Annotated in this window: 45 protein-coding genes (2 of these 45 only partly in view); 21 read left to right on the top strand and 24 right to left on the bottom strand. The window is 66.8% G+C overall.

Features of this window, described 5'->3' with window-relative positions:
• Both ATO3_RS10675 and ATO3_RS10670 read left to right on the top strand, forming a co-directional pair.
• Positions 1-2047, top strand: partial view of a dipeptide ABC transporter ATP-binding protein gene (locus tag ATO3_RS10675; protein WP_158217943.1) — the 3' portion only. Its footprint begins 17 nt before the window's first position; 2047 of the gene's 2064 nt are visible here — the last part of the coding sequence; its start codon lies off the left edge, out of view; the stop codon is at positions 2045-2047.
• A gap of 25 nt (positions 2048-2072) precedes the next feature.
• Positions 2073-3497, top strand: coding sequence for a C69 family dipeptidase (locus ATO3_RS10670; RefSeq protein ID WP_088649820.1), 1425 nt, complete (start codon positions 2073-2075; stop codon positions 3495-3497).
• A 52-nt stretch (positions 3498-3549) separates the two neighbouring features.
• Here ATO3_RS10670 and ATO3_RS10665 read toward each other — a convergent pair whose 3' ends face one another.
• Positions 3550-4230 (bottom strand): IclR family transcriptional regulator, encoded by a 681-nt coding sequence (locus ATO3_RS10665; protein WP_088649819.1) that lies wholly within the window; start codon positions 4228-4230, stop codon positions 3550-3552.
• A 168-nt stretch (positions 4231-4398) separates the two neighbouring features.
• On the opposite strand from ATO3_RS10665, the gene ATO3_RS10660 reads away from it, so the two are divergent.
• The 4 genes from ATO3_RS10660 to ATO3_RS10645 all read left to right on the top strand — a co-directional run bounded on the left by ATO3_RS10660 (position 4399) and on the right by ATO3_RS10645 (position 9679).
• Positions 4399-6747: a cytochrome P450/oxidoreductase gene (locus ATO3_RS10660; RefSeq protein WP_088649818.1), complete on the top strand. Its 2349-nt coding sequence runs from the start codon at positions 4399-4401 to the stop codon at positions 6745-6747.
• 55 nt (positions 6748-6802) lie between these two features.
• Positions 6803-7834, top strand: coding sequence for a TRAP transporter substrate-binding protein (locus ATO3_RS10655; protein WP_088649817.1), 1032 nt, complete (start codon positions 6803-6805; stop codon positions 7832-7834).
• A gap of 61 nt (positions 7835-7895) precedes the next feature.
• Positions 7896-8381, top strand: coding sequence for a TRAP transporter small permease (locus tag ATO3_RS10650; protein ID WP_198963250.1), 486 nt, complete (start codon positions 7896-7898; stop codon positions 8379-8381).
• Positions 8378-9679, top strand: coding sequence for a TRAP transporter large permease (locus tag ATO3_RS10645; RefSeq protein WP_088649815.1), 1302 nt, complete (start codon positions 8378-8380; stop codon positions 9677-9679). The genes ATO3_RS10650 and ATO3_RS10645 overlap by 4 nt, the downstream gene beginning before the upstream one ends.
• Before the next feature lie 93 nt (positions 9680-9772).
• Here the strand turns inward: ATO3_RS10645 and ATO3_RS10640 are convergent, their stop codons facing one another.
• Positions 9773-11407, bottom strand: a complete 1635-nt coding sequence (locus ATO3_RS10640) for an MFS transporter (RefSeq protein ID WP_088649814.1) — start codon at positions 11405-11407, stop codon at positions 9773-9775.
• Between the two features lie 390 nt (positions 11408-11797).
• Between ATO3_RS10640 and ATO3_RS10635 the strand changes: the two genes are divergently transcribed.
• Complete coding sequence (locus tag ATO3_RS10635; protein WP_088649813.1) at positions 11798-13936, top strand: DEAD/DEAH box helicase; 2139 nt, start codon at positions 11798-11800, stop codon at positions 13934-13936.
• Positions 13937-13964: 28 nt separating this feature from the next.
• On the opposite strand, the gene ATO3_RS10630 is transcribed toward ATO3_RS10635, so the two are convergent.
• From ATO3_RS10630 to ATO3_RS10620, 3 genes are read right to left on the bottom strand one after another with little or no spacing between them, the layout of a single operon-like run.
• A complete protein-coding gene (locus tag ATO3_RS10630; RefSeq protein ID WP_088649812.1) occupies positions 13965-14297 on the bottom strand; it encodes a MerR family transcriptional regulator in 333 nt (110 codons plus the stop codon).
• On the bottom strand, positions 14294-15274 hold the full coding sequence (locus ATO3_RS10625; protein ID WP_088649811.1) for a DnaJ C-terminal domain-containing protein: 981 nt from the start codon (positions 15272-15274) through the stop codon (positions 14294-14296). The genes ATO3_RS10630 and ATO3_RS10625 overlap by 4 nt, the downstream gene beginning before the upstream one ends.
• Positions 15275-15291: 17 nt before the next feature.
• Positions 15292-15726 (bottom strand): thioredoxin family protein, encoded by a 435-nt coding sequence (locus ATO3_RS10620; RefSeq protein ID WP_088649810.1) that lies wholly within the window; start codon positions 15724-15726, stop codon positions 15292-15294.
• 502 nt (positions 15727-16228) lie between these two features.
• Here ATO3_RS10620 and ATO3_RS10615 point away from each other — a divergent pair.
• A complete protein-coding gene (locus ATO3_RS10615; RefSeq protein ID WP_088649809.1) occupies positions 16229-23287 on the top strand; it encodes an autotransporter outer membrane beta-barrel domain-containing protein in 7059 nt (2352 codons plus the stop codon).
• Between the two features lie 203 nt (positions 23288-23490).
• Here ATO3_RS10615 and ATO3_RS10610 read toward each other — a convergent pair whose 3' ends face one another.
• Positions 23491-24858, bottom strand: coding sequence for an aminotransferase-like domain-containing protein (locus ATO3_RS10610; protein WP_088649808.1), 1368 nt, complete (start codon positions 24856-24858; stop codon positions 23491-23493).
• 267 nt (positions 24859-25125) lie between these two features.
• On the opposite strand from ATO3_RS10610, the gene ATO3_RS10605 reads away from it, so the two are divergent.
• The 8 genes from ATO3_RS10605 to htpX all read left to right on the top strand — a co-directional run bounded on the left by ATO3_RS10605 (position 25126) and on the right by htpX (position 31964).
• Positions 25126-25608: an MSMEG_0572/Sll0783 family nitrogen starvation response protein gene (locus tag ATO3_RS10605; protein ID WP_088649807.1), complete on the top strand. Its 483-nt coding sequence runs from the start codon at positions 25126-25128 to the stop codon at positions 25606-25608.
• Positions 25609-25675: 67 nt separating this feature from the next.
• Positions 25676-26656, top strand: coding sequence for a Nit6803 family nitrilase (locus ATO3_RS10600; protein WP_088649806.1), 981 nt, complete (start codon positions 25676-25678; stop codon positions 26654-26656).
• Positions 26649-27767, top strand: a complete 1119-nt coding sequence (locus ATO3_RS10595) for an MSMEG_0568 family radical SAM protein (RefSeq protein WP_088649805.1) — start codon at positions 26649-26651, stop codon at positions 27765-27767. The genes ATO3_RS10600 and ATO3_RS10595 overlap by 8 nt, the downstream gene beginning before the upstream one ends.
• On the top strand, positions 27764-28312 hold the full coding sequence (locus tag ATO3_RS10590) for an MSMEG_0567/Sll0786 family nitrogen starvation N-acetyltransferase (protein ID WP_088649804.1): 549 nt from the start codon (positions 27764-27766) through the stop codon (positions 28310-28312). Before ATO3_RS10595 ends, ATO3_RS10590 begins: the two co-directional genes overlap by 4 nt.
• Positions 28309-29274: a sll0787 family AIR synthase-like protein gene (locus tag ATO3_RS10585; protein WP_088649803.1), complete on the top strand. Its 966-nt coding sequence runs from the start codon at positions 28309-28311 to the stop codon at positions 29272-29274. Before ATO3_RS10590 ends, ATO3_RS10585 begins: the two co-directional genes overlap by 4 nt.
• Positions 29267-29551 carry an MSMEG_0570 family nitrogen starvation response protein gene (locus ATO3_RS10580; RefSeq protein WP_088649802.1) on the top strand — a complete coding sequence of 95 codons (285 nt, stop codon included), beginning with the start codon at positions 29267-29269 and terminating at the stop codon, positions 29549-29551. The genes ATO3_RS10585 and ATO3_RS10580 overlap by 8 nt, the downstream gene beginning before the upstream one ends.
• An 11-nt stretch (positions 29552-29562) precedes the next feature.
• Positions 29563-30852: an MSMEG_0569 family flavin-dependent oxidoreductase gene (locus ATO3_RS10575; protein WP_088649801.1), complete on the top strand. Its 1290-nt coding sequence runs from the start codon at positions 29563-29565 to the stop codon at positions 30850-30852.
• Positions 30853-31007: 155 nt separating this feature from the next.
• A complete protein-coding gene (htpX, locus tag ATO3_RS10570) occupies positions 31008-31964 on the top strand; it encodes a zinc metalloprotease HtpX (RefSeq protein WP_088649800.1) in 957 nt (318 codons plus the stop codon).
• Between the two features lie 44 nt (positions 31965-32008).
• Here htpX and ATO3_RS10565 read toward each other — a convergent pair whose 3' ends face one another.
• The 13 genes from ATO3_RS10565 to ATO3_RS10505 all read right to left on the bottom strand — a co-directional run bounded on the left by ATO3_RS10565 (position 32009) and on the right by ATO3_RS10505 (position 46991).
• The gene (locus tag ATO3_RS10565) at positions 32009-32668 is read right to left on the bottom strand and encodes a hypothetical protein (protein WP_088649799.1); all 660 of its coding nucleotides are present in this window, start codon (positions 32666-32668) and stop codon (positions 32009-32011) included.
• Between the two features lie 2 nt (positions 32669-32670).
• The gene (locus ATO3_RS10560; protein ID WP_088649918.1) at positions 32671-34071 is read right to left on the bottom strand and encodes a selenium-binding protein SBP56-related protein; all 1401 of its coding nucleotides are present in this window, start codon (positions 34069-34071) and stop codon (positions 32671-32673) included.
• A gap of 295 nt (positions 34072-34366) precedes the next feature.
• Positions 34367-35539 (bottom strand): 3-hydroxy-D-aspartate aldolase BhcC, encoded by a 1173-nt coding sequence (bhcC, locus tag ATO3_RS10555; RefSeq protein WP_088649798.1) that lies wholly within the window; start codon positions 35537-35539, stop codon positions 34367-34369.
• 105 nt (positions 35540-35644) lie between these two features.
• The gene (locus ATO3_RS10550; protein WP_088649797.1) at positions 35645-36703 is read right to left on the bottom strand and encodes an ABC transporter ATP-binding protein; all 1059 of its coding nucleotides are present in this window, start codon (positions 36701-36703) and stop codon (positions 35645-35647) included.
• A 43-nt stretch (positions 36704-36746) separates the two neighbouring features.
• Positions 36747-37592: a carbohydrate ABC transporter permease gene (locus tag ATO3_RS10545; protein WP_088649796.1), complete on the bottom strand. Its 846-nt coding sequence runs from the start codon at positions 37590-37592 to the stop codon at positions 36747-36749.
• Positions 37593-37601: 9 nt separating this feature from the next.
• Positions 37602-38552: a carbohydrate ABC transporter permease gene (locus ATO3_RS10540; RefSeq protein ID WP_088649795.1), complete on the bottom strand. Its 951-nt coding sequence runs from the start codon at positions 38550-38552 to the stop codon at positions 37602-37604.
• Between the two features lie 73 nt (positions 38553-38625).
• Positions 38626-39891, bottom strand: a complete 1266-nt coding sequence (locus ATO3_RS10535; RefSeq protein WP_088649794.1) for an ABC transporter substrate-binding protein — start codon at positions 39889-39891, stop codon at positions 38626-38628.
• A 122-nt stretch (positions 39892-40013) separates the two neighbouring features.
• Positions 40014-41135 (bottom strand): N-acetylglucosamine-6-phosphate deacetylase, encoded by a 1122-nt coding sequence (locus ATO3_RS10530; RefSeq protein ID WP_088649793.1) that lies wholly within the window; start codon positions 41133-41135, stop codon positions 40014-40016.
• Positions 41135-41881 (bottom strand): GntR family transcriptional regulator, encoded by a 747-nt coding sequence (locus tag ATO3_RS10525; RefSeq protein ID WP_088649792.1) that lies wholly within the window; start codon positions 41879-41881, stop codon positions 41135-41137. The genes ATO3_RS10530 and ATO3_RS10525 overlap by 1 nt, the downstream gene beginning before the upstream one ends.
• Positions 41878-42843: a BadF/BadG/BcrA/BcrD ATPase family protein gene (locus ATO3_RS10520; protein ID WP_088649791.1), complete on the bottom strand. Its 966-nt coding sequence runs from the start codon at positions 42841-42843 to the stop codon at positions 41878-41880. Before ATO3_RS10520 ends, ATO3_RS10525 begins: the two co-directional genes overlap by 4 nt.
• A complete protein-coding gene (gene nagB, locus ATO3_RS10515; RefSeq protein ID WP_088649790.1) occupies positions 42840-43655 on the bottom strand; it encodes a glucosamine-6-phosphate deaminase in 816 nt (271 codons plus the stop codon). The genes ATO3_RS10520 and nagB overlap by 4 nt, the downstream gene beginning before the upstream one ends.
• A 208-nt stretch (positions 43656-43863) precedes the next feature.
• Positions 43864-45408, bottom strand: coding sequence for an MFS transporter (locus ATO3_RS10510; protein ID WP_233152097.1), 1545 nt, complete (start codon positions 45406-45408; stop codon positions 43864-43866).
• 287 nt (positions 45409-45695) lie between these two features.
• Complete coding sequence (locus ATO3_RS10505) at positions 45696-46991, bottom strand: NtaA/DmoA family FMN-dependent monooxygenase (protein ID WP_088649788.1); 1296 nt, start codon at positions 46989-46991, stop codon at positions 45696-45698.
• Positions 46992-47904: 913 nt separating this feature from the next.
• Between ATO3_RS10505 and ATO3_RS29000 the strand changes: the two genes are divergently transcribed.
• Positions 47905-48609 carry a helix-turn-helix transcriptional regulator gene (locus tag ATO3_RS29000; protein WP_198963249.1) on the top strand — a complete coding sequence of 235 codons (705 nt, stop codon included), beginning with the start codon at positions 47905-47907 and terminating at the stop codon, positions 48607-48609.
• Here the strand turns inward: ATO3_RS29000 and ATO3_RS10495 are convergent.
• The 5 genes from ATO3_RS10495 to ATO3_RS28470 form a co-directional block, all read right to left on the bottom strand.
• Positions 48606-49832, bottom strand: coding sequence for an amidohydrolase family protein (locus ATO3_RS10495; protein WP_088649787.1), 1227 nt, complete (start codon positions 49830-49832; stop codon positions 48606-48608). The genes ATO3_RS29000 and ATO3_RS10495 overlap by 4 nt on opposite strands.
• Before the next feature lie 27 nt (positions 49833-49859).
• Complete coding sequence (locus tag ATO3_RS10490) at positions 49860-50876, bottom strand: ABC transporter permease (protein ID WP_088649786.1); 1017 nt, start codon at positions 50874-50876, stop codon at positions 49860-49862.
• 22 nt (positions 50877-50898) lie between these two features.
• Positions 50899-52194 (bottom strand): NtaA/DmoA family FMN-dependent monooxygenase, encoded by a 1296-nt coding sequence (locus ATO3_RS10485; protein WP_198963248.1) that lies wholly within the window; start codon positions 52192-52194, stop codon positions 50899-50901.
• 315 nt (positions 52195-52509) lie between these two features.
• Positions 52510-54165 (bottom strand): ABC transporter substrate-binding protein, encoded by a 1656-nt coding sequence (locus ATO3_RS10480; protein WP_088649784.1) that lies wholly within the window; start codon positions 54163-54165, stop codon positions 52510-52512.
• Positions 54166-54381: 216 nt separating this feature from the next.
• On the bottom strand, positions 54382-54672 hold the full coding sequence (locus ATO3_RS28470; RefSeq protein ID WP_143747258.1) for a hypothetical protein: 291 nt from the start codon (positions 54670-54672) through the stop codon (positions 54382-54384).
• Between the two features lie 77 nt (positions 54673-54749).
• On the opposite strand from ATO3_RS28470, the gene ATO3_RS10475 reads away from it, so the two are divergent.
• The 4 genes in view from ATO3_RS10475 to ATO3_RS10460 are tightly spaced (at most 27 nt apart) and all read left to right on the top strand, a layout consistent with a single transcriptional unit that may run on beyond the window.
• Positions 54750-55628, top strand: a complete 879-nt coding sequence (locus tag ATO3_RS10475; RefSeq protein ID WP_088649783.1) for an ABC transporter permease — start codon at positions 54750-54752, stop codon at positions 55626-55628.
• Positions 55625-56431 carry an ATP-binding cassette domain-containing protein gene (locus ATO3_RS10470; protein WP_158217942.1) on the top strand — a complete coding sequence of 269 codons (807 nt, stop codon included), beginning with the start codon at positions 55625-55627 and terminating at the stop codon, positions 56429-56431. Before ATO3_RS10475 ends, ATO3_RS10470 begins: the two co-directional genes overlap by 4 nt.
• Complete coding sequence (locus tag ATO3_RS10465; protein ID WP_088649781.1) at positions 56428-57441, top strand: ABC transporter ATP-binding protein; 1014 nt, start codon at positions 56428-56430, stop codon at positions 57439-57441. Before ATO3_RS10470 ends, ATO3_RS10465 begins: the two co-directional genes overlap by 4 nt.
• Positions 57442-57468: 27 nt before the next feature.
• On the top strand, positions 57469-57671 hold the 5' portion of the coding sequence (locus ATO3_RS10460; RefSeq protein WP_088649780.1) for an allantoinase PuuE. Its footprint extends 736 nt past the window's final position; the window shows 203 of its 939 coding nt (coding positions 1-203); the start codon lies at positions 57469-57471; its stop codon lies beyond the right edge, outside the window.

The raw sequence follows: 57671 nt of genomic DNA, 5'->3' as shown, positions 1-57671 counted from the left end.
ACTACTGAACATCGACGGGCTCACGCTCGACTTCAGGACCAACCGCGGCCGGGTGAAGGCGCTGCGCGACATCTCCTTCCCGGTACGCCGGGGTCGCATCCTGGGGATCGTGGGCGAAAGCGGATCCGGCAAGAGCACCGTGCTATGGTCGATCCTGGGCCTGCTGGCCGGCAATGCCGAAATCACGTCCGGCCGGATCGATTTTGGCGAGAACGACCTGCTGCGGATGGACGCCGAGGCGCAGCGCGCCGTGCGGGGCGAGCAGATCAGCGTGGTCTTCCAGGACCCGATGACCTCGCAGATCCCGGTGCTGCCCTACGCGCGGCAGATGTCCGACATTCTCTACCGCCGTTCGATGTCCGGGGCCGACAAGCGCCGCGCCGCCATCGACATGCTGCGCCGCGTGGGCATTCCCGATCCCGAACGCCGGGTGGACGCCTATCCGCACGAATTCTCGGGGGGCATGCGCCAGCGTGCGGGCATCGCCATGTCGATGCTGACGGGACCGAACCTGCTGCTGGCGGACGAGCCGACGACGGCCCTGGATGTCACCATGGAAGCCCAGATGATCGGGCTGATGCGCGGACTGCGCGACGATTTCGACACGACGATCGTGGTGGTGTCGCACAACCTCGGGCTTATCGCCGAGATGTGCGACGACGTGGTGGTGATGTACGCGGGCGAGGTGGTGGAGACCGGCGAGGTCCACGACATCTTCCATAATGCCCGCCACCCCTATACGCGCGCGCTGCTGGAATGCGACCCGGCGCGGATCGAGGACGTGAGCCGCAAGCTGCCGGTGATCCCGGGCGATATCCCCGACCTGACAAAGCCGCTTTCAGGCTGCATCTTTGCCGACCGCTGCCAGCGGGCGAAGCCGGAATGTGCCACCATCGCGCCGCCGCTGGTGGCGCGCGGCACCGGCGTCGCGCGCTGCCACCTGCTGGAGGGGCCGCTGGCCGATGCCTCCTGGCCGCCGCCGGCATCCGTGATGACCGTGGCGGGTGACCTTGGCGGGCCGGCTCCGGTGCGCACCGGGGCAGGGGAGGCGCCGCTGCTGGAGGTCTCCGACCTCAACGTGCGCTTCCGCACCATGGGGCCGATCCGGGCCCGGATGAAAGGCGTGTCCGATCCCTTTGTCGATGCCGTGCTGGATGTCAGCCTTGACGTGAAGCCGGGCGAGACGCTGGCGCTGGTGGGGGAAAGCGGATCGGGCAAGACGACGCTGGGCCGCACGATCCTGAACCTGCAGGCGGCCGCCGGCGGCGCGGTGCGCTACGACGGCAACCAGATCCTCGGCATGGCCGAAAGCCGCTTCAAGCCGCTGCGCCGCGACATGGCGATGATGTTCCAGGATCCGGTCGGATCATTGAGCCCGCGCAAATCGGTGCGCGCGCTGATCACCGAGCCCCTGGTGATCCACGGCGCCGAGGGCCGCGACCTGGATGCCGAGGCCGAGCGGCTGGCCGACATGGTGCGCCTGCCGCACAGCTTCCTGGCGCGCTACCCGCACGAGCTTTCGGGCGGGCAGGCGCGGCGCGTGGGCGTGGCGCGGGCGCTGGCGCTGAACCCGCGCCTGATCGTGGCGGACGAGCCGACGGCGGGGCTGGACGTCTCGGTCCAGGGCGAGATCCTGAACCTGATGGCCGACCTGCAGGCCGAGCACGGGCTGAGCTACCTGATCATCACCCACAACCTGCCCGTGGTCCGCCACATCGCCGACCGGATCGCCATCATGTACCTTGGCCGCATCGTCGAGGACGGCCCGGCGGCCGAGGTCTTTGCCCGGCCCGCGCATCCCTACACGCGCGCGCTGGTCGAGGGCGTGCCGCAACCCGACCCGGACCGACGCCGCCCGCAGACCGCCACCATCGAGGGCGAGGTGCCCAGCCTGATGCGCCGCCCGAAGGGCTGCGATTTCGCAACGCGCTGTCCGCTGGCCCGCGACGCCTGCCGCGCCGCCAAACCCGAACACCGGCAGATCGCACCGGAGCACAGGCATGCCTGCCTGTTCCCGCTGCGTGATGCCGGCGAACCGACAACCTGACTTCACTGATATCGACGGGGACCCAATGAGCTACGGGATCTATATCGGCCGCAACCTGACGGCGGACGGACATGCATGGCTGGCCGGATACGGCGACGAACCTTCCAGCCACTGGCTCGAGATCATCGACCGGGCCGAGCACGGGCCGGAGGCCACCATCACCGTGGGCGTGGGCCCCGACAGCGACATGCCCGGCCACCGGACCGAAATCCCGCAGGCCCCGCAGACGGCGCGGCACATGCGCGTCAGCTACAGCTATTACCTTGGTGTGCCGGCTCCGATCACCAATGGCGGGCTGAACGAACACGGCGTGGCGGTGCGCGACATCTGGTCGACCTCCTGCCAGGCGCTGATAGATATGACGCCGAAGCACCAGACCGGGCCCAATTATTCCGACCTCGCCCGCATCGTGGTGGAACGCGCCCGAACCGCGCGCGAGGGCGTCGAGATCATGGCCCAGCTCATCGCCGAGCACGGCTATTCCTGTTACGGCGGCAATTCCCACATCATCGCCGACCCAGATGAAGCCTGGGTGGTGATCCAGTTCTCGGGTGGCAAGGGGCTTTGGGTGGCGGAGCGTCTTGGCGCCGACGACATCCGCGCCTCGCGCCCCGGCTATATCGGCGTGGTGCCGACCGAGCCGGACGAGACCTTCCTCTATCCTCCGCATTTCATCTCAACCGCCGTCGACCTGGGCTGGTACGATCCGGATGCGGGGCTGCCCTTCGACGTCAACGCGATCTACGGCGACGGCAAGGGGCCGTGGAAGGGCATGGCCTGGGTCGAGGCCGAGATGCGCAAGCGCGCCGAAGCGGCGCCGATCACCTTCACGGATGTCTGCTGGGCGATCCAGACCGAACGCCTGACCGGCGACACCGCCGGGTACGGGCAGGTTGTGCCGCTGGTGCATCCCTCGCATTCCGACCTGCGCATGATGTGGCACGCGCCCGTCGGCCCGGTGACGGCGCCACTGGTGCCGGTGTTCCTTGGCCAGACCGAAGTGCCCGAGGAATTCGGCCAGCACCGGTACCTGACCACGGGAGAGGCGCACCGTTTTCTCGACTGCCGCAAGGAGGCGACCAACCCCGACACGGTCAGCCACGTGCCCCAGGGCGTCGAGGTGTCCGACAGCGCGGTCTACCAGTTCAAGCGCCTCATGCACCTGGCCTTCCAGGATGACGGCCTGCTGAAGGAGACCTGGGATCACTGGCGCCTGATGGAGACCCGTTTGGCCGAAGACCTGCCCCGGGTCCTGCGCAGCGCCGAGCTGCTGCTGGAGGCCGGAGAACCCGAGCTTGCCCGCCGGGTGCTGACCCGGGAAAGCGCCGCATGGCTGGCCGAGGGGCTGGAGGATTGCCGCGCGCTGGTCGCCTCGGGCCATGCAAGGCTGCGGATGCGCGATGCGCTGAACCGCAACGGCAAGCCGATGGCGCCCGAGCAGTATTGGTAAGACCGATGATGGGGCCGGGCGCGCCGTGGTGCGCGTGCGGCCCCGACTGGCGTCAGCCCAGCCTGTCCGACAGGGCGCGGGCGGCGGCCGGCACGGCCTCGGCCGCACGGTCGAGGTCCAGCTCCTCCAGCGCCACGACACCGACCGACAATTCCAGCCCGGCCTCGCCCGCCGTCGACAGGCGCACCGCGCTCGAGACGCCGATGGCCCCCTTGTGGAGCTGCCCGCGCGTGACGCTGTAGCCATGGACGCGGGCGAATTTCAGGTCCTCGCTCTCGCCCTCGGTTTCCGGACGCAGCGCCAGGATGGCTATACCGGCGGCGCCGCGGTTCAGCGGATGCCGGGTGCCCACGCGGTAATGGATCGCCACGCCGACCTCGCGCGGCTCGGCCGTCAGCGCGACGACGCATTCGTCCCCTTCGGCAATCGACAAGAAGGCGGTGGCGCCGGTCTGCTCGGCCAGCCGCTCCAGCACCGGGCGCGCCTGGTCGCGCACCCCGTCCGAACTGCGCGCGCCCAGCATGTAGGCCGCGGCGCCCAGCACGATCCGCCCGTCCTCCATCCGGCGCACCATGGCATGATCGGCCAGCGTCGCCACGATCCGGTAGGCCACGGCCCGGTGCAGACCCAGCCGGTCGGCCAGGTCGCCCACTTTCAGCCCGCCGGGCGTTCGGGCGACAAGCAGCAACGTTTCGATGCCACGGTCAAGCGTTTGCAACCGGCCGGTCGTCATGTGTGCAAGGCTCCTGTCCGTGATGTGAACCCGTTTTAAGCCATGTTCGCCCCCGGATGACAAGCTTTTGTAACTATATTCGTGACACGTGGTCGATGTAGGTGATTGAATGTCCATTATTGGTGAACTATGAAAGCACCGAACATCCGATCGAGGGGAGGCGACGAGATGGCTATCCAGACCCCGGCTTCGACCAAAGGCAGCTGCCCGTTCTCGGGCGCGGCCCCCGCCAATGCGGGGCAGGGCGGCTGCCCCGTCTCCGATCCCGAGGCGATGGCGCGGGCCTTCGATGCCTTCGAAGGGCCCTACCAGTTGGATCCGGCCGAGGCGCTGCGCTGGTCGCGCGATCAGCTTCCCGTCTTCTATTCGCCGAAACTCGGCTACTGGGTCGTCACCCGATACGACGACATCAAGGCGGTCTTCCGCGACAACATCCTGTTCTCGCCCCGCAATGTGCTGGAAAAGATCACGCCAGCCACGCCCGAGGCGATGGAGATCCTGAAAAGCTACGATTACGCCATGAACCGCACCATGGTGAACGAGGACGAGCCCGCCCACATGGAACGGCGTCGGGCCTTGCTGGATCACTTCCTGCCCGAGAACCTCGAACAGCAGCAGGACATGGTGCGCCGCCTGACCCGGGCGAAGATGGATGAGTTCATCGACGCGGGCCGGGTCGACCTGGTGGAGGCGATGCTCTACGAGGTGCCGCTGCTGGTGGCGCTGCATTTCCTCGGCGTGCCCGAGGACGAGATCGCCACGCTCAAGACCTTCTCGGTGGCGCATTCGGTCAACACCTGGGGCAAGCCGTCGGACGAGAAGCAGATCGAGGTCGCCCATGATGTCGGGCGGTTCTGGCAATATGCCGGCGAGGTGATCGAGAAGATGCGCGCCCAGCCCGAGGGCACCGGCTGGATGCATCACACGATCCGCATGAACGAGAAGATCCCAGAGGTCGTCACCGACAGCTACGTGCATTCGATGATGATGGCGATCATCGTCGCCGCGCACGAGACGACCTCGCTTGCCTCGGCCAACATGTTCAAGACGCTGCTGTCCCATCGCGGGGCCTGGGACGATATCTGCGCCGACCCGTCGCTGATCCCCAACGCGGTCGAGGAATGCCTGCGCTATGCCGGCTCGATCGTGGCCTGGCGGCGCCAGGCCACCGCGCCGACCGAGCTGAACGGGGTGGCGCTGCCCGAGGGCGCGAAGCTTTTGATCGTGCAGGCCTCGGGCAACCAGGACGAGCGGCACTTCGAGGATGGCGACACCTTTGACATCTATCGCGACAACGCGGTCGACCACCTGACCTTCGGCTATGGCGCGCATCAATGCATGGGCAAGAACATCGGCCGGATGGAGATGCGGATCTTCCTCGAAGAGATGACGCGCCGCCTGCCGCACCTGCGCCTGGCCGAGCAGGAGTTCACCTATATGCCCAATACCTCGTTCCGGGGGCCGGACGCGCTTTGGGTCGAATGGGACCCGGCGCTGAACCCCGAACGCGAGTCGCCCGAGGTGAAGGACGTGACCCGGCATTTCCCGGTCGGCGCGCCGTCGCGCCAGACCATCGCCCGCAAGGCGCGGGTGGTCGAGGTCCGGCAGGAGGCCGAGGGGATCCTTGGCCTGACGCTCGAGGATGCCCATGGCCGGCCCTTGCCGAAATGGAGCGCCGGGGCGCATGTGGAACTGTGCGTGGGCGACTTCGACCGCAAGTATTCCCTCTGCGGCGCGCCGGACACCGGCACCTACCAGGTGGCCATCCTGCGCGAAGAGCAGGGCCGGGGCGGATCGCGCCATATCCACGAGACCATCCGCGCGGGCGACGAGATCAAGCTGCGCGGGCCGTCGAACCTGTTCCGGCTGGACGAGGGGGCATCGCATTACGTCCTGGTCGCCGGCGGCATCGGCATCACCCCGATCCTGGCCATGGCCGACCGGCTGAAGGCCCTGGGCAAGCCCTATGAGCTGCATTACGCGGGCCGGTCGAAACGGACCATGGCCTTCCTCGACCGGGTGGCGGCCGATCATGGCGCGGCGCTGACGCTTTATGCCGACGACGAGGGCCGCTTCATGGACCTGCCCGGGCTGGTCGAGGCGTTGCCCGAAGGGGGGCAGATCTATTCCTGCGGTCCCCAGGGCCTGCTGACCGCGCTTGAGGACCTGACCGCCGACGCACCCGAGGGCACCTACCATTTCGAGCATTTCAGCACCGCCAATTCCGGCCTCGATCCCGAGAAGGAACAGGCCTTCGAGGCAGAGCTGACGGATTCCGGCATGGTCCTGCAGGTGCCTGCGGATACCACGCTGCTTGACGCGATCCTCGCCGCCGGCATCGACGTGGCCTGCGATTGCCGCGAAGGGCTCTGCGGCTCGTGCGAGGTGGCCGTGACCGAAGGAGAGATCGATCACCGGGACATGGTCCTGACCCGGGCCGAGCGCAGCGCGAACCGCCGAATGATGAGCTGCGTGTCCCGCGCGAAGAACGGGGGCCGGATCAAGCTTTCGCTGTAATCCGCACCACTTAACAGATACCCAACCGTCACCGACATCCAGGGAGGAACCACCAATGTCGATCGCTACACGCCTGATGGCCACCGCGGCCATCTCCGCATCCATGGCCGCCGCACCGGCGCTGGCCGAAACCACGCTGAAGATCAGCCACTACCTGCCGTCCGTGCACGGCATCCATACCGATTTCATCGTCCCCTGGACCGAGCAGATCACCGAATGCACCGGTGGCGAGGTCCAGTTCGAGATCTTCCCCGCCGGCACCCAGCTGGGCAATGTCGCGCGCCAGCAGGAGCAGGTCATGGCCGGGGTCGTTGATATCGCCCACGGTCTGCACGGCATCCCGCGCGGCCGCTTCCCGCGCACGTCGCTGATCGACATGCCCTTCCTGACCGACAGCGCCGGTGCGGCCAGCTACGCCCTGTGGGAACTTTATCCGGATTACCTGGCCGAGGAATACAAGGGCCTGAAGGTCCTGGCGCTGCATGCCCATAACGGCGGGCTGCTGCACACGAACGAGAAGAAGGTCGAGACCATGGAGGATATGGACGGCCTGCGCATCCGTACCCCCAGCCCGGCGGTGTCCGAGATGCTGTCCTACCTTGGCGCCGATCCGCAGGGCCTGCCCCCGGGCGAGGTCTATGAAAGCCTTCAGCGCGGGGTGATCGACGGCACCGTCTTTCCCTGGGACCCGGTCAAGAGCTTCGGCCTGAACGAGGTGCTGAACTATCACCTCGATCTCGGCGCCTATACCGTGTCGTTCTTCTACGTGATGAACCAGAGGTCGTATGATGCGCTCAGCGACGAGGCCAAGGCCTGCGTCGACCAGTATTCCGGCGATGCCCTGGTGTCGCAGTTCGGCGACTGGTGGGACAGCTGGGACGTGCCGGGCCGAGAAGAAGCCATCGCGGCGGGCCATGAGATCACCGAGCTGTCTGACGAGGAACGCGCCCGCTGGGAAGAGACCCTGCAGCCGATGATGGACAGCTACCTGCAGACGGTGAAGGACGCCGGCGTGGACAATGCCGACGAAATCTACCAGGCGATGCAGGACAAGATCGCGGAATACGAGGCGTCGCGGCAGAACTGAGCCGGCGAAGCCAGCCCCGGCCCGTGACAGGGCCGGGGCACGCGGAACGAGAGGTGACGTCTTGAACATCCTTGCTGGGCTCGCACGCGGGCTGATCACGGCGCTGGCCGCACTGGGGGTCATCGCCTACGGGCTGGCCGCGCTGGTCACGGTGGCCGACATCATCGGGCGGCGCTTCGGCCTGCCCATCGAGGGGGTCGTGGACCTGGTGCAGCTCTTCGTGGTCGGAGGCGCCTGGCTGGTGATGCCCTATGCCTTCCTCTCCGCCGCCCATGTCAGCGTGGATTTCCTGGTCGAAAACATGCCCCGGGGCCTCGCCGTGCCGCTGAAGCTCTTTGCCGGCGTCCTCGCGCTGGGGCTGCTGGGGCTGATGCTTTGGCAGGGGTTCCTGACCTTCCGGACCCGCACCATGTTCGGCGACACCTCGCAGCAGCTGGGCATCCCGATCGCCTGGTACTGGTACCCGCTGCTGGTCGGGCTGGCGGTATCGCTGATCGCCGTGGTGGTGGAACTGACCGCCTCCCTGCGCCGCGAGGCCCGGGCATGAGCGACGCGTTTCTCGGACTTTTCGGCTTTCTGGCCGCACTCGGGCTGATCGCGCTTGGCCTGCCGGTGGCCATCGCCATGGGCGTGATCGGGGGCCTCGGCTACTGGTACCTCAACGGCTGGATGGGCGTGGCCTATATCCTGGGCTCCAGCCCCTTCGAGGCGATCTTTCCCTATTCCTTCTCGGTCATCCCGCTTTTCGTGATGATGGGCGTCTTCGCCTCGCATGCGGGGCTGTCGCGGTCGCTCTTCGACGTGATCAACGCCTTTATCGGGCACCGTCGCGGCGGGCTGGCGATCACCACGGTCGGCGCCAGCGCCTTCTTCGGGGCGATCTGCGGATCGTCGCTGGCCACCGTCGCCACGATCGGCCGCGTGGCCCTGCCGGAAATGAAGCGCCACGGCTACGACGCCTCGCTGTCCACCGCCACGGTCGCCGCCGGCGGCACGCTGGGCGTGCTGATCCCGCCCTCGGTTCTGCTGGTGATCTACGGGCTGCTCACCCAAAGCTCTATCGGCCAGTTGTTCATCGGGGCCTTGCTGCCCGGACTGCTGGGCGCGCTGCTTTATGCTGCTGCCATCGCCGTCCGCGTCCGGCTGCGCCCCGATCTTGCCCCCAGCGCCGAGCGTCACGGCTGGAGCGAACGGCTGACCCGGCTGGGGCAGGTCTGGCAGGTCGTGCTGCTGTTCGCGCTGGTGATCGGCGGCATCTACCTGGGCTGGTTCTCGCCCACCGAGGCCGCCGCCGTGGGGGCCGTGGGCGCCTTCTTCCTCGCGCTTTTCTCCGGAGAGCTGACCCGCGAGACGCTGAAAGCCTCGGTCTTCGAGACCGCCGGGCTGACGGGCATGATCTTCTTCATCCTGATCGGCGCGGGGCTGTTCAACTTCTTTCTCGAGAACACCGGCCTGCCGCAGCTCTTGATCGAGCAGATCCGCTCTTCGGGGATGGGACCGATGGCGGTGATGGTGCTGATCCTGGTCTTCTACGTGGTGCTGGGCTGTTTCATGGATTCCATGTCGATGATCCTGCTGACGGTGCCGCTGCTGGCGCCGGTGGCGCTTGAGCTGGATTTCGACCTGATCTGGTTCGGCATCGTCGTCGTCACCGTGGCCGAGATCGGGCTGATCACGCCGCCGATCGGCATGAACCTCTTCGTGGTGCAGGCCTCGGCCGGGGACGTGCCGATGAAGACGGTGATGAAGGGCATCTTCCCCTTCATCCTGGCCGATATCGTCCGGCTGGCGCTGCTGGTGGCCTTCCCGATCATCGTGCTTTGGCTGCCGGGGCAGGCGTTCTGATACGGCGCTTTGCCCGGGGCCGGTAACGCCGTCTTGGCGGGGGGGCCGGGGCACCTGGATCCCGGGCGCGCAAACGGACCCGGGAAGACCGCCTTAATGCGGGACGTCCGAGGGCGGTGGCTTAAGCCGCAGGTCTTCGTGCAGGGGCACCGATTGCCGTTCGATGAACCGGTGCACCCTGGGCCGGCCCGGGCCGCGGTGCAGGGCGAGGAGTTCCTGGAACCCTTCGAGGTCCGATTTCGTCCGCCGCGCGTTGTGCCGGAGGTAATCGTTCCAGGTGGCCACGTGGAACCGTTCGGTCCAGAGGTCGGGGTTTTCCAGATCGCGCAGCAGCGACCAGTTGCGCGCGCCGTCACGGATCCGGACCCGGCGGCGGCGGTGGATCGCGGCGAGGAAGGCGTCCACGTCTTTTTCGTCGATCACGTAGTCGATCACGATCACGATCGGCCCTGAACGGGGTTTCAGGTCCAGCCGCAACTCGGGCTCGCGGAAGGTGTTCAACGGGTCGAGGTCGAGCTGGTCGAACTCTCCCAACCCGATCCAGCGCCCGACGACCGAGCCCACCAGCAGCAGCGCGCTGGCCACCAGCAGCGCGATGCTGACCGATTGCGACTCGGCCACCAGGCCCCAGTTCCAGGACCCGATCGCCATGCCGCCGAAGGTGGCCGTCTGGTAGAACGACAACGCGCGGCCCACGACCCAGCGCGGCGTCGACAGCTGCACCGTCACGTTGAACAGCGACAGCGCCATCACCCAGCAGGCCCCGGCGATCAGCAGGCCCGTGGCGCTGACCGCGATGTGGCGGCCCATGGCCAGGATCACCATGCCGACGGCAAAGCCCAGGAAGGCGGCCGAGACGATCCGTTCGTTGCGATAGCGCGACCGGATGTGGCCGTTCATCAAGACGCCGCCGATCGCGCCCAGCCCGAAAAAGCCCAGCAACAGGCCGTAGGTCAGCGCCGTGCCCTGCAGCATGTCGCGCGCCACCAGCGGCAGCAGCGCCATGGCCGAGGAGGCGGCGAAGCCGAACAGCGCGCTGCGGGCCATCACCTTGTTCAGGTGCGGCGACATCGACATGTAGCGCAGGCCGGCGCCCAGGGCCTGGCCCAGCGGCTCGCGCGGCAGGCGTTCGGTCTTGGGCTCGGGCTTCCAGGCCAGCAGGGCCAGCACGTTCGGGATGTAGGTGAAGGCGTTGAAGGTGAAGGCCGCCGCCGCCCCGGCCAGCGCCACCAGCGCCCCGCCAAGCGCCGGTCCGACCGAACGCATCAGGTTGAACCCCATGGCGTTCAGGCTGACGGCGGCTGACAGCACGTCGCGTCGGACGATATCACCCATGCTGGCCTGCCAGGACGGGTTGAACAGCGCCATGCCGCAGCCGATCGAGAAGGTGAAGCCCAGAAGCCCCCAGGGCCCCAGCACGCCAAGCCAGGCACAGACGGCAAGCCCGACGGACACGGTCAGCATGAAGAGCTGCGCGCTCAGCAGGATGCGGCGGCGGTCGAAACTGTCGGCCAGCGCGCCGGCGATCAGCGAGAACACCATGATCGGCAGCGTGTTCGAGGCCTGGACCAGAGCGACCATGGCGTCGCTGCCGGCCAGCGAAGTCATCAGCCAGCCGGCGCCCACCATCTGAACGAGGCTGCCCAGGTTGGAGAACTGGGAGGCCAGCCAGAGCCCGCGAAACGTCGGGTTGCGGAACGGGGCGAAGGTATCGGTCTTCTTTTCTATCGGCAGCTCTCGTGACCTGGCCTCTTGCTCCGTCCATGGGACGGGCGGAGGACGCGCGTCTGCGGCTTCATGCAGCGCTGCCCCATAACGCCCTTAAACCGTTCAGGATTCAAGAGGCAGCCGCGCAGCCGCCATAGAGCGTGACGGCCGAGCAGACATGCATCCCCCCGACCGGTCAGGTCCGCCCGGCGCGCAGCGGGCTTCGGATCGGCTGCCGCGTCCCGGGCTTTGGGCCGGCGACGCCTGCGCAACCGGCCATTTCACGCTGCTTTTCCCGGGCCGAAGAATCATCATGTACTTCTGCCGGGCTTTTGGCTATTGCGCCCCTTTCCCCTTGCAGGGCGACCAACGCGGCAATGGCAGCCGCCTCTCCTCGGATACCTCTTTCAGATGCTCACCTCCTTGTCCCAGGCGCTGTCCCAGCGCGGATACACCACCCTCACGCCGGTCCAGGAGGCGGTGAGCGCGCCCGAGCTTGCCGGGTCGGATCTGCTGGTTTCGGCCCAGACCGGGTCGGGCAAGACCGTGGGCTTCGGGCTGGCCATCGCGCCGACCCTGCTGGGCGACGAGGAACGCTTTGGCCCCGGCTCCACACCGATGGCGCTGGTCGTGGCGCCCACGCGGGAGCTGGCGGTGCAGGTGATGAACGAACTGGCCTGGCTTTATGCCGAGGCCGGCGCACGGCTGGCGTCCTGCATCGGCGGCATGGACATGCGGCAGGAACGCCGGACGCTGGAGCGCGGCGCGCATATCGTCGTGGGTACGCCGGGCCGGCTGCGCGATCACGTGGAGCGCGGCTCGCTCGACCTGTCCGGCCTGCGCGCCATCGTACTGGACGAGGCCGACGAGATGCTGGACCTGGGGTTCCGCGAGGATCTGGAATTCATTCTGGGCCAGGCGCCCGAGGAGCGGCGCACGCTGCTGTTCTCGGCCACGGTGCCGCCGATGATCCTGAAGCTGGCCGAGCAGTATCAGCGGGACGCCCAGCGGATCAGCACGATCACGAAGGGCGACCAGCATACCGATATCTCCTACCAGGTGCTGCGCGTGGCCGACAAGGATCGCGACCATGCGATCTTCAACCTGCTGCGCTTTCATCATGACCAAAGCGCCATCGTCTTCGCCAATACCCGCGCGGCGGTGAACCATCTTGCGGCGCGGCTGACCAATCGCGGTCTGGCGACGGTCAGCCTGTCGGGCGAGCTGAGCCAGACCGAGCGCAGCCATGCGTTGCAGGCGATGCGCGACGGGCGGGCCCGGGTCTGCGTGGCGACCGACGTGGCGGCGCGCGGCATCGACCTGCCGAACCTGGCGCTGGTGATCCATGCGGACCTGCCGACCAACACCGAAAGCCTGCTGCACCGCTCGGGCCGGACGGGCCGGGCCGGGCGCAAGGGGATCTCGGCCCTGGTGGTGCCGCCGAAGGCCGCGAAAAAGGCCGAGCGCCTGCTGAAATGGGCAAAGATCCAGGCCGAATGGACCCTGCCGCCCTCGGCCGAGGACATCCTGCGCGGCGACGAGGACCGCCTGCTGAGCGATCCCGACTGGGACGCGCCGGTGACCGAGGAGCAGCAGGCCTTTGCCGAGCGGCTGCTGGCGCAGCAAAGCCCCGAGCGGATCGCGGCGGCCTATCTGCGGCTGTATCACGCGCGTCATGCCGCGCCCGAAGAGCTGACGCCGCCCGACACCAAGCCCGCGAAACGCGAGGAGCGCGACTTCGGCCCGAGCCGCTGGATCGCGCTGTCGGTGGGCCGCGACAAGGGGGCCGAGCCGCGCTGGCTGCTGCCGCTTCTGTGCCGCGCCGGCAATCTCGACAAGACGTCGATCGGCGCGATCCGCATGCAGGATACCGAAACCTTCGTTGAACTGGCCGAACCCGCGCTGGAGCCTTTCCTGTCGGTCCTGGGGCCGCAGGGCGCGCTGGAAGACGGGGTGAATGCCCGCGTGCTGGACGGCGTGCCGGACTTCGCACCGTCGGGTCGGCCCCGTCCCAAGGCCGGTGCCGAGCGGCACGGCGACGCGCGGCGTCCGCAGCGCAAGGATGGCCCGCCGCGGGCCCGTCCGCAAGCGCGGGAGGATTCGCGGGTGACCGAAGCCCCGAAGGAGCCGGTCAGACCCACGGAACGACCGGCTCCGTCGGCCGAGGCGCCTGCGCGTCCGCGCAAGACCGAGGCCAGGGAAGCCCCGCGTGCCAAGGACGGCAAACCGGCGAAATACGCCAAGGCGGCCCCATCGGGAAAGCCGTCTGGAAAGCCGTCGGGGAAACCGGGAGGCAAACCTGCAGGCAAGGCGCCCTACAAATCCGCCGGCAAGCCCGAGGGACGCTCGGCCAGCAAGCCGGCGGGCAGCAAGCCGGCGGGCAGCAAACCTGACGCCAAGCCCGGCCGCAAGCCGGCGCCCCGTCCGGATGCCAGCGATACCTCCAAGCGGTTCGTGCGGCCCGGCCAGTCCAAGGCGGCCCCGCGCAAGGGCGCGAAGGGCAAACCCGGACCGGGTGGAAACGAGCCGCCGCGCCGCGGCAAGCGCTGAGCTCGGGGCCGGGCGTAGGGCGGATTGCTCAGTCCGGCATCCGGCTGCGGACAGTGGCCACGACGGCGCGCCGGACGTCGGCGGGCTGCGCGTCCAGCGCCTCGGCCAGCACGTGCAGGTCGCGGCGGGTCCGGTTCAGGTGGTCGATCAGGGTCAGCACCGTTGGCATCACGTCCGGCGGCAGCGCCATGTCCTTGCGCAGGTCGCACAGCAGCCGCAGCCGGGCCACGTCGAGATCGTCGAACTCCGGCCCGGTCTCGCCCTGCGCCGGCAGGACCCAGCCCTCGCGCATCCAGGCCCGCAGGTCGCGCAGGGTCAGGCGGTCGATCCGGGCGACGACGCTGCGTTCGTCCAGCCTCATGTCGTTCTCCTCAGCTCGGCCCGCGGGTCGAAATCCGAGGCCGCGCGCCAGCGTTCCGCCAGGGCCCGCATGTCGTCGTCGATGGCCTTCGGCAGCACGATCTTCAGCCGCACCACCTGGTCACCGGCGGTCTTGCCGCGCGTGATGCCCTTGCCCTTCAGGCGCATCCGCTGACCCGACGAGGCGCCCTTCGGGACCGTCATCGACAGCGGGCCGGAGATCGTCGGCACCTCGACCTTGGCGCCGAGGACGGCCTCGTCGAAGGTGATCGGCAGCTCCATCACGATGTCGTCGCCCTCGCGGGTGAACACCGGGTGCGGGCTGACGGCGATGCTGACCAGCGCGTCACCGGCGGGCCCCTGGCCGATGCCGGGGCTGCCCTTGCCGCGCAGGCGCAGGGTCTGGCCGTCGGCGGTGCCGGGCGGGATCGTGATCTCGATCGACTTGCCGTCCGGCATGGTCACGCCGCGTTTCGTCCCGCGCGCGGCCTCCAGAAAGCCGATTTCGAGGTTGTAGCGCTGGTCGCGGCCACGGGCGGCAAAGCCTTGCTGGCCCCCGCCGCCGCGCGGGCGCCGGCCGAAGAGATCCGAGAAGAGATCGGAGAGATCTTCCTCGCCCCCCGTGCCGAAGCCGCCGAAGCCCTGGCTGTACCCATGGCGCTGCCCGCCGCCGAAGCCACCGGCGCCCCCGTCGTAGCGGCCGCCGGCATCCTGCCCGGCGTATTGATGGTAATACTGGCGTTGCGCCCGTTCCTGGCCCGAGGCGTCGATTTCTCCCGCGTCGAAACGCCGGCGCTTCTCGGGGTCGCGCAGCAGGTCATGGGCGGCCGAGACCGCCTGGAACTGCGCCTGTTTCTCGGTGTCGCCGGGGTGCAGATCGGGGTGCAGGGATTTGGCCAGCTTGCGGTAGGCCTTCTTGATCTCGTCCTGCGTGGCCGTCGTCGATACGCCCAGGATCTTGTAGGGATCGTTACTCATTCTCGTCTGTTACCTCATCACGTCTTTGCTCCGGCGCCGACCCAGTCCGCGATCTCTTGCGCCGGTGTCACGCCGGTCCGCCGGCCGATTTCGCGCCCGCCGTGGAAGGCCACCAGCAGCGGGATGCCGCGAATGCCATAGCGGCCTGCGGCCTCGGGGAAAGCCTCGGTGTCCAACTTGGCAAACCGCGCCCGGCCCGTCAGGGCCTTCGCGGCCTTTGCGAATTCCGACGCCATCATCCGGCATGGTCCGCACCAGGCGGCCCAGAAATCCACCACCAGCGGGATCTCGTCCATCCGCGCGGCGGCTTTCAGGATGTCCGGCGATACCTCGACCGGCGCGTCCGCCATCAGGGCTGCGCCGCAGGTGCCGCATTTCGGGCCCGAGGCCAGGCGGTCTTCGGGCAGGCGGTTGCCTTGTCCGCAGTGCAGGCAGGCGAGTCTGATCGGCATGGCGGTCTGCTCCAGGTATTCGGTTGCATGAATATATAGGGTGCCATTGACGAAGCGTAAGGGGGCAACGGTGGGGCGGATCGAACGCTTGGGCCGGGCCACGGTCGACGGACCGCGCCCTGGTCTGCGCCGCGGGGTCGGCCGGTCGGGCGAAGACCGGCAGGCGGATCGGGATCGCATCCCCGACGGTCCGGCCGAAGGCGGCACGGAAAGACCTGCGCAACGGCGTGGCCCGGCGGTTGCGCGGATCCCGGTCCGGGCCAGGTGTGGTCGGGTTTTCAGACGGTTTTTAGCCTTAAAGTTGTTAACTAATTTTCGTTAAAGGAGCTTATTTTCAGCTTGTTATGTTGCCATCTTCCTGTATCGCCTGAAAAAGTGGGCAGACCCGGCATTGCCTTTGCCTGTCCCCCGCTTTGTCGCATTGAAGTCGTATTCTTCGACCACAGCGAACCTGAATACACGGGTCCGCCGGGGCGGACGCAGCGAACGACTGGAACGCCGAATGACCAAAGACAGCTCCTCGAAAACCGCAGCACCGCTCTCTGTCCTGGCGGTGCTGTTGTCCACCACGGCGATGTCGCCGGCGCTGGCAGATTGCGTCAACACCGGCAACAACACGGTCCTCAGCTGCACCGGCAACGTGGAGGCGATCACGCTCGACTACGGGTCCGACGCCAGCGCCAACCCCGATATCGAGAACCTCACCAAGGTGGAGGTGTCGGACCTGAGCGCCGACATGACGGATGCCCAGGGCAATTCGGCCTATATCCGGCTGGAAGCCCAGGTCGCCGCGGGCCCGACCGAGATCGACGTCACGCTGGACAACGGCCATGACATGAAAAGCGATGCCGGCATTCTCGAGGCGATCGTCACGGCGCAATCCGGCAGCGAGGGCGAGGAGAATTATGGCCGGGACAGCCGCACCGGCCCGAACGGTGGCGATGGCACCGACGGGCAGGGGCTGAGCTTTTCCGCGAAAGGGGACAAGGGCGCCACGCTGGGCGGCGAAAGCCACGCCGGGATCAACGTCGTCTATACCGCCGGCACCGGCGGTCAGGGCGGAGAAGGTCATGCCTGGGGCGGAACCGGCAACACCGGAACCGGCGGTGTCGGTGGCAGGGGCGGCAATGCCGGCGAGATTGACATCAACATCGACTCCGATGTCGTGCTGAATGTCGATACCACCGACGGCGGGCCCGGGGTTTATATCGTGTCGTCCGGCGGAACCGGCGGGCTTGGGGGCACGGGACGCTCGAACGGGGCGGATTCCGGCTATGGCGGGGTCGGCGGCAAGGGCGGAACCGGCGGCAAAGTGACCTTTTCCGCCACCAACTCCTCCAACCGGATCTCGGCGACGAAGGGCCACGGCATCGTCGCGATCTCGCAGGCGGGCGACGGTGGGCAGGGTGGCAAATCCATCGCCATGTACGACTACCCCGGGGCGGGCGGCAACGGCGGCGCTGGCGGCGATGTCTCTGTCGACTACCACGGAGCGGTCGAGACGAAAGCCGACAATAACATCGGCATTTTCGCACAATCGGTCAGCGGGGCTGGCGGGGTCGAGGGCGAGATGAGCGGCGGCAAGGCCACCCATCATCCGGCCGCCCCCTCCAACCCGGGATCGGCCGGCACTGTCGAGGTCGATACCACCGACGCCGATGTCTCTACCTCCGGTCACTCGTCTTTCGGTGTCGTGGCGCACAGCGTCGGCGGCCACGGTGGCAATGGTCCCAACTCGGACGGGCTGTCTGCCTATGGCGCAAGCGGCTCCTCGGGCGGTGATGGCGGGCAGGCCAGCGTGACAATGACCGGCAGCGAGGTCACCACGCAGGGCGATTCCGCGATTGGCGTGATCTCTGCCTCGGTGGGCGGCGGCGGCGGGTCGGGCGGATCGGCCTCGGGGCTGACGGCCCTGGGCGGCGAGGGCGCGGTCGGCGGCAACGCGGATGCGGCGCAGGCGAGCCTGACCGACACGACGATCACCACCGCGGGCGACAGGGCCGAAGGCATCACCGTGCTCAGCGTCGGTGGCGGCGGCGGCAATTCGGGCGACGCCGACGGGCTGGTCGCCTCGGGCGCCTCGGCCGGCAATGGCGGCAACGGCTCCACGGCCGCGCTGACGGTGAGTGGCAGCACGATCGCCACCACGGGCTACGAATCCGCCGGGGTCGTGGTGGCCTCGGTCGGTGGCGGCGGCGGCAATTCGCATTCCGGTTCGGGGCTGGAGACGATGGGCGCGACCGGAGGTAACGGTGGCGATGCCGGTAACGTCACCTACAGCTCGGAAGCGGATTCCGACGGCAAGGGGACCTCGGTCAGCACCAAGCAGGACAAATCCGAAGGCATTGCGCTGCTTTCGGTCGGCCATGGCGGCGGCAAGTCCGGCTCCACTCACAAGGTCAGCCTCGTGGGGGGCAACCAGATGGGCGCCTCGGGCTCGGGCGGCGGTCATGGGGGCGACATCTCGTTTACCATGGCAGACGGTGACAGTGTCTCGACCGAGGGGCATCTGTCGGAAGGGGTGTTCGCGCTGTCGCTTGGCGGGGGCGGCGGCAAGAGCGGCTCTGTCACCACGATCGATGTGGTCAACGGCGGCACTGCGGCGACGCAATCCATGGGCGCCACCGGGGGCAAGGCCTCGGACGGGGGCGACATCACCAAGAGCAAGCTGGCCGGTGAAATCACGACCAAGGGCGATGCCTCGGCCGGGGCGCTGGTGGTGTCGGCCGGCGGCGGCGGCGGGGTCGCGGGCAACCAGACCACGGTGACCGCGGCGGTGTCTCTGAACAACAACGTGGGCGCCGACGGCGGGCCGGGCGGCAACGGCGGCGAGGTCTCCTTTACCTCGTCGGCCGCGATCACGACCTCCGGGCACCTGTCAGAGGGGATCGTCGCGGCCTCGGTCGGTGGCGGCGGCGGGCATTCCAGCAACGTGCAGAACGTCAGCATCGGGGCCAATGTCAGCGATCTGACGATCAGCGGCGGCGTCGGCGCGCAGGGCGGATCGGCCGGCAATGGCGGCGCGGTGACCGTGACGCTGGACGACAAGAGCGACATCAAGACCAAGGGCGAGGCCGCCGGCGGTCTCGTCGCGCTGTCGGTCGGCGGATCGGGCGGCAATGCGGGGTCTGTCATCAGTTCCAACATCGGGGCGCTGAACCTCAGCGTGAACACCGGCGCGTCGGGCAGCGCGGGGGGCACTGGCGGCGACGTAACTGTCACCAACCAGGGCAAGATCAACACCGCGGGGCAGCTGGCGCCCGGTATCTTCGCCGGTTCGGTCGGCGGAGGCGGCGGCCGGGCCGCGACCTCGGTCGACGGGTCGATTTCGGCGATCGGGATCTCGATGAATTTCGGCGGCGCCAACGGGGACGGTGGCGAAGCCGGGACCGTGTCGGTGACCCATGACGGACAAATCACCACGGCCGGGCACATGTCGTCCGGGATCCTGGCGGCCTCGGTCGGGGGCGGCGGCGGGTCCGGCGGCGTGGCCGTGTCCGGAACCGGCGGGATCGTTTCGGCAGACATGTCGATGGGGGCGTCTGGCGGCGCGGGCGGCACCGCGCAAACCGTAACGGTCACCAGCTCGGGCGATGTCAGCACGGGCGGCGTGAAGGCGCCGGCCATCGCGGGCCTTTCGGTCGGCGGCAAGGGCGGCACCGGCGGCCTGGCGGTCAGCGGGTCCGGCGATGCCGGTCCGATCTCGGGCAGCCTGTCGCTGGCGGTCGGCGGCGGCGGCGGCGGCGGCGGCACGGCGGGCGACGTGAACCTCACGACGACCGGCGGCACGATCCAGACCACGCAACAGGCCGGCATCGGCCTGCTGGGCCTCTCGGTGGGCGGCCATGGCGGCTCTGGCGGGATGGTCGTGGCGGGCAATGTCGACGCCTCCGAGGAAGGCTCGGGCAGCTTCACGCTCGCAGTGGGCGGCGACGGCGGCGATGGCGGGACCGGCGGAAAGGTCGACATCAAGAACGCGGCCACCATCAACACAAGCGGCCACTATGGCTTTGGCATCCTGGCGGCGTCTGTCGGCGGGCATGGCGGCGACGGCGGGTCGAGCTATTCCGCATCGGCCACCGTCACCAAGGGCACCGACCTGGAGGCCAGCGTCAACGTCGGCGGCGGCGGAGCCTCCGGCGGGACGGGCGGTGACATCACGGTGGACAACACCGGCAACATCACCACGACGGGTGGCAACGCGCACGCGATCTACATGAATTCCATCGGCGGTTCGGGCGGCTCCGGCGGCTCGGGCGTGTCCTATCTTGTCGATTTCGGCACAACCGAAAACAGCCAGGCCAGCTTCCACGGCAATGTCCATGTTGGCGGCAAGGGCGGCAGCGGCAACACCGGCGGCAAGGTGACGGCCTCCAACAGTGCCAAGCTCTCGACCGCGCAGGATACGTCTTACGGGATCTTCGCCCATTCGATCGGCGGCAATGGCGGCGACGGCGGCAACGCGGGCGCCTTCACGGTGGGTTACACTTGGGAATCGGAAGCGCAGAAGAAAGACCCGCTGGAGCTGAACTACAACTTCAGCATCGGAGGCGGCGGTGGCGGTGGCGGCACCGGCGGCGACGTCTCGGTCACCAATGACCAGGGCGGCAGGATCGAAACCGGTGGCGTCGCGTCCTACGGCATGTTCGGACAGTCGATCGGCGGCGACGGCGGAACCGGCGGCAACGGTGAACCCGATGCAAAGGGCTGGGTCGCCGACATCTACAACGTCTACGAGGACGTCAACACGATCCACGAGCAATACGAGCAGTTCAAGAAGGCCAAGAAGAGCATCGCAAGCCTGCTGACCAACTTCTCGGTCAGTGTCGGCGGAAACGCGGGCGCCGCCAGCACCGGCGGTGACGTCACGCTGAAAAACAGCGGATCCATCGTCACGACCGGCAACAGTGCCACGGGTATGTATGCCCAGTCGACCGGCGGTGGCGGCGGTGTCGCCGGCGATGGCTCCGAAGGCCTTCTGACGTCGGTTGCGGTCGCAGGGTCGACCGGTGGCGGCGGCGACAGCGGTGCCATCACGCTGACCAACGACGGCTCCATCACCACGTCGGGCAGTGGCGCGATGGGCATCTATGCCCAGGCGCTCGGCGGCGGCGGCGGCACCGCGGGCGACATCGAAGGATCCATCATTTCCGCCTTCACCGACCTCGCGCAATCCGTCGGGGCGCAGGTCTTCGGCAAGGCGAACGGGGGCGATGGTGGCAGCGGCGGCAACATCACGATGACCATGGGCAGCGGGTCCTCGATCAAGACCACGGGCGACAAGGCCCATGGCATCTGGCTCCAGTCCACCGGCGGCGGCGGCGGGGCCCAGGGCCAGGTGACCATCGAAGGCGGCGACGACGACGATGGCCAGCAGCCGGCCAGCACCCCGGCCTATATCGGCAGCTCGGGCAACCCGGGCAACGGCGGTTTCATCGACATCGACATGGCCGGCGACATCACGGTGACCGGGTACGGATCGCACGGCATCTTCGCGCAAAGCGCCTCGGGCGGGGACGATTCGAGCGGAAGCGGCGGGATCCGCCTGAACGTCTCGGGCAATATCACTGCCGAAGGCGCGTCGGGTCGGGGAATCCTGGTACAGGCCGACGGGGTGGCGGACAATCTCGCCAAGTCCGGAACCTGTGCCAAGAATTCCGCAACCTGCGCGGGCACGGCTCATGTCAGCATCGCCGAAGGCGCCATCGTACACACCAGCGATGAGGACGCCTACGAGACCATCGGCTTCATGAGCGGCCAGCAGTCGACGCGCAGCGATGGCACGATCTTCGTGTCGAACCTGCTGGAAAATGCGGGCACCGTGTCCACCGCGAAACCCTACAGAACCGCCGTCGGAGCCGACGGCACCGCCTCACTGCGGATCCACAACCTGTCGGGCGGGCTGATCTCGGGTTCGGTCGTGCTGACCGGCGATCCGGACACCTTCAAGACCGGCCACCGAATGGAGTTCGAGAACCGGTCGGGCGCGCGGTTCGAGCCGGGCGAATACGTCAACCTGGGCGATCACGGGAACTACACGGGGGAAGCCGGCAGCACGATTGCTCCCTACGGTTCCGCAATTGGTATGTCGATTTTCGCCCTGGGCGAGGAGTATTCCGAAAGCGGCACCTACGAAGTTACCATGGCCCAGGTCACCAACGTCTACGACATGCAGGACGTTGGCGCCGACCTGATCAGGTTCGCCTCGGACAGCTACAGTAGCTTTGCCTTCAGCCCGACCGTGGTGCCCACCTGGACGAAGATGCCGACGGATCACAGCCTCAATTCCGGGCAGGAACTCATTGCGGACGGCCACGATTTCAGCAAGAGCGGAGCGACGGTGGAGAACACGGCGACCGTCACCTACGACCTCGAGGGGACCTATTCGGACCTGCGCCTGAACTACAGCATCGATCTGAGCGGGGCCAGCAACGGGGTCGAGCTGAACCGCAACGGTCAGGAATACGCGTCCTACTTCACCCGCGCGCTCGGGGCCGCCGGGGCAGAGCCCACGCAGGAGGGCACGGCCGCGAACGACCTGGCGACGCTGGGCGCGGATTACCTCAACGCCGCGACGGGGGAAGAGCTGCAGCAACGCTACAGCCACCATGTCCCGGACGAGGCGGTGATCGGCGTCTCGGGTGCCGTGCTTTCGACGCTGCGGCTGAACGACCTGCTGCAAAGCTGCCCGACGCTGGATCCCTCGGCGGGGCTGGCGTTCCTGCGGCAGACCGAATGCACCTGGGTGCAGGCGACCGGCGGCAAGCGGCACCAGGATGCGACGGACGAAAGCCCGCAATACGACTCGACCGCCTATGGCCTGGCCATCGGCTCGCAACACCAGATCGGCGCGGACCTGTTCCTGGAAATCGCCGGCCAGGCCGAAACCCTGTCGATCGGGGGCGAGAACTTCAGCCAGGACGGCGAACGCTATTCCTTCGGCGTCGCGCTGAAGAAGGAAGTCGGGCGCTATACCTTCTCGTCGACACTGGCCGGGGGGATCTACGGGCTGGATTACGAACGCGGCTACACGGTGTCCGGCGTCCGGCATCAGGCGAAGTCTGACATCGACGGCCGCTACCTGGGGGCCGAGCTGCGCGCCACGGCGGTCTACGAAGGGCAGGGCGGGTTCTATGCCAAGCCGTCGGCGGCGCTGGCCTACACGCAGGTCTGGCAGGACGGCTTCACCGAAGACGGCACCGGGCCGCAGGCCTGGGAGGTCGGCTCTGTCAGCGACAGCTGGCTGACCTTCACCCCGCAGATCGAGCTTGGCCGCGCCTTCGCCGTCGGAGACCGGGCATCGCTGGCCTTCGTGCGGGCGGGGATGACCGTCGCGCTGAACGATCCGACGACCTCGGTCGGCAGCCTCCTGGTCGGGACCGATGCCTCGGCCGGCCAGATGACCAGCGTGCTGGGCAAGGACCGCTACCAGGGCGACCTGACCGCCGGGTTCGAGGTCATGCTGCAGGAGAACCTGTCGGTCTCCGTCCTGGGCCAGACCTCGCTGTCTGAGAACAGCCACGACTACGGCGGGACCGCACGGATCGAGTTCCGGTTCTGATCCCAAGGGGCAGCGCCCCGGGTGAATATTCAAAGCAAGTGCGGGGGCCGGATGCGGCCCCCGTTGTTTTTCGGGGCTTCGCGGCCTTGGCTGGCAGGTCGTATGGGCGCTCAGCCCGAACCGACTGACTTTCGGTGGCAGCAGGCTGAACGGCCGGAAAGTGGCCGGGCCTTTCGAGCGCGAAACTCACCCCGGGCCGGATGTCACCCCATGAAGGCGTTGGGGGCCACGGCGTTGCCCAGGAAATAGAGATTGTCGCGCAGCGCCTCGCGCGTGACAGAGCCGCCCAGGCACACCCGCAGGTTCTCACCGGGCTCGCCATCGACGGTGAAGGCATCCGACGGCATCAGGCCCAGTTTGCGCCCGGTCATCCGCGCCACGATATCGGCGCGGCCCGTGCCCTCGGGCAGGGTCAGCCAGATGTTGAACGCATTCTCGGCCGAACGGTAGTCCATGCCCTCCAGCGCCTCGCGTGCGATGGCCTGCCGCGCGGCGCTTTCGGCGCGGATGAAACGGCGGATGCTGTCGGCGGTGCCATCCTCGATCCATTGCGTGGTCAGCGCCATCGACAGCGGAGAGGGCATCACCGCAAGCGCCCGGATCGCCTGCGCCAGCCGCAGGGCGCAGCGCGAGGACGGCGCGATGGTGAAGGCCAGCCGCAGCCCCGCGCCGATACATTTCGCCAGCCCCCCGATATGCCAGGTCAGGTCCGGTGCCGAAAGCGCGATGGGCGCCGGCGCCCGGGCAGGGATGAAGCCATAGGCGTCATCCTCGATCAGCCGCAGCCGCGCCTGCCGCAGCACGCGGGCCAGTTCCAGGCGCCTGTCCTCTGGGATGGTCAACGTCGTCGGGTTCTGCAGCGTCGGGTTCAGGTAAAGCGCCCGGGGCGCGTGGCGCGCGATGGCCTCTTCCAGCGCCTCGGGCGTGACCCCGTCCTTGTCCATCGCGACGCCCACCAGCGTCACGCCGAAGCGCGCGGCGATGTTGCGCAGGCCGGGGTAGGTGATGCTTTCGCACAGCACGACATCGCCCGGCTTGGTGATGATCGACAGGATCGCCGCCATGGTCGCATGCGCCCCCGGTGTCACCGCGATCCGGTCGAGCGAGGGCACCATGCCCCGCATGCTCAGCCAGGACGAGGCGGCGGTGCGGTCGCGCTCGGTCCCCGTGGGCGCCTGGTAGCGCAGCAGGTCCACGAGGTTGGCCGACACATAGTCCAGCCCGCCCTTCATCCGGCCGACCAGCTCCGGGTCGACAGGCTCGGGCGGCATGTTCATCGACAGGTCCTCGGCGTGCTGACGCTCGGGGTCGGGCTCGGCCCCCGCCGCGCCGGCGGCGACAAAGGTGCCCCGGCCCACGTGGCTGTCCACCAGCCCGCGCGCCTGCGCCTCGGCATAGGCGCGCGAGACGGTGGTGAAGTCGATGCCGAGATGCGCGGCCAGCTTGCGCTGTGGCGGAAGCCGGTCACCGCCTGCAAGCCGACCGCCTTCGATGTCGCGGGCGATCGCGTCGGCGATGGCCAGGTAGCGCGGCTTGCCGCTGTCGATCTGCGCCGGGGTCCAGTCAGTCATGTGTCGTCTCCTGCCCATGCAGGCGTAACGGATTGATTCTCTCAATTGAAGGGAGATTGTATGAATCCATGCACTCTGTTGCGGGGGGTGACATACGTCCGTCGAACAAAACCAGGTCGGAATGCGCGCATCTACCGGTCATTTCGCCCATAATTCGCGCGAGCCCTAGGGCCGGTGGTGTTAATATTGTATGCATATTGAACTGATTATTGATCGCATCAATGCGCCGATCCCATGCTTGATCCATCAACGGACAAGGAGGGTGTGATGCCTGCAGTCACCAAGGAAGCGTACAAGGACGGCGACTATTTCGTCGATTACGAAGAGAAGGTCTTCGAGGATGTGAAGGCCGAGGAGGGCGAGAAGGCCCTTGTCACCTTCCATACAGTTGCCTTCGAAGGATCCATTGGGCTGGTCAACATTCTCAATGCAATCCGGCTCAACCGGAAGGGATACGAGACCTCGATCCTGCTGTATGGCCCCGGCGTGACGCTTGGCATCCAGCGCGGCTTTCCCACGCTGGGCGATGAGGCCTTCCCCGGTCATCAGAACTTTGCCGTGAACCTCAAGAAGTTCATGGGCGAGGGCGGCAAGGTCTATGCCTGCCGCTTCGCGCTGCAGGCGCTTTACGGTCATGGCGAACCGTCGCTTCTGCCGGGCATCACGCCGATCGCGCCGCAGGACGTGCTCGACTGCATCCTGCTGCACAAGAAGGCTAACGCGGTGATCCTCGACACCTGGACGGTCTGAGACCGCGCCAGAACCATCCGCCGGACCGGCAGCATGCCCGGTCCGGCCCCGTTCCCGGAGGCAGACCATGAGAACCGACACGATCCGCGCCGCCGCCGTCCAGATCGCCCCCGACCTGTCGGGCCGGGCGGGTACGATCGAGCGTGTGCTGAACGCCATCGCCGAGGCCGCCGACAAGGGCGCGCAGTTCATCGTCTTCCCCGAGACCTTCGTGCCCTATTACCCCTATTTCAGTTTCGTGCTGCCCCCGGTGCAACAAGGCGCGCCGCATCTCGACCTGATGGCCGAGGCGGTCGTGGTGCCTTCGCCGGAAACCCAGGCCGTGGCCGATGCCGCCCGCAAGCGGGGCGTCGTCGTGGTGCTGGGGGTGAACGAACGCGACCACGGCTCGCTCTACAACACGCAACTGGTGTTCGACGCCGACGGCACGCTGGCGCTGAAACGGCGCAAGATCACGCCGACCTACCATGAACGCATGGTCTGGGGGCAGGGCGACGGCGCCGGGCTGAAGGTCGTCGACACCGCCGTTGGCCGTGTCGGTGCTCTGGCCTGCTGGGAACATTACAACCCGCTCGCCCGCTACGCGCTGATGACCCAGCACGAGGAGATCCACGCCGGCCATTACCCCGGCTCGCTCGTGGGCGACATCTTTCGCGACCAGATCGAGGTGACGATGCGCCACCACGCGCTGGAATCCGGCTGCTTCGTGGTCAATTCCACTGGCTGGCTGACCGAAGAGCAGATCGCGCAGATCCACCCGGACCCCGCGCTGCAGAAAGCCATGCGCAGCGGTTGCATGACCTGCATCATCAGCCCCGAAGGCCGCCACCTGGCCGATCCGATCACGACAGGCGAGGGAATACTGATCGCCGATCTCGACATGCGGCTGATCGCCAAGCGCAAGCGCATGATGGACAGCGTCGGCCATTACGCCCGGCCCGAGATGCTGTCGCTGCTGCATGACACACGGCCCGCCGTCACCCGCCACGCCTCCCGCGCCGATCAGGTGCCGGAGATGGACCCCGAGGAGGACACGACCGATGTTTGACCAGAGCTTTGACCAGGCCAATCTCATCAACGAATTGCAGACCCACGGGATGCGCCTCGTCGATCCCCGCGCGGGCCAGGAAAGCCGGCGGGGCGGGGCGGGGCCGTCGGATCACAAGGCGATCACCATCGGCGACCGCACGGTGATGATCCCGGTCCACACCGCGCCCAGCTTCGACAGCCCCTACCTGGTCGAGGCCCCCGACGACACCGGCGCCGCCCGCGTCACCCGCGACGGGGCCGAGGTGGCGCAGGTGCGCTTTCCCACCAGGGCGAAGTTCTACCAGCTGAAGACGGCCGACGGCATTCCCTACAGCCAAATCGCGGCGCTGCACTCGAAGGACGTGCTGGCCACCACAGTCCTGCAGACCTGCATCCGCTATGAAAGCCGCAAGAAGACCTGCCAGTTCTGCTCGATCGGGCAGAGCCTCGCCGCCGGGCGCACCATCGCCCACAAGACCCCCGCGCAGCTGGCCGAGGTGGCGAAGGCCGCCGTGGAGCTGGACGGCGTGACCCACATGGTGCTGACCACCGGCACGCCCGCCGGCAAGGACCGGGGCGCCAAGGTGCTGTGTGAGAGCGCCGAGGCGATCAAGGCCGCCGTCGACCTGCCGCTGCAGGGCCAGTGCGAACCGCCCGAGGACGACGCCTGGCACCAGCGCATGTTCGACGCCGGGATCGACACGCTGGGCATGCACCTGGAGGCGGTGACGCCCGAGGTCCGGCAGCGGATCATGCCCGGCAAGGCCTCGGTCCCGCTGGAGAAGTATTTCTCCAGCTTCGAGGCGGCGGTGAAGGTCTTCGGGCGCGGTCAGGTCTCCACCTACATCCTCGCGGGGCTTGGCGACACGCAGCAGGCGATCCTTGAGATGGGCGAAAAGCTGTGCGCCATGGGCGTCTATCCCTTCGTCGTGCCCTTCGTCCCGATCTCGGGCACTCCGCTGGAAAGCCATCCCGCGCCTTCGACCGAGTTCATGGCCGGGATCCTCGAACCGCTTGGTCAGATGATCGCCCGCGCCGGGATCCTGTCGTCCGAGATGAAGGCCGGTTGCGGCAAATGCGGCGCCTGTTCGGCTTTGGCAACCTACGAGAAGCTGAAGGTGCCGGCATGATCGAGCTTGAGCCGCGCCAGTTCCAGTGCCCCGGCTACTACGTTCGCGCCGCCTCGACACGGTTCGAGGCCGAGGGCGCGTCGGCGCTTCGGCATCGGGTCTTCGTGCGCGAACAGGGGATTTTCGCCGAGCATGATCGCGACGAGATCGACCTGATCGCCACTCATCTGGTGGCGCTGTCGACCTATGCGCACGAGGCCGACCAGGTCGTGGGTACCGTGCGCATCCACGAGGACAGCCCGCGCCTGTGGTGGGGCTCGCGGCTGGCGGTGGACCGCGATTTCCGTGCGGTCTCGCGGCTGGGGACCGAGCTTATCCGCCTCGCCGTCTGCACCGCCAATGCGCGCGGCTGCGACCGGTTCCTGGCCCATGTCCAGATGCAGAACGTGCCGCTGTTCCAGCGCCTGCACTGGCAGCCGCTGGAAGAGGTCGATTTCCACGGCACGCCGCACATGAAGATGCAGGTGGACCTCGATTATTACCCGCCCTGCAGCGACCCGGTGGCGGGCTGGTATCACCGCTCGGCCCCGAGGCCGGCGCCATGACACCCGACATCGGCTGCCTGGCCGAACGGCTCGCCGCCCATCCTTCGGTCCGCTCTAAGCTGGGCATCGCCCGGACGACCCGCGCGCTTGGCCTGACCTCGGATCACGCAGGTCGGCCCGGAGACGATGCCGCCGTTCTTCCCCGCGAGGACGGCTACGACTTGCTGGCGGGCGAGGGGTTCATTCCTGCCTTCGTGGCCGACGATCCGTGGTTCGCCGGCTGGTGCGCGGTGATGGTCAACCTGTCGGACATCGCGGCCATGGGCGGCCGCCCCACCGCCATCGTCGACCAGGTCTGGGCCCCCGATGCCGAGACGGCCGCCCCGATGCTGGCGGGCCTGCGCGATGCCGCCGCCGCCTATGACGTGCCGCTGGTGGGCGGGCACACGAACCTTTCGGCCCCCTCGGTCGGGCTGGCCGCTTCGGTCTTCGGCCGGGCGCAGAAGCTGATCACCAGCTTCGATGCCGCGCCCGGTGACCTGCTGATCGCGGCCATCGACCAGCGCGGCGCCTACCGCAACTTCGACAACTTCTGCGCCGCGCTCGAGGCGCCCCATGCCCGGCTGCGCGGCGATCTCGCGCTGCTGGCCGAACTGGCCGAGGACGATCTGGTCAGGGCCGGAAAGGACATCAGCCAAGGCGGCATCGTCGGCACCGCGCTGATGCTTGCCGAATGTTCCGGCGTGGGAATGGAGATCGACGTCTCTACCCTGCAGCCGCCGAAAACCGTGGAGACAGAACGCTGGCTGCGCAGCTTTCCCAGCTTCGGTTTTCTGCTCTCCGTCCCGCGCGAGGAGGCCAACGCCGTCAGCGCCCGGTTCTGCGCGCGCGGCATCGACGCCCATGCCATCGGCCGCGTGACCGAAGGCAGCTGCGTCACCCTGACCGACGGCGCGGACAGCGCGCTGTTCTGGGATCACGCCCGGACCCCGTATCTCGACCTTGGAGCATCCGATGCCTGAAACATTCTGGACCGTCCGCTGGCCCGACGGGGCCGAGGAACGGCTCTATTCCCCGTCCTCCGTCGTCACCGAACTGTTCGAAGCGGGGCAGAGCTATCCGGTCCCCGATTTCCTTGCCCGGGCCCGAACCGCGATGGAGCGTGCCTCGGGCCGGGTCGAACGCAAGTACGGCTTCGCCTGCAGCGCCGCGATGGATCAGCTGGGCCGGATCGAGGCCCGGGTGGCGGGCCTGCCCGATCAAAAGGGCAAGGTTGCCTGCCTGGAGATTTCGCAATGAGGACGGACCCGATGACAGACAGCGTGCCGCATATCCCCGTCGTCATCGTCGGCGGCGGGCAGGCCGGGATATCCACCGCGTATTGCCTGCAGCAGCAGGGCATCGACAGCATCGTCTTCGAACGCCACGCCCGGTTCCAGTCGTGGCGCGTGAACCGCTGGGACAGCTTCTGCCTCGTGACGCCGAACTGGCAATGCCGGCTGCCGGATTTCCACTATGACCGCGAGTATGGCGGCACCGATCCCGACGGCTTCATGCTGAAGGACGAGATCACCGCCTATCTCGACGCCTTCGCCGACAAGGTGCAGCCGAACCTGCGCGAAGGGGTGGATGTCACCCGCGTAGTGCCCGGGGATCACGGCTTCACGGTCGAAACCTCGATCAGCACCTGGACCTGCGACCAGGTCGTGATCGCCACCGGAGGGTACGACACGCCGATCGAACCGGGATACGCGCAGCGGCTCGATCCGTCGATCTTCCAGATGCATTCGGTCGATTACCGCAACGTGGACCAGTTCCCCGAGGGCGGCGTGCTGATCGTCGGCACCGGGCAGTCGGGCGTCCAGCTGATGGAGGATTTCACCCGTGCCGGCCGCGACGTGCATCTGGCCGTCGGCCCCGCGCCGCGCAGCCCGCGCAAGTACCGGGGCCGCGATGCGACGGACTGGCTTTACGATGCCGGGCATTACCGGATCACCATCGACACCCATCCCGATCCGCAGAAGGCGCTGACCCAGACCAATCACTACATGTCCGGCCGCGATGGCGGCAAGGAGATCGACCTGCGCCGCTTCCATCTGGACCATGGTGTGGAGCTTTACGGCTCGCTCTCGGACATGAACGGCACCGAGGTCTCGTTTCTGCCCGATCTGGCGAAGAACCTCGACGATGCGGACCGCTCCTATGTCGGCATCCGCACTCAGATCGACGCCCATATCGCGCGCGAGGGCATCGACGCCCCCGAAGAGCCGCCCTTCACCAAGGTCTGGGAGCCCGAGGCGGAACGCACCCGCGTCGACCTGGCCGAGGCCGGGATCGCTTCGGTTCTCTGGGCCATCGGCTTCCGGCCGGATTACTCGTGGATCGAGGCGGATGTCTTCGACGACCGCGGCAAACCCCGGCATCACCGCGGAGTGACACCGCACCGGGGCCTGCATTTCATCGGGCTGGGCTGGCTGAACACCTGGGGATCAGGTCGGTTCCTGGGGATCGAGGAAGACAGCCGCTACCTTGCCGCCCGGATTGCCGCGCAGATGGAGGAAACCCGGGATCTGGGGCGGGTTGTCGGCGGTCACGTCTGAGGCAAGCACTGGTGCAGTGCTCGCCATGCCTCCGGGCGGCGGTGCCACGGGCGGCAGGCCTCCTGGCGAGGAGGCCTTCGCCCGCTTGCCCGGATTGTTGGGCGCGCAATGCATCCTATATCTGTCGCAACGATAGCATTTGGACGATGTGAGCGATGGGTTACCTGAAAACTGCCATGCTGATGGCCGCGATGACGGCTTTGTTCATGGGGATCGGATACATGCTGGCCGGCAGCGGGGGCATGATCTTTGCCCTGGTGGCGGCGGCGGTGATGAACGTCTTCACCTGGTGGAATTCCGACAAGATGGTGCTGCGGATGCACAACGCGCAGCCCGTGGCGATGAACGATCCGGCCGGGCTGACCAAGATGGTGTCAGAGCTGGCCCGCAACGCCAACCTGCCGATGCCGAAGGTCTATGTTATTGATACGCCGCAGCCCAACGCCTTTGCCACGGGGCGCAACCCGCAGAACGCCGCCGTCGCGGTGACCACCGGCCTGATGCGGGCGCTTTCGCGCGAGGAGCTGGCCGGCGTGGTCGCGCATGAGCTGGCGCATATCCGCAACCACGACACCGCGATCATGACGGTGACGGCGACCTTTGCCGGTGCGATCACCATGCTGGCGAATTTCGCGCTGTTCTTCGGCGGACGCCGGGACGAGGGCCCGGGGATTGTCGCCTCGCTGGCGATGATGTTCCTTGCGCCGATGGCGGCGGCGCTGGTGCAGATGGCGATCAGCCGGACCCGGGAATATGCCGCCGACAAGGCGGGGGCCGAGATCTGCGGCCAGCCGCTGTGGCTGGCCACGGCGCTGGAGCGGATCCAGGCCGGGGCGTCGCGGATCGACAACGACACCGCCGAGCGCAACCCGGCCACGGCGCATATGTTCATCATCAACCCGCTGCATGCCCATGCCCGCGACAGCCTGTTCGCGACGCACCCGTCGACGGCGAACCGCGTGGCGGCCCTGCGCGAGCTCGCCGCCTCGATGCCGGCTGCGCGGCGCGAAACGCGCCAGGCTCGGCCGGAGATCCGCGAGCGGTCGTCCTCGGTGCCGCGTGTGCCGCGCAGGTCTTCGGGGTCGTCCGATCCGTCCGGGCCCTGGGGCTGACGGGGTTGGGGTGACGGGCCGGGCCTCGCCGGTCCTGCGCCCCGTCAGAGCGCGGCGAAAAGCGAGATCACGCCCACAAGCACCAGGCTGAGCGCCCAGACGAGATCGAGGTTGAACCAGCTTTTTGACAGGAATTTCAACCCCAGCCAGCGGTAGACACCAAACGCCACAAGCCCGCCCGATCCGGCCATGGCGAGGGTGTGGATGACCGCCACCATGGCCGCCACACCGGTGTTGCGCGTCATCAGGTCGGCTGCGGCCGCGTGGCCCGCATCGGTTTCAATGGTCCGGCAGATGCCAAGGTAGATCGGCACAAGCATCAGAGCCGCGCCATGCGCCAGCGCCGCAAGGAAGGACCAGAGCCCCAGCCGGCTGGGCGGCACACGGGACAGGAACCGGGGATGGCGGCGGTTGATCAGCAGGTAGACACCCAGCGCGATCACCAGCACCGAGGCGGCAAGCTGGATCTCTCTCTGCCGTTCGGCCAGCACCAGAAGCGCGGTGAAGGGAAACAGGATCACCACCATCGCCAGAAGATGCCCCGCCGCCAGCGCCAGCAGCGCGCGCAGCAGACTGCGCGGAGACCGGTCCATCAACGCGGCCGACACCGCCAGCGGCCACCCCATCCCCGGGTTCAGCCCGTGGTAGATCCCGGACGCGACAACGGCCCCCCAGAGGGCCGCTGCGCCGTTCGCTGCATCCATGCTCAGACGGAGGGATAGCAGAAACTGTCGGTAGAGCAGTCGCCGCCCTCGAGCCGGATCTGGTGGCTGCGGTAGCCTTTGGGAAAGGAGACGTAGAAGTCCTTGTCCAGCTCCAGCCCGCCATTTTCTCCGACATTGGCCATGACCATCTGCCCGCCCTCGTCATCGGGATAGAACTGGTCGTCCCACGTGGAATATAGCGAGTTGGTCCAGTAGACCCGTTTGCCGTCGCGGCTGATCTCGACCATCTGCGGCCCGTAGGCGAAGGGCTTGCCGTTCGGATGGGGCGTGTTCCGCGCGATCCCGCCCAGCTCCACCTTGCCGGTCAGCTTCGGGGCCATCGGGTCCGAGACATCGTATTGATGCATCTCGCCAAGCCCCCAGCAGGCGACATAGAGGAACCGGTCATCGAGGCTGAGGTCGATATCCGTGACCAGCGGCGGCACCGCCTCGAAGCCCTGCAGCAGGGGTGGCAGGTTCTCGGGCTTTTCGGGGCGCGGGTCGATGGTCAGGGTCTTCTTCGCCTCGAAGGTGCCATCGTCCTTGCGCCACCAGGTAAAGATCGACCCCTGCAGGTTGGTCGTGTCCACCACAACCCCGCAGAAGCCATAATCCTTCGACGGGTCGTGCGCCGGCCGGATTTCAAGTGCCATCTGGTGGTTCTCGCCCAGATCGATGGTCTGCACGTTGCGGCGTTCGCGCAGCTTCCAAAAATGGATCTTGTGCCCGTATTTGTTCGACAACAGGTCCTCGGCCACGATCCCGTTCTCGAACTGCGGCGGCAGGCCCCATTCCGAACTGACCATGTAGTCGCGCGGCAGGTTCCACCAGAAATCATAGTGCTTGTCCTGCTCGCCACGGTCCATCTCGTAGCGGCCGAGGATGTCGAAGGTCTCGCAATCCATGATGAAGATGCCCGGAGGCCCGTCGGTCCCGTCCGCCCCGCCGCCGCCCAGGGTCGAGACATAGATGCCTTCGGGGCCGCAGTGGATCGTATGGGGACGGGAATAGCCGGTCTTGGCAAAGACCTCCTCGGGTTCGATGATCTTGTGGATCTTTGCCTTCAGCGGGTCTTTCACGTCGATCACGTAGATCCGCGACGACCGGATCCCGGGAATGATCAGGTAGCGCCGCTCGAGGAAAGCGTGGCCCGACAGGGGTGAGAGCGAAGACGAACAGGCGTTCCAGCCGAAATGGTGAAACTCGTCGCCCTTGTTGGGCATGATCACCTGGTGGACGATCTCTCCGTAGCTCTTGGATTTCGGGTCAACGTCGACCACCGCCAGCCCGTCGGGTTGGGACCCGTCGGGGCTGAGCATCAGCGTGAAGGCAAGCGTTTCCGCCGGGGCCTCCATGGCAAGTCTTGGTGTGGCGTGGAATGTGGGATCGGGTCTCAGGTTCATCTTCATCTCCTCCCTGAAGTGCAGACTGCTCGGGCCTGCGTCTTCCTGCCTCGGGAGGATGGTGCCACAGAACCACAGCGCGGCTAAGCGAATTGCGACAGAGGCGTTGTGACGGGGGCGTTGCGATGGCGGTGGTCGGAGTGCCGGAGGTCCAGGGATGTCTCTACAGCAACTGTCCGGTGGCGGCTGCCGGAGCGAGGCGCAATGAGCCGCAGGTCCGGGCACCCGGCCGGCTGGGTTCCCCCCGGTCCCGAGCGCATTGCGATGGAAAGACGGGGCTGCCGAACCTTTTCGGTCAGTACCCCTTGCCGCGCGCGCTGACCGGCCAGAGGGTTTCGACCTTGCCGTCCCGAACCCCCACATACCAGTCGTGCAGGTTGCAGGTTGGATCGCAATGGCCCGGGATCAGCCTGAGCCTTTCGTTGATCTTCAGAACGCCGCCGGGGTCGGTCAGCACGCCGTGTTCGTCCGAGCAATGGATGTAGGTGACATCCGTCCGCCCGTGAACCACCGGCAGTCCGCTGTCGACCGCCTGCGCCTTCAGCCCCGCGTCACAGACCGCCCGGTCGGGCTTGGCGTGGCTCATGATGCTGGTGAGGATAAAAAGCGCGTTGTCCCATTCGCCCTGGTCGAACCGCCCGCCGGTGTCGTCGAGGATCCGCCCGTAATCGGCATCCATGAAGGCATAAGACCCGCATTGCAGCTCTGTATAGACGCCCGAGGCGGCCTCGAACCGGTAGCTGCCGGTGCCGCCGCCGGTGACGGTCTCTGGGGCGAGCCCGGCCTCCGTCAGCGCGGCGATGGTCCGCCTCACCTGGGCGAGGACGATGTCGAAGGCGGCCTGCCGCTCGGCCGGGGTGGGCAGGTGCTGCATCTCGCCCTGGTAGGCCTGGATCCCCTCGTAGCGCAGGCCGGGCGTTGCGGCGATGGCGCGGGCGATCTCTACCGCCTCGGCGGGGGTCTCCACGCCGCAGCGGCGGGCGCCGCAGTCGATTTCGACCAGCGCGCCCAGCGTCGTGCCATGGCGGGTGGCGGCCTCTGAGAGGTCGGCGACATTGGACAGCGCGTCAATGCAGACGCTGACATCGGCGCCCAGCTTTGGCATGCGCGCCAGGCGGTCGATCTTGGCCGGGTCGCGCACCTGGTTGGACACGAGGATGTCGGTGATGCCGCCGCGGGCGAAGACCTCGGCCTCGCTGACCTTCTGGCAGCAGACGCCGTCGACGCCGCCCAGCCGCTGCTGCAGCTTCAGCACGTCGACGGATTTGTGCATCTTGCCATGGGCCCGGTGCCGCATCCCGTGGGCGAGTTTGAAGTCGCCCATCTTGCGGATGTTGCGCTCCAGCGCATCGAGGTCGAGCACGAGGCAGGGCGTCTGCACCTGAGAGATATCCATGCCGGGCAGGGCCGGCAGGTCGAAGCCGACCTCGAGCCCGGCGAAGGGGGCGGGGATGTCATCTGCGGTCATGTCGTCGTCCTTGGGGTCGGGGCACGGGCCGGGTGCCGCCGGTCATGATGACATCGCGTGGCCGCCAGGAGAAGGGGCGCAAGGCGGACCGGGCCGGGGTGTGGCCTAGATCCGCAGACCCTCGGGATCGAAAAGGTGCACCTCCTCCGGCTGCACCGTGACCGTCACGTGATCGCCAAGCGAGAACGGATGATCCGGGCGCTGCTCGACCACCATGGTGGCGTCATCCGGGAGCGTGAGGCGCAGGTAGCAGACGTTGCCGAGGTAATCGATATCGACGACCTCCGACGTGTCCGCGCCGGCGCCCGGCGCGGGGTGCAGATCCAGCCCGTTGGCGCGCAGGCCGACGGTGACGGGACCGGAAAGCGCCGTGCCTTCGGGCAGCGGCAGGGGCGGAAGGCCCGGCGCCCGGATCACGCCGCTGTTGGCCTGGCCCTGGAACATGTTCATCCGGGGCGAGCCGATGAAGCCGGCGACGAAGGTGTTGGCAGGCGTCTTGTAAAGCTCGCGCGGCGTGCCGATCTGCTGGACCACGCCATCGTGCATGACGACGATCCGGTCGGCCAGCGTCATCGCCTCGACCTGGTCGTGGGTCACATACAGCATCGTGGCGCCAAGACGGCGGTGCAAGTCGGCGATCTCCATCCGGACCTGGTCGCGCAACGCGGCGTCAAGGTTCGACAGCGGCTCGTCGAACAGGAACACCTGCGGATGGCGCGAGATCGCGCGGCCGATGGCGACCCGCTGGCGCTGCCCGCCCGACAGCTGGCCGGGCTTGCGCTTCAGATAGGGTTCCAGCGCCAGGATCCGCGTGGCCTCGGCGATGCGCTCCTTGATGACATCCTTCGGCGTGCGGGCCTGTTTCAGGCCAAGGCTCATGTTCCCTTCGACCGTCAGGTGCGGGTAAAGCGCGTAGGACTGGAACACCATGGCGATGGCGCGTTTCGCGGGCGGCGCCAGCGAGACATCCGTGCCGCCGATGATCACCTGGCCCTCGGACTGGTCCTCCAGCCCGGCGGCGATGCGCAGCAGGGTGGACTTGCCGCAGCCCGAGGGGCCGACGATCACCACGAATTCCCCGTCCTCGATCTGAAAGTCGATGTGGCGCAGCACTTCGGTCTTGTCGAAGCGCTTGGTGATGTTGCGGAAGGCGAGTTCGCCCATCAGAGGTCTCCGTCATGGATGGGGTGGTGGGACGACCGGGTCATCATTTCACGGCCCCCGAGGTGATGCCGCGAATGATCTGGCGCGAGAACAGCATGTAGAGCACCAGCATCGGGATGATCGCCAGCGACAGGGCGGCGAGAACCGCGCTCCAGTTGGTGACGAACTGGCCGATGAAGAACTGCGCGCCCAGCGTGACGGTCCGCGTCTCTTCCGAGGGGGCGAGGACCAGCGGAAACCACAGGTCGTTCCAGATCGGGATCATGGTGAAGACGGCGATGGTGGCGATGGCGGGGCGCATCACCGGCATGACCAGCCGGAACAGGATCCGGTATTCCGACAGCCCGTCGATCCGCGCCGCATTCTTCAGGTCGTCCGACACCTGGCGCATCAGTTCGGACATCACGAAGATCGCCAGCGGCAGGTGCTGCGCTGTATAGACCAGGATCAGCGCGGTCAGCGTGTTCGAGATCCCGGCAGCGGCCATCATGTTCAGGATGCCCACCGTGCCCAGCCGGATCGGCACCATCAGGCCGAGGATCATGTACAGCGTCAGGATCTCGCGCCCGCGATAGCGGTACTCGGACAGGGCGAAGGCGGCCATGGCGCCGAAAACAACGGTCAGCAGAAGCGAGACGATGGTGACGATCAGGCTGTTCTGGAAGTAAAGCGGGAAGTTCCCGATGGTGAACACCGTCTCGTAGCCTTCAAGCGAGAAGGTCTCGCCCCGGGGAAACTCCAGTGGGGCACCGAAGATGCCGCGGCGCGACTTGAAGGAGTTCATGATGATCAGCAGGATCGGGGCCACGCAGATCAGCGTGTAGACGATCAGCACAAGATGCAGCGCACTCGAGCGCAGCGGGTTCTGGCGGGCGGAGGTCCGGAACATGCGCAGCCCTTACATCTGGTAGTAGGTCAGGCGGCGCTGGATCCCGAAGAGATACAGCAGAACGCCGATGACGATGATGCCGAACATGGCCGTCGCGATGGTGGCCCCCATGTAGGGATCGCCCAGCTGCGAGGTCGAGCCGAAGAAGGTCCGGAACAGGAAGGTGCCCAGCAGGTCGGTCGAGCCATCCGGCGCCGCAAAGGGCCCCTGGGTGACGTAGACCAGGTCGAAGGCGTTGAAATTGCCCACGAAGGTCAGGATCGAGATGATCCCGATCGACGGCCAGAGCAGCGGCAGCTTGATCTTGAAGAACTGCGCGACCCCGGTGATCCCGTCGCATTCGGCGGCTTCGATCAGCTCGTCCGGGATCGACAGGAGGGCGGCATAGATCAGCATCATCGGGATGCCGATGAACTGCCAGACCGAGATCAGCGACAGGGTGATGAGCGCGGTGTCGGTCTGTCCCAGCCAGGGCTGGTAGAGGAAGCCCAGCCCGATGCGGTCCAGAAGATCCGGCGCGATGCCCCAGGTGGGCGACAGGATCAGCCGCCAGACGAAGCCCACGATGACATAGGAGAGTACGGCGGGAATGAAGAAGATGGTGCGGTAGACCGTCTTGCCGCGCAGGGCCGGCAAGGACAGGATCGCGGCCAGCGCGATCCCGATCGGGTTCTGCACCAGCATGTGGATCGCGAAGAATTCGAAGTTGTTGACCAGCGCGTTCCAGAACTGGCCCCACCACAGGTCGCTGCCGAACAGCGCGCGGTAGTTCTGCAGGCCCACGAAGATCCGTTCGCCCGGCGCGCCCTCGTCGAAGAAGGACAGGCGGAGGCTGTCGACCAGAGGCCAGATCATGACCAGCGTGTAGACGATGGCCGCCGGGGCCAGCAGCAGGGGAATATGCCAGCGCCGCGGGCGTTTCCCGGTGGCCACTGGCGCGGTGTGATCGGTGGTCGCCATCTTGCATCCAAATCTTCTGCGAAACCGGCCCCGCCGGGGGGCGGCGCCGGTTGGTGTCAGGGATCCGTCCGGATCAGTTCTGCTGCGGCTCGTACCAGTCGGCCAGCGCCGACTGCATGCGCTCTGCCGCGCCTTCCGGGGTTTCCGAGCCGGCGATGACGGCGGCCGAGACGACCTTGTTCAGTTCTTCCAGGCTTTGATCGCCCCGCGACAGGATCTGGTAGAAGGGGCGGATCGTGGTCTCGCATTCGCTGCGCATGGCCAGGAAGTCCTGCGCCAGCGGGTTGTCGACGGTCACCTCGGCATCGGCCAGCGGGAAGAAGCCCGGCAGGTTCGTGGCGTAGAGCTGCGCGAATTCATCCGAGGCGACCCAGTTGAGGAAGGTCTTCACCGCCTCGGGATGCTCGGTCGCCGCGTTCATGCCAAGCGCGATGTCCGGGTGGTCGGTGACATAGCAGGGCTCGTCCGCACTCAGGCGAGGGGGCGGGAAGGCGCCCATTTCAAAGAAGGCGCCCTGGCCTTCGAACGGCGCGGTCTCCCAGGAGCCGCCGGGGAACATGGCGGCGCGGCCCAGGGTGAACATGTTCTGGCTGTCGGCATAGGACTGGGCCGAGTAACCGGGCCCAAGGTAATCGGCCCAGCGGGCCAGCACGCGGTACGGGTCGACCCAGGCGTCATCGGTCAGCGCCTCGGTGCCCTCGATCACGGCCAGGCGTCCCTCTTCACCCTTGTAATAGGTCGGGCCGATATTCTGGTAGCCCATCGAGGCAGTGCCCCATTCATCGGCCACGCCGATGGTCATCGGGATGTAGCTGCCATCTTCCTTGATCGCGTCGGCCACCGCCCAGAATTCGTCGATCGTGGTCGGCGTTTCCAGGCCAAGCTCGGCGAAGGCGTCCTTGTTGTAGATGAAGCCGTGCAGAACCGAAGCCATCGGCACGCAGAAGGTCGAGCCGCCGTCATCGGTGGACCAGGCGACCTTGGCGAGGTCGGAGAAGTTCTCCATCCCCTCGAGGTCGGTCAGGTCGGCCAGCTGGCCGCGCTGGAACATCGACAGCGACAGGTCGAAGGGCCGGCAGGTGATGATGTCACCGGCTGTGCCGCTGTCGAGCTTGGCGTTGAGCGAGGCGTTGTACTGCGTCGAGACGGTCGGCGCGAAGGTGACATTGATGTCGGGATGCGCGTCGTTGAAGGCCGGCAGGATCTCGTTGCGCCAGATCAGCAGGTCGTCGTTGCGCCAGCTCTCGATGGTCAGTTCGGCCACGTCCTGGGCCAGGGCCGGTCCGGCCGCGGCAAGGAGCGCCATGACGGAGATGGCGGGGAGACGGTGGTGTTTCATCGGATTCGGTTCCCTGATGGAATTTCTTGTATGCCGATCTCAGCCCAGATAGCGCCAATTATCAACCGATAAGGTTCCAAAAGGTGACCAATTTAGGGCCGGGCCACCCGGTGCACGGAAAATCACAGGATCGGGCGGCCCCTGACGAAGACCTGCGTGAGCGTGTGGGCGGCATCGAGCACGACAAGCGAGGCGGTCTGGCCGGGCATGATGCGGCCGAGATCGGAGAAGCCCAGGTAATCCGCCGTCCGGGTCGAGGTCATGGCCGAGACAAGCTCGATCGGCAGGCCCAGCCACAGAAGGGACTGGAACACCTTGATCATGGTCGCGGCACTGCCGGCGCGGGTCTCGGGGTGGTCCTTAAGGTGGATGTCCAGCCCGTTCTTGACCACGGTGCGCCGGCCGCCGCGGGTCGTGATCTCTCCGTCCGGCAGCCCGGCCACGCCCACGGCATCTGTGATGGCATAGATCTGCGGGATCGCGCGGACCGCCGCCAGCAGCGTGGCGGGCTTCACGTGGCGCAGGTCGCCGACGATCTCGGCATGGGTGGCATGGGCCAGCGCCCAGGAGGCAACGCCGGGGGCCTTGTGATCGACTGGCGACATGGCATTGAAGAGATGGGTGAACCCGGTGTAGCCGTTGGCGAAGGCGGCGTCGATCGTGTCCAGATCTGCCTCGGAATGGCCGATCTGGACGCGGGTGCCACCGGCGGCCAGCAGCTTCGCGACATCCATGCCGCCGGGGATTTCGGGCGCGACCGTAGCGACGCGCAGCGGCACCATCGCGGCCCATTTCGCGGCCAGTTCGACGTCGCCGTCCATCGGCGGATCCTGTGCGCCAAGCCGGCGCGGATTGATGAAGGGCCCTTCGAGATGGGCGCCGCGGATCTCGGCCTCGCCCGGCTGGGGGGCGGCCATGGCACCGGCGATGTTGTCCAGCGTGCCCTCGATCACCGGCGCGGTCGAGGTAGAGGTGGTGGGCAGGATCGCGACCGTGCCGTTCTCGCCATGGAAGCGCACCATGGTGCGCACGGCATCGACGCTTTCGAGACAATCCTTGCCGCCGCCGCCATGAACATGCGGATCGATGAAACCGGGCAGCACGAACGGCGCCTTTGGCGTCTCGCCCGTCGCCAGCTTCCGGCCCTCCAGCGCCCTGATCCGCGTGCCGTCAAAGAGGACACGGCCGTCGACCCAGCCATTGGGCGTGAGAATATGGCCCTCGGCGGCCTGTGCGTCGGTCATCAGATGTCCAGTTCGGTTGAGATGTAGAAGCGGTCGCCCTTGAAATAGGACCGGGTGAATTCGACCGCCCTGTCGTCCGAGGCGAAGCCCAGGCGGTGCAGCACCATCAGGGCCGAATCGACGGGCACTTCCAGATGGCGGGCCATCTCGGGCGTGGCCAGCGTGGCGCCGTAGCGTTGCACGACCTTCACCGGGCGCATACCGTTGGCCTCCATCGCGGCATAAAGCGATCCGGACGGGTCGAAATCCGCGCCGACCGTGGACAGCGGAACAACCGCGTGCTCCAGGCAGAGGATCGATTCCTCGGTCGCGCGCAGCCGTTCCAGCCGCATCACGCGCGAACCGGGCGCGAGCCCGAGGTTGAAGCTTTCGTCGGGATGAATCGCACCGACCTGTTTCGAGAGCACGCGGTTCACCGGCGTCATGCCCCGGCTCTGCATGTCCTGTGTAAACCCCGTGAGCGGCGCCTTGGGCGACAGGACGCGCGGGGTGATGAAGGTGCCCGATCCCAGGCGCCGGTCGACCACGCCGCTGTCTTCCAGCAGCGCCAGCGCCCGGCGCAGGGTGGTGCGCGAGACGGTCAGCTGTTCGCAAAGCTTGCGTTCCGAGGGCAGCGCGTCGCCGGGCATCAGGTGGCCTTCGCGCACCGCGCTTTCGATCGCGCGGGCCAGCTGGGCGCTGCGCAGGCCGGACGACGCGGTTTCCATCCGGGACGTCAGAAAGGCGATCAGCGTGTCGGTGGTCATGGCTTGCCTGCCTCCGGTCTGTCCTGGACCAGGGATGGGTCCGGGTATCCGACGGCGGCCGTGATCTCGCGCGGGGCCAGGCCCATGGCGATCAGGCGGCAGCCTTCGACCGCATCGGCCTGGGAGGTCTGAAACCCGCGCCCGATCCGCTCCGCAAGCCCGTCGCGCAGCGCCTCGGCCAGCCCGCCCTGGAAGTAGAGCGGCGCGTCCTTGGGCAGGTCCAGCAGGCCGACCAGTTCCGCCAACTGGCCGGTGGCATCGTTCAGGATCTGCCGGGCCCTGGGGCAGCCCGCCTCCGCCGCCTCCAGCGCCAGTGGAGCGAGCCCGGCGACATGGACCGGCCGCAGGCTGGAGGCCATGTCCTGGTAGCCCTGGAAGCCGCCAAGCCGGTCGAGCAGCACGCGCGACAGCAGGGTTTCGGGGGCCAGCCCCTCGAGCGTGCGGACGCCGTGGCGCAGCACCTTGCGGCCGATCCAGAAGCCGGAGCCCCGGTCGCCGCCGGCCCAGCCGAAGCCGTCGCGCCGGATCGAGCGGCCGTCTTCCAGCAGCCGGTGGGCCACCGCGCCGGTGCCGGCGATCAGCAGCCCGCCGGGCCGTCCGCCGCCGGCGCCGATCAGGGCGGCATATCCGTCGGTCACGATCTCGCAGCTGGCGAAGGCGGGCAGCGCAGCCTCGAAGGCGGCCCGGCTTTTCGGGGGCAGGGTGCCGGCGGCGCCGATGACGCTGCGCACCGCTCCGAGCTGGGCGGGGTCATGCGCGATGGACGCCGCGCAGTGCTGCCAGGCCTCCGCGACACTGGCCGCGGATTCCAGCGGATCCGTGGAGACGTTGCAGGATCCGGCCCGGGCCTCGGCCAGCCGGTCGCCGGAAGCGCTGTAAAGCCGTGCCCGGGTCGAGGTGCCGCCGCCGTCGACGCAGAGGATCAGCTCTGCCTCGAATGTCCCGCCGGCACCCCCGGTCATGCCTGCGGCTCCAGCCCGGGGATGCGCATGGCGGGCATCTGCCCGTCCTCTCCGTCGGGGTGGACGGTGTCGTAATAGTCGCGCAGCTCCAGCGCCTGGGCGGCGTCTTCGTCCAGCACCACCGTCGCGTGGCGGTGCAGCTGCAGCGCCGAGGCCGGGCAGCGGGCGCTGACCGGACCTTCGATCATGGCGGCCACGGCCTGTGCCTTGGCTGCGCCGGTGGCCAGCAGCAGCGCATGGCGGCTGTCTAGGATCGTGGCGATGCCCATGGTGATGGCCGTCGTCGGCACCACCTCGTCGGGTCCGAAGAAGCGCGCGTTGTCGTCCCGGGTGCGCCGGTGCAGGGTCTTGACCCGGGTGCGGGACGACAGCGATGAGCTGGGCTCGTTGAAGCCGATATGCCCGTTGGCGCCGATCCCCAGAAGCTGCAGGTCGATGCCGCCGGCCTCGGCGATGCGCGCCTCGTAGGCCTCGGCCTCGGCCGCCGGATCCGGCGCATCGCCGCGGGGCAGGCGCCAGGTACGGTCGGGCAGGTTCAGCGCATCGAAGAAATGCGTGCGCATGTAATGTTCGTAGCTGCGGGGATGGTCCGGGGGGACGCCGACGTATTCGTCAAGGTTGAACATCGTCGCCCGGTCGAACGCGACCTGTCCATCGCGCGCCGCCGCGATCAGCGCGGCATAGACCGGGTCCATTGTGCCCCCGGTCGCAAGCCCCAGAACCGAGGCTGGCCGCGCCTGCAGCTGCTGCACGATTTCCCCAGCCGCACGGACAACCGCCCGCTCGCGAGAGCGAAAGATGAGAACCTTCACATGTGCCTTTCCGCGCCACTCTGCCCGGCGCCATCCCGTCGTTGATGAAGCGCAGCATTGCAAAAAGGACCGCCCCGTTCAACCGGTATCTTTTTGGTACTATTTGTGTCTGACACGCATCGCCTGTGCCCTGCCGGAGGGCCGCGGGACGTGCGATATGCCATTGACCCTGTTGCGCGACTTGCCGGAGGACTCGAAGGAGCGCGGATCACTCGGTGGTGCGGAAGCGGGAGTTCTGTATGAAGAGGATCGTCAGCAGGGGGGCCACGACGCCGATGACCGCGGTGGTGATCAGCAGCCAGCCAAGCTGCGAGTAATCCGCGGTCGACACCTGCTCTCCGGTCGCGGGATCGACGGCTTCGCGCGTCACGAGGAAAAGCTGGTTGAGGTATTTCGTCCCCAGGCTGCTGGCGGAGAGCGCCATGTTGGTGAAGGATGCCATCACCGCGAAGAAGGTCGCCTTCAGGTGGTCGGGCGCGTTGCGCGCAATCCAGGCCAGCATGGGGACCATTGCGATCTGGCCCAGCGGGGATTCGATTGCCGTGTCCAGGATCGCGATAAAGCGCGCGTCCACGATGCCGCCGGTATGGGCCGCCGTCCAGTCCTGCACCCCGTAATACAGCGCCAGGTTCGGCAGCGACAGGAACCCCGAGGCCACCGTCAGCAACGCGACGATACGGGCGATGGACCGGCTGGCCATCAGCGGGCGCAGCACGATCAGCCCGACCAGCGCCAGCCCCGAGGTGATCAGCGACAGGATCGCGAGGAAGCGTTCGTCGAAGCCGAGCTCGTCGATCTCGAACCAGGTCAGCCCGGGACCGGGCAGGGGCACGGCGCGGAAGACGAAGATGACCGTCGCGGTGCCGACCAGAACGCGCGCGGCGTCGGGCTCCAGCTCTTTCAGGAGGCGCGATACCAGATAGAGGATCACGGTGAAGGAGGCGAGGAACACCAGCTCCTGCGCCAATGCGAGGCCCGATGTGCCGAGCCCGATGCTGAGGATCACGAAGGCGATGCCGCCGCCGAGGATCTGCCAGTTCACCTCCGTCTCTTCCTTGTCGCGCTGCACGGGCTGGCCCCGCCGGGCGCGGGCGCGCAGCAGGATCCCGTGCAGCACCGTGCCGCTGACCGAGATCACCGGGATTGCCAGTGCGATAAGGTAGATCCGCCCATAAAGCGCCAGCCGGGCCTCGCGGGCCATGTCTTCGGTGTCGTTGAAGACGAAGATGTTCACGGCGGCGACGAAGGCCAGGCCCGATATGATGGCGAAGCGGCCCAGCGTCTGCATCGTCGTGTGATGCGATTTTGCCTCGTCTGGGGTGAAGCGTCGCCCGTCCGTGTCGGCCTGTGGCACCGCCTCGACGGTCATCGCATCGGCCACCACGTCCTGGATGGCGTAGCCCGTCGGCGCCAGCAGCAACGCGATCACGTACCAGGTCTCTAGCGAAAGCATCTCCCGCATCTCGGCCGGGCGCGAAACGACGCCGTACATGATCAGAAGCGAGCCTGTGATGAGCCCCGCGCCGAACAGGATCAGCACCGCTTTCCAGCGCCAGAACAGATCGACGATATGGCCCATGGGCATCTTCATGATCCACGGCAACCCGGCCCAGAACGACAGGCTCGCCACGAAGGCCGCCGAGAGGTCGAGGTAATCCTTCAGGAAGAACGCGCCCACGACCGAGGTCAGTCCAGAGACGCCGGCGGCGAAATAGACCATCAGCGGAGGCAGGTAGGACCATTTCAGCTGCATCGGTATCTCCATGCTGTGGTCGGGCGCATGAAGACGACCCTATGCCGCCGGGCGGCCTCGGGCCAGATCGCTTGGCGGGGTTGGGGGCGACGGTGCTGTCGACCGTCCCGGTTGAGGAGGGTGCGCGGCCAGCCTCTTGTTGCGACACCGTCAGCCTCGCCCCAGCGCTGCCGGACAGCCGTGTCGAACCAGATGAGTCTATCCGCTGACCTCGATGCCGTCGCGATCGGGTTCGGCGCCGCTTGTGGGGCACCCCCGGCTGCAAGTGCCGGCTGTGCGGCCGGGCCTCAGAACTCCAGCAGGTTCTCGCGGAACTGGGCGTTGCTGAAGCCGGTCCGGACCAAGCCGCGTTTCTGCAACGCCGGGACAAGCCCATCTGTGATCTCGGCGATGTAACGCCGGTTCAGGTTGCCGGCGATCAGGAAACCGTCGCCGCCCACCTCTTCCATCATCTCCTGCATCTTGCCGGCCACGGTGTCGGGCGTGCCCGCCACGTCGTCGACCGCGAAGTGGAAGGAGTTGGCGATCTCGCGCAGCGTTCGGCCCATGGACATGAACCGCTTGAAGGTGCCCTGCTGGCCGTTGGTCGACATCTCGGAGAGCGGCTCGTCCAGGTCGAAGACCGAGAAATCGATGTCGAAGAGCGAGCCCATCGCGGCCAGGATCTCGGCCGGATCCTTGGCGGCACGGCGAGCCTCCAGGATCTCCTGCGCCTGCGTGTCGCTTTCGGCGACGATCGGCACGAACTGGAAAACGATCTTGGTCTTGTCCGGGTCACGGCCGTTTGCGGCGACGCGGGCGCGGATGTCGTCGCGGAAGGATTTCATTTCCTCCACGGTCGAAACGGCGGCCATGACCACGTCCATGTGCCTTGAGGCAAAGGCCCGGCCCTGGGGCGAACCGCCGGCCTGCACCAGCACCGGGTGCCCCTGCGGCGGCCGCGCGGTGTTGAGCGGACCGCGGGAGGAGAAGAACTTGCCTTCGAATTCGATCGGCCTGACCTTGCAGGGATCGACAAAGGTCTGGCCCGCGGCATCGGCGACGATCGCGTCCTCTTCCCAGCTGTCCCAAAGCTGCTTGACGACCTCGACGAATTCGTCGGCCATCTCGTAGCGGGTGTGGTGTTCGATGTGGTCGTTCAGCCCGAAATTCTGCGCCGCCCGGTTGGCCGTCGATGTCACGAAATTGCAGCCCACGCGGCCGTCCGACATCAGGTCCAGCGTGGCCATCAGACGGGCGAGAAGGTAGGGCGGGTAGAAGGACGTGGAGATCGTGGGAACTATGCCCACGTGTTTGCTGGCCTGCAGCATCAGCGGCACCAACGGCAATGGATCGTTCTTTGGCGCGCGGCTGGCGCGCTTGAGATAGAAGTCCATTGAACTTCCATAATTGTCGGGGACAAAGCTCGAATCTTCCAGCAATACGAAGTCGAAGCACGCCCGGTCGATGGCCCGGGCGAGGTCCATGTGCAGCGCCGGATCCGACCAGTTCCGGGCCGTTCCTCCGCCCCATTGGTCAAGCCAGCCATGGACGCCGTAGCTGTTGCCGAGAAACCAGCCAAGGTGAAACTGAGGGCATGTCATGTCGTCTTTTTACTCCTGAATATTTCGGATCACCGGACCGGCTGGGACCGGACTGGATTCATGAGATTTCGAATTGATGAGGTTGGGGAGATAGAGGAAATGGGGTCGGATATCGTGGAATCCGGATTCAAGAGCGCATTTCCGGACAGGCCCGGCTTGAAGCCTTTCGGTGTTTCCGTACCGATATTGCAATGGGGTCCTTCTGGACCGGCAGACCCTCGGCAGGAACCGGCGCGTATGGGTATCCATCGTCCAGTGGTCCTGGCCCGAACGCGCGAGATTCCAGGTGCACGGTACGCCGTTTTCACAGTACTTTTTAGGCTGGGTGGGGTCATGCGGCTTGGGTCGGCGGGACGGCCCGGCGGCCGCGGGAAAGCGCCGGACGTGGATCTTTGCGCACTGCCTGTTTCCTGTTTCGGTTTGGATATGTCGATAATGTGGTGTCCCGATTTGATTTCCGTGGAAATTCCCGGCGCCAAGCGAATAGCTTTCGTTCCGTCCCTGTCTGCGACTTGCACGGGAGGAAACGAATTGCCGCGTCATGTTGATCAAGATGTCGCGTGACCGGGTCTTTGAGCGCAATCCATCTTTTGGGGGACAGGGCGGGGAGGAAAGGAGAAAGCAGCCCTCATGTCATTGTCTGCTGCAATTCATGCCCAAACATCGGACACTCTTCGGAATGGTCCGGCGCCGGTCCAGCGCTGTGCGTCCCGTCACCCGACAATCCCGAACTGGCCCTGTTGCTATCGCGGACAACGGCGCAGCCTTGTGCTTCAATCATTGGCGTTCGGTATCATTGTGATCGACGGCAAGTTGGATTTCCTTGAGATTTTGACGTTTCAAGGCATCTGCTGAGCGTCATGGGCGCCGGGATGCGCCTGTTGCTTCTCTCAGCGGAAAGAACACGCGCCAGATGACAGATATGACAGCTCATGACAGTGCGACCGACAGGCTGACCGGTGTGCTTGACCTGATGCGCCAGTCGCTGAAGGCCTCGGCCGCGGTCATCTACTGGATCGACAGGCCGCTCGGGACGCCCATCGCACATCGCGGATTTCGCGGTGACTTCTTCCCCGGATACGATGCCGAGCACGGTTGGGAGGATCCGATCGGGGTCGACCGCGTGGTCAAGCGCGGCTCGCGCATTGCCTATCTCAAGCAGACGGTGAACCACGTGGCCTCGCGCTACACCAGGTTCATGGAGGACGCCGGGTTCTCGGATGCAATGACCATGGTGCTCAGCGACGCCGACGCGCCGATGATCGGGATTGGGGTGATGAAGGCGCATGACGATCCGCCGGTAGACCCGGAAACCACCCATGTGGCCGATGCGATCCAGACCTACCTGGAGCGTGACCTGATCTACAATCCGGCGATCCGGCGCCGCTACGTCGACCGCAAATTGTCACACCGCTTTGGCCTGTCGCCGCGCGAACGCGAGGTGGTGACGCTGATCGCGGACGGCGCGGCGAACCATGACATCGCCGTGGCCCTAGGCATTGCGCCGGCCACGGTGAAGACGCACCTGATGCGGTCCTTCGACAAGCTGGGCGTCGGCAGCCGGTCCGCCGCGATGCGGATGCTGCTGGAACCCAATCCCGACGTGCTGCGCGGCTAGCCCTTCAACAGCCGCGCGCGGGGGCGTTCAAAGGTCTGCCGGCCGGATTTCCAGCCCGCAATCACCGGGGCGATCTCGCGCACGGCTGAAGCCCGGTCGGGCGCGTCGATCAGCACGATGTCGGCAGCGCCACCGGTAGAGAGGCCGAAGTCGTCGATCCCCATCAGCCGGGCGGCGTCGGAGCTGACCATGGCGAAGGCGGCGGCGAGATCCTCGTCCCGGGCCAGCTGGGCGACATTGGCGAAGAGGTTCGCCATCCGCCCGAGCGAGGCATCACCGAAAGGGGTGAACGGGTTCAGCACGTTGTTGGTGGCCACCGTCGTCGTCACGCCCTGGGCCCGCAGCAGGTTGGCGGGGGCCACGCCGCGCGGCACGAGGTGATCGGCTGCACGGCCCATCAGGAACAGGTCGGTCGCCGGCAGCACCGTCAGCGCCACGCCCGCCTCGGCCAGCCTGCGCCCGATGGCGGCGGCCTCGGCCGGGGGCAGGGCCGAGAGCTTCGAGACATGGCCGATGGAGACGCGAGCGCCATAGCCGCGGGCATCGGTCTCGCGCAGGACGGCGGGGATGGCCGAGCCGCTGGGGTCGAGATCGAAATCCAGGTGGAAATCGACCCGCACCCCGTGCCTTTCGGCCAGGTCGAATATCAGCGCCACGTGCCGCTCCGGATCCGGATCGGCATAGGGGCAACCCCCGACAAGGTCCGCGCCATCGGCCAGCGCCCGGTCGAGCATGTCGTAGGTCTGCATCTCCTGCGTCAGCCCTTCCTGGGCGAAGGCGCAGATCTCCAGGTCGATGGCATAGGCGTAATCCGCCTTCAGCGCGGTCAGCGCCTCGAAGCAGCGGGTGCCGGCACGGGGATCGACCTCGGCAAAGGTGCGCATCCGGTTGGTGCCGTGCAGGATCGCCTTTTCCAGTACACGCTGCCCCCGGGCATAAATGTCCTCCACGGTGAACCCGGCCTTGGCCGCGGCAGTGGCCGAGATCGCCTCTTGCAGTGTGCCTTCGCAGATCGTGCAGCGGTCGAGGATGCAGGCCTTGTCCAGGTGGACATGGCTGTCGACGAAGCCGGGGAAGGCGAGCGCGCCTCCGGCGTCGAAACGCGGTGCCTCGGCCATGATCTCCGGTTCGATCGCTGCGATGCGCCCGCCGCTGATGCCGATGTCGATGCGGCCCGCCTGACCTTCGAGCCGCGCGTTCGTGATGATCCTGTCGAGTGACATGGTCTTCCTTTCCCTGGTCCGCCGGTTTTACGACGGACGCATCCGGGGGTCGATGAACAGGTAGAGAATATCCACCGCAAGGAAGGCCAGCACGTAAAGCAGCGAGGCGTAGATCACGAAGCCCTGCAGGGCGATGAAATCCGATTGCTGGATCGCCTGCAACGCATATTGCCCGACGCCGGGCCAGCCGAAGATCGCCTCGATCAACACGGCGCCGCCGAAGACGAAGCCGATGATGCCGCCGATCAGAGTGATGATCGGCAGCAGCGCATTGCGCAGGCAGTAGCGGAACCAGATCACGCGATCGGGATGGCCCATGGCATAGGCGGTGCGGACGTAGTCGCTTTGCAGCGCCTCGACCATGGTCGACCGGGTCACCCGCGCGATCGGTGCCAGCGTACACAGCGCCAGGGTGATCGAGGGCAGGACCAGCGCGCGCAGGGCTTCCAGAAACTTCGCCGGATCGCCGTCAAGCAGCGTGTCGATCAGCATGAAGCCGGTCACGCGCGGCGGCGCCTCGACCCAAAGCGGCAGGCGGCCGACCGGGCCCGGGAGCCATTGCAGCTGAACGAAGAAGATAAAGAGCAGCACGAGGCCGATCCAAAATTGCGGGATCGACATGCCAATCAGCGCGATGATCCGGACCAGGAAGTCCGGCAGCTTCTCGCGTTTCACCGCGGCAAGCACGCCCAGCGGCACGCCGAAGAGGATGGCCATCGCAAGCCCGAGCATGCCGAGCTCAAGCGTCGCAGGCAGGCGGTTCATCAGATCGGCCATCACCGGGTTCCCGGTGGAAAACGAGGTGCCGAGGTCGAAGCGCAGCAGCTCGCCGAGATAGCGGAGGTATTGCACGATCAGCGGATCGGCGAGGCCGAGGTCCTGCCGGATCATCTCCAGCAACTCGGCATTGGCTTCGGGCGGGGCATAAAGCTCGGTCGGGTCGCCGTTGAAGAGGCGGGCGGTGAAGAAGGTGATCGTGACCACACCGAAGGCGACCGGGATGATCCAGAGGATCCGTTTGAGGATCAGGCGCAGCATTGCCATGGGAGTGACTCCGGGGGTTGGGTCAGAATTCGAGCAGGTTGTGGCGGAACTGCGCGTGGCTGTAGCCCTTGCGCGTCAGCCCGCGTTTCTGCAGCACCGGCACGAGGCCATCGGTGATCTCGGCCAGGTAGCGGCGGGTCAGGTTGCCGGTGACGAGGAACCCGTCGCCACCGACCTCCTGCATCATCTCCTCCATCTTCGAGGCGACGGTTTCGGGCGATCCGTGCACGTCGTCCAGGCCGAAACGGAAGTTCTCGGCGATCTCGCGCAGGTTGCTGCCCATGGACATGAAGCGCTTGAACGTGCCCTGCTGGCCGTTGGTTGTCATCTCGGCCAGCGGTTCCTCCACGTCGATGGTCGAGAAGTCGATGTCGAAGAGGCTGCCCAGCCCGGCCAGCATCACCTTCGGATCGGCTGCCTTGCGCCGCGCCTCGCAGATCTCCTGCGCCTGGGCGTCGGTTTCTGCGACGATGGGCGTGAACTGGAACAGGACCTTGCAGCTGTCCGGATCGCGCCCGTGAGACGCGACCCGCGCGCGAACATCGTCGCGAAAGGATTTCATCTCTTCCACGGTGCCGACGGCGGCCAGGATGACATCCATGTGTTTCGAGGCAAAAGCCCGGCCCTGCGGAGAGCCTCCGGCCTGCACCAGTACCGGGTGGCCCTGCGGGGGGCGGGCGGTATTGAGCGGGCCGCGCGAGGAAAAGAACTCGCCCTCGAACTCGATCGGGCGGACCTTGCACGGATCGACGAACATGGCGTTCTCGGCATCGGCCACGATCGCGTCCTCGTCCCAGCTGTCCCACAGCTGCTTGACCACGTCGACGAATTCATCCGCCATCCGGTAGCGCGCGTCGTGTTCGATATGCTCCTTCAGGCCGAAGTTCTGCGCCGCGCGCGCCGCCGTCGAGGTCACGAAGTTGCAGCCGACGCGCCCGTCCGACATCAAGTCCAGCGTGGCGATCAGGCGGGCCAGCAGGAAGGGCGGGTAGAAGGAGGTAGAGATCGTCGGCACGATGCCCACGTTCTTCGTCGCCTGGTGCAGCAGCGGCACCAGCGGCAGCGGATCGTTCTTCGGCGCCCGCATGGCGCGTTTGAGGTAGAAATCCATCGACGCGCCGTAGTTGTCCGGCACAAAGGCGGAATCCTCCATCAGCAGGAAATCGAAACAGGCCCGGTCGACAGCCTGGGCCAGATCGATCTGAAGCTGCGGATTGGCCCAGTCGCGGGCGGTGTTTCCGCCCCAGGGTACATTCCAGCCGTGGACGCCGTAGGTGTTATTCTGGAACCAGCCAAGATGGAATGGATCGGTCGTCAATTCCCGTTTCTCCTTTTCAACTGCGATGCGGGGCATGGCAGTCGTGTTTAGTGGATCCCGCAGTGCGGGGCCGCGCAAGAGCGGCATATATGGGCGTATATTTAAGTTTGGGGAATTTTGCTGCGTGATTATTAATAATGCGCCAATTGACCCTCGTTTCAGATCATTGAAGTGGTTCAAAAGTAAATTTGAAATCCGGCGTAATGCGAATCTTTCCAAGATCGGGCTGTGGATTTGGAAATGGTGATTTGTCCGTGCCGGTCATGTCCAAAAGTCCGGACGGCCCCCGGGGAGAAAAGGCCGCCCGGCGCTGGCTTAATTGGTGTCGGCCAGCTTGAGGTAGGTGTACCGGGCATAGGGTTCCTGGGTGAAGGTCACCCCGGCGATCCGTTTGCTGGTGGCCACGGTGCGGCCCATCACCACGAGCGGGATCTGGTTTGCCGCGGCCTCGGCCAGGCGATCCTGGATCTTGTGGTAGGCTTCAGTCCGCGCCGCCTGGTCACCCGAGTTGCGGTAGGTGTAGTGCCAGTCGTCGATCTCGGGATCGTCGTAGCGGGACCAGTTGCCGCTGCCGCCGATGTCGGACCAGCTGACGATGCAGCAATTGGTCTGGGTCACCGGGTCGGGCAGCCAGAAGGTCGCCTCGTGCAGGTACATGCCCGACATGGTCTCGTTCTCGCGGTAGGTCCGGTCGCGGACGGCGGTCTTGAGCTGGACTTCCGGCGTCGCCTTGAGGTTCGCGGTCACACCGATCTGGGCCATCGAGGACTTGATCAGGATCGCCACGTCATCGTTGTAGGGCAACGAGTTCGAATACCACAGGTCAAATTCCAGGTCCTCGACACCGGCGTCCTTGAGCAGCTCTGCCGCCTTTTCGAGGTCGTAGCTGTACATCTCGCCGAAGCTGCCGTTACAGGTCGCGTCGTTGGGGTTGTAGAAGCAGTCCGAGGCAAAGCCGCGGCCGCCCAGTGCGACGTTGATGATCTGGTCGATCGGCGTGGCATAGATCATGGCCTGGCGCACCGTCTGGTTGTCGAACGGCGGTTTGTCGACGGCCATGGACATCCGCAGGATGTTCGGTGTGGGGCCGTGCAATACCGGGAAGCCCGCTGATTCCAGGGCGGAATACTGGCGGCCGGTCAGGCCTTCGCCGGCGTAGTCGACGACGCCGCCCTTGACCAGCGACACGACGTCGGCGTCTCCGGTGATCCGCAGGATGATGGTGTCAAAGTTCGATTGCGGGCCCCAGTCGCGGTCCGGGACGGCCGTCAGAACGATCTCCTGGTTCGTTGTGTGATCCGAGATGTAGTAGGGGCCGGCCGACGCGACATTCTTCTGCAGCCACTCGCGCGACCACGGGTCGTCCTCGGTCGCGTGCGATTTCGCCTCGACGGAATCGATGATGCCGAATTGCAGGAACTTGTACGAGGTCAGGCGCACGGCCACCTCGGCCGGGTCGCCGTCCGGACCATCCAGGTGGGTGATCTGGACGGTGTAATCATCGATCTTCTCGATCTGGTCGGCGGTGTAGATGCCGGCCACGCTGGCCTGGTTCTTGCCGTTGGCCGGGATCTCGACCAGGCGCGTGAACGAGTAGACCACATCGTCGGCCGTCATCGGGTTGCCGGTCGCGTGGAAGGTCACGTCGTCGCGCAGGTGGAAGGTCACGACGGGGCCGTCTACCTCCCAGGATGAGGCGAGGTTGGGGATGACCTCCATCGGGTCGCCGTCATAGGCGCCGTCGGGCCGTTCGTGCATCTTCATCGACACGAGCTTGTCGTAGAGGTTCAGCACCAGGTCCTGGTCCTGGGCGCTGCGCGTGTCGGCCGGGTCGATGCTGTTGAAATCAGCCGCGACCGCCCGGACAAGGGGCTTTGTATCCTGCGCCTGGACCACGCCCGCCAGGGGCAGGAGGCTCAGCGCGGCGACCAGGCCCCTGAGGGCGGTCCAGGGGGTTGCGCTTTTCTTCATCGGCAATGGTTTTTCCCTTTCTCGATGTAGAATTCATTGGGATTGGCCCGGCCGGTTCTCAATTTGAAAATTCCCATCGGGCGGGCGCAATTCAATTGGCCGCGTCAGGAGTTTCCGGTGAATGCCGTTTCGGGCGGGAGGAGGGTGTCCCGGGGTCCGATGCTGCGGTTCAGTGCCCCGAACAGGCAATCATACTTTTGGGGGACACGCGGGTTTTCAGCGCCGGACACGGCCGATCAGAATTCGCGATCTGTGGGGATGTGGGATGCGATCAATTCGCGATGCGATCAAATAGAACTCATCAGGGACCCCGTGCGAAGACGAATTGCGCAATTTTGCGTCAAAGGCAATATCAATTTCATGAAATTCACCAAATCCGCTGTGCGCGGGCTTGCCGGACATTTTGGACGTGGCTAGCTCCGAGAACAGGCCGCCGCGCCGGATGCCCGCCGGGGCGCCGCCATGCGGCCCAGGAAGACCACTCGTGAAAGGATGATCGAGATGCACCAGTCGCGCCGCGCACCCGTTGCCAGCCGCCCTGCGGTTGCGCAGAGCCGTCGTGAAGCCCGGGCGGGGATCGCCTGTTGACCTCTCGGCCGATCGATATCGAAAGCGCGGCCGTCGTCGCGCCGCCCCGCCGCCGCCCGCGCCGCCGCCATTCCCTGACGATGAAGCTCGGCGCCGGGCTGCTGTTGTTTTATGCCGGTGTCGCGGTGCTGTCCTTCTTCTGGACCCCTCATGACCCTTTCATGCCCGGCGCCGGGCCAAGCTATTCGGCACCGACCTGGGAATTTCCGCTGGGCACCGACCGGCTGGGCACCGATCTGCTGTCGCGGCTGATGGTGGGCACGCGCTATGACCTGGGTATCTGCCTGGCCGCCGTTGCCATCGCGCTGACCATCGGCACGATCCTTGGCACCATCGCCGGCTATTACGGCGGCGCCATCGACACCGCCATCATGCGGATGGTCGAAATCTTCCAGGCCTTCCCCGGCCTCCTCTTCGCCATGCTGATCGTTCAGGCCGTCGGGGCAGGGGTGGTGAACGTGATCGCCGTGCTGTCCTTTGTCGGCATGCCGGATTACCTGCGCCTTGCGCGGGCCGAGGTCCGGTCCCGCCGCGAATGGCAATTCGCCGAGGCCGCGCGTCTTGTCGGCAACCGGCCCATCGCCGTGGCGTTCAAGCACCTGCTGCCCAATTCCATGGGCCCGCTGCTGGCCTTCACCTCGGTCAATGCCGCCTTCTCGGTGCTGATCATCGCCAGCCTCGGCTTTCTCGGCATCGGGCTCAGCCCGGATGACCCGGAATGGGGCAACATGATCGCCCGCGGCCAGGATGGCGTGATGACCGGCGAATGGTGGGTCTCCATGTTCCCCGGCATCGCGATCCTCGGCATGACCGGCGCCTTCTACATGCTGGGCGACGCGCTCTCGGACCTCTTCGACCCGCGGAGGCGCACATGAGTGACGCCATTCTGGAGATCGAAAATTTCTCGGGGGGCTTCATGTCGCCCGCCGGGGAGTACAATCAGGTGCTGCATGATGTCGGCTATTGCCTGCCGCGCGGCGCCATGACGGCCGTGGTGGGCGAAACGGGCAGCGGCAAGTCCATCACCGCGCTTGCGGTGCTGGGCCTGCAGGCGCCGACCTTCCGGCACCGGACCGGCTCGATCCGGTTCGACGGCACCGAGATGCTGAACCTCGACGCCAGGGGCCTGCGCGACATTCGCGGCAGCCGGATCAGCATGGTCTTCCAGGACGCGCGCGCCGCGCTGAACCCGGTGTTCTCCATTGGCCGCCAGCTGGCCGACACCTGGATGCTGCACAATGGCGGCAGCCGGGCAGCGGCGATGGACAAGGCCGTCGACGCGCTCCGCCAGGTGCATATTCCGGAACCGGAACGTCGCGCCCGTCAATATCCGCACGAATTCTCGGGCGGGATGGCGCAACGCGCGATGATCGCCATGGCCGCGCTGATCTGCACGCCCGAACTGCTGATCCTGGACGAGCCCACCACCGGGCTCGACGTGACCACGCAGGCCGACATCATGGAGCTGATCGTGGATCTTGCGCAAAGCCGGGGCCTGACGGTCTGCCTGATCACCCATGACCTGGGCGTGGTGGCCGAAACCTGCGACCACGTGGTCGTCATGAACAAGGGCTGCGTCGTCGAGACCGGCACGACCGAGCAGATCTTCACCGCACCGCAGGATGCCTACACGCGCAAACTGCTGGCCGCGAGCCTGCTCACCGAGTACAGCGCATGAAGACCTATCCCGCGAATTACCCGATCGTCCAGGTCCGCGGCCTGAAGAAGCTCTTTCCCGTCGGCGGCGGCCGCAAGCTGCATGCGATCGACGGGGTTGATTTCGACCTGCAGCCGGGCCGGACCCTGGCGCTGGTGGGCGAAAGCGGCTCCGGCAAGTCCACCGTGGCCCGGTGCATCGTACGGCTGTTGGAGCCGACGGACGGCGATGTCGTCGTCCACGGCAATTCCGTCCGGCCGCTGAACCCGGTGCGCATGGCCACGATGTACCGCACGTTGCAGATGGTCTTCCAGGATCCAAACGCTTCGCTCAATCCGCGGATGACGGTGCGCAAGGTGCTGGAAGAGCCGCTGAAGCTGCACCTCTCGATGACCCAGGACGAACGCAACGCGCGGCTGTCCGAACTGGTCACGCTGGTGGGGCTGGGTGAGGAGCATCTGGCTCGCTACCCGCACGAGCTTAGCGGCGGCCAGAGGCAGCGGATCGGCATCGCCCGCGCAATCTCGATCAACCCCGAGGTGGTGCTGCTGGACGAACCCACCGCCTCGCTCGACGTGTCGGTGCGGGGGCAAATCCTCGATCTGCTCAAACGCATCCAGCGCGAGCTGAACCTGGCCTACCTCTTCATCAGCCACGACCTGCAGGTGGTGCGCCATGTCGCCGACGAGGTGGCGGTGATGTACCTGGGCCAGATCGTCGAACGCGGCCCCACGGCCGAGATCTTCGACAATCCGCGCCATCCCTATACCCGCGCGCTGATGTCCGCCGCCCCCGTCGCGCGCTATGGCGTGAAACGCGAGAGGCTGCGGCTGGCGGGCGAAATCTCGACCCCCGTGGATCCGCCCCCGGCCTGCCGGCTGTCGGGCCGATGCCCGATCGAACAGCCAGTCTGTTCGCAGCAGCGCATGCCGCTGGAGCCGATCAACGAGACCCACAGCGTCGCCTGTCCGTTCTCGGACCGCGTGGCCGAGGCGGTGGCACCGCCGGTTCCCGCGGCCAAGGCGGGCTGAGCAGAGACTATCCGGAAAGGACATCCCATGACCCATCTCAGGTCCCCCATTCCCGGGCCGCCGCGCGACGTGGTCGGCTACGAAGGCGCCCCGCCCAAGGTCAGCTGGCCCGGTGGCGCCCGTATCGCGATCTCGCTTGTGGTGAACTACGAGGAAGGCTCCGAGCTGGCCATCGGCGACGGTGACGCCACCCGCGAACCGGGCGGCCCCCCGTACTGGCCGATCACCGA

Origin of the sequence: Marinibacterium profundimaris (assembly GCF_002210095.1) — a bacterium.
GTDB lineage: Bacteria > Pseudomonadota > Alphaproteobacteria > Rhodobacterales > Rhodobacteraceae > Marinibacterium > Marinibacterium profundimaris.
Note: the sequence above shows the minus strand (reverse complement) of the source record. Positions and strands in the feature narration are given on the sequence as shown.

Coding starts and splice junctions, on each gene's coding strand:
- ATO3_RS10670 (WP_088649820.1), top strand. CDS start 2,073: ATGAGCTACGGGATCTATATCGGCCGCAACCTGACGGCGGACGGACAT.
- ATO3_RS10665 (WP_088649819.1), bottom strand. CDS start 4,230: ATGACGACCGGCCGGTTGCAAACGCTTGACCGTGGCATCGAAACGTTG.
- ATO3_RS10660 (WP_088649818.1), top strand. CDS start 4,399: ATGGCTATCCAGACCCCGGCTTCGACCAAAGGCAGCTGCCCGTTCTCG.
- ATO3_RS10655 (WP_088649817.1), top strand. CDS start 6,803: ATGTCGATCGCTACACGCCTGATGGCCACCGCGGCCATCTCCGCATCC.
- ATO3_RS10645 (WP_088649815.1), top strand. CDS start 8,378: ATGAGCGACGCGTTTCTCGGACTTTTCGGCTTTCTGGCCGCACTCGGG.
- ATO3_RS10635 (WP_088649813.1), top strand. CDS start 11,798: ATGCTCACCTCCTTGTCCCAGGCGCTGTCCCAGCGCGGATACACCACC.
- ATO3_RS10630 (WP_088649812.1), bottom strand. CDS start 14,297: ATGAGGCTGGACGAACGCAGCGTCGTCGCCCGGATCGACCGCCTGACC.
- ATO3_RS10625 (WP_088649811.1), bottom strand. CDS start 15,274: ATGAGTAACGATCCCTACAAGATCCTGGGCGTATCGACGACGGCCACG.
- ATO3_RS10620 (WP_088649810.1), bottom strand. CDS start 15,726: ATGCCGATCAGACTCGCCTGCCTGCACTGCGGACAAGGCAACCGCCTG.
- ATO3_RS10615 (WP_088649809.1), top strand. CDS start 16,229: ATGACCAAAGACAGCTCCTCGAAAACCGCAGCACCGCTCTCTGTCCTG.
- ATO3_RS10610 (WP_088649808.1), bottom strand. CDS start 24,858: ATGACTGACTGGACCCCGGCGCAGATCGACAGCGGCAAGCCGCGCTAC.
- ATO3_RS10605 (WP_088649807.1), top strand. CDS start 25,126: ATGCCTGCAGTCACCAAGGAAGCGTACAAGGACGGCGACTATTTCGTC.
- ATO3_RS10600 (WP_088649806.1), top strand. CDS start 25,676: ATGAGAACCGACACGATCCGCGCCGCCGCCGTCCAGATCGCCCCCGAC.
- ATO3_RS10595 (WP_088649805.1), top strand. CDS start 26,649: ATGTTTGACCAGAGCTTTGACCAGGCCAATCTCATCAACGAATTGCAG.
- ATO3_RS10590 (WP_088649804.1), top strand. CDS start 27,764: ATGATCGAGCTTGAGCCGCGCCAGTTCCAGTGCCCCGGCTACTACGTT.
- ATO3_RS10585 (WP_088649803.1), top strand. CDS start 28,309: ATGACACCCGACATCGGCTGCCTGGCCGAACGGCTCGCCGCCCATCCT.
- ATO3_RS10580 (WP_088649802.1), top strand. CDS start 29,267: ATGCCTGAAACATTCTGGACCGTCCGCTGGCCCGACGGGGCCGAGGAA.
- ATO3_RS10575 (WP_088649801.1), top strand. CDS start 29,563: ATGACAGACAGCGTGCCGCATATCCCCGTCGTCATCGTCGGCGGCGGG.
- htpX (WP_088649800.1), top strand. CDS start 31,008: ATGGGTTACCTGAAAACTGCCATGCTGATGGCCGCGATGACGGCTTTG.
- ATO3_RS10565 (WP_088649799.1), bottom strand. CDS start 32,668: ATGGATGCAGCGAACGGCGCAGCGGCCCTCTGGGGGGCCGTTGTCGCG.
- ATO3_RS10560 (WP_088649918.1), bottom strand. CDS start 34,071: ATGAACCTGAGACCCGATCCCACATTCCACGCCACACCAAGACTTGCC.
- bhcC (WP_088649798.1), bottom strand. CDS start 35,539: ATGACCGCAGATGACATCCCCGCCCCCTTCGCCGGGCTCGAGGTCGGC.
- ATO3_RS10550 (WP_088649797.1), bottom strand. CDS start 36,703: ATGGGCGAACTCGCCTTCCGCAACATCACCAAGCGCTTCGACAAGACC.
- ATO3_RS10545 (WP_088649796.1), bottom strand. CDS start 37,592: ATGTTCCGGACCTCCGCCCGCCAGAACCCGCTGCGCTCGAGTGCGCTG.
- ATO3_RS10540 (WP_088649795.1), bottom strand. CDS start 38,552: ATGGCGACCACCGATCACACCGCGCCAGTGGCCACCGGGAAACGCCCG.
- ATO3_RS10535 (WP_088649794.1), bottom strand. CDS start 39,891: ATGAAACACCACCGTCTCCCCGCCATCTCCGTCATGGCGCTCCTTGCC.
- ATO3_RS10530 (WP_088649793.1), bottom strand. CDS start 41,135: ATGACCGACGCACAGGCCGCCGAGGGCCATATTCTCACGCCCAATGGC.
- ATO3_RS10525 (WP_088649792.1), bottom strand. CDS start 41,881: ATGACCACCGACACGCTGATCGCCTTTCTGACGTCCCGGATGGAAACC.
- ATO3_RS10520 (WP_088649791.1), bottom strand. CDS start 42,843: ATGACCGGGGGTGCCGGCGGGACATTCGAGGCAGAGCTGATCCTCTGC.
- ATO3_RS10510 (WP_233152097.1), bottom strand. CDS start 45,408: ATGCAGCTGAAATGGTCCTACCTGCCTCCGCTGATGGTCTATTTCGCC.
- ATO3_RS10505 (WP_088649788.1), bottom strand. CDS start 46,991: ATGACATGCCCTCAGTTTCACCTTGGCTGGTTTCTCGGCAACAGCTAC.
- ATO3_RS29000 (WP_198963249.1), top strand. CDS start 47,905: ATGACAGATATGACAGCTCATGACAGTGCGACCGACAGGCTGACCGGT.
- ATO3_RS10495 (WP_088649787.1), bottom strand. CDS start 49,832: ATGTCACTCGACAGGATCATCACGAACGCGCGGCTCGAAGGTCAGGCG.
- ATO3_RS10490 (WP_088649786.1), bottom strand. CDS start 50,876: ATGGCAATGCTGCGCCTGATCCTCAAACGGATCCTCTGGATCATCCCG.
- ATO3_RS10480 (WP_088649784.1), bottom strand. CDS start 54,165: ATGAAGAAAAGCGCAACCCCCTGGACCGCCCTCAGGGGCCTGGTCGCC.
- ATO3_RS10470 (WP_158217942.1), top strand. CDS start 55,625: ATGAGTGACGCCATTCTGGAGATCGAAAATTTCTCGGGGGGCTTCATG.
- ATO3_RS10465 (WP_088649781.1), top strand. CDS start 56,428: ATGAAGACCTATCCCGCGAATTACCCGATCGTCCAGGTCCGCGGCCTG.